This is a genomic window from Actibacterium pelagium (assembly GCF_002285415.1).
GTDB lineage: Bacteria > Pseudomonadota > Alphaproteobacteria > Rhodobacterales > Rhodobacteraceae > Actibacterium_B > Actibacterium_B pelagium.
Genome location: NZ_NSBU01000005.1, coordinates 168,368 through 225,586 on the forward strand (window position 1 = coordinate 168,368; position 57,219 = coordinate 225,586).

Consider the following 57,219-nt stretch of genomic DNA (forward strand, 5'->3'; position numbering starts at 1 on the left):
AACTTGCGGCACTTGATACACCGCCAGAGAGCTTCTCTAATCTGGGCAGCATAAAAGACGCCGCTCAGTGACAGCCGTTCTGGCGTGCGCATTTCTTAGGGTGTGTCGCCGGTTTTGGTGATGAGTATTCATTTTTTGTTCTTTTGATCTGGGACGGGGCGCAGGCCTGCCCTATCTTTGATCTATGAGTCTCGATCAGATCACAGGATTCCCTTTGCGCAAGGGGCGGGTGCACGAAGTGTGCGGCCCCTCGGCCTTTGGCTTTGCGGCCGTGGTTGCAGGGCTGGCGGGTACGCGGTTCCTGTGGGTGCGCGAAAGCTGGCAGGGCAGTGTGCTGAACCCCGTGGGCGGGGGCGCTTTCTTTGATCCTGCGATGCTGCTGGTGGCGCAGGCCAAGGATCAACTGGATGCCTTGGCCGTGACCGAAGAAGCGCTGAGAGATGGCTCTATGCCTGTCGTGATTGTTGAGCTTAGCCAGCCACTGTCCTTGAAAGCGGGGCGGCGGTTGCAGCTGGCGGCGAAGGCCGGGCGCTCGACGGGCCTGTGCATTATCCCCGAAGGCATGGGCAGCAATGCGGCCGAGACGCGCTGGCATTCGACGCCGATTTATGACCCCAAGGATTCGACTCTGAATTGCTGGAAGCTTATAAAGAACAAAACAGGAACAAATGGAGCCTGGAATGTTCGCTGGCAGGCCGCGTCGCGTCGTTTGCATATGGTTTCCCCGGCTGGCGAGTGACCGGGTTCTGCGCGCATGTCCGGTCGATGGGCCCTTTGCGCTGACCCTGATGCAGCAGAACACGACGCGGCTGTATTGCCTGAACGCGGCGGCGCAGGGGCAGGGGTTGCAGCGGGGGATGCCGTACTCTGACGCGCGCGCCTTTTGCCCCGATCTGCAAAGCCAGCCTGCCGACACCGCGGCAGAGGAACGGTTCCAATTGGTCCTGCGCCGGTGGGCGACGCGGTACTCGCCTTGGGTGGGGTTAGAGGGGCACGATGGGCTGGTGCTGGATATCTCGGGCGTGGCGCATCTGTTCGGTGGAGAGGCCGGTTTGCTGGCCGACATGCGCCAGCGGCTGATGCGGGCGGGGCTGTTTGCCCAGATCGGTCTGGGTGACACGCGTGGCGCGGCTTGGGCCTTGGCCCACGCGGGCGAGGGGCAGGCGGCCCCCGGCGACCCGCTAACGGCGTTGGGCGAGCTGCCTGTCAGCGCCCTGCGGCTGGACGAAAAGACGGTCATCGCCCTGCAACGGCTTGGCCTGCGAACCATCGCCGCCTTGGACGCTGCCGCGCGCGCGCCCCTGACCCGACGCTTTGGGCCGGACCTGCTGTTGCGGCTGGATCAGGCCTTGGGGCGGCAGCCGGAAGAACTCTCTCCGATGGCCGAGCCGCCGCATTACGGGGTGCGGATGACCCTGCCGGAACCCATCGGTCTGACCGATGATGTCATGGCCGGGACGGAACGGCTGTTGCGGCAGCTTTGCACCAAGCTGAAGGCGCAAGAGGCCGGGGCAAGAGAGTTGATGCTGACCCTGCGCCGCGTCGATCAGGGCAATCAGCAGGTAGAGCTGCGTCTGGCCGCCGCCCTGCGCGACCCGGACCGGATTATCAGCCTCTTTGAACGCGGGATCAGCGGGGTAGACGCAGGCTTTGGTATTGACCAGTTGCGCCTTCAGGCCACGCGGGTCGAACCCCTGCCGGTGCAGCAGATCAGCCATGTGTCCTCGGACCGGGCCGATCAGGTGGACGATCTGATCAGCCGCATCGGCGCGCGGATCGGGCTAGAGAATATCCAGCGCTTCCTGCCCGCCGACAGCCACATCCCCGAGCGCAGCTTCATCGTCGCCCCCGCCGCCTATTCCAAACCGGAAGGGGGCTGGGCGGCACCGCGCCCGCGCCCCCTGTCCCTGTTCCCGCCAGAGCCCATCGCAGGCAGCGGATCGCGCCCGCCGAAACGCTTCCGCTGGCGGCGCATGTCGCTGAGCACCGCGCGGGCCACCGGGCCTGAACGCATCCTGCCCGAATGGTGGTTGCAGGACGACAATTGGCGCGGGGGGCTGCGCGATTATTGGCATGTGGAAACGCGGCAGGGCTGGCGGCTGTGGCTGTTCTATACCCCGCAAAACCCGGGCTGGTTCGTGCAGGGGCAATTCGCATGAGTGATACCCGCATCCCTCATCTGTCCACCTATGCAGAGCTGTGCGTGACCACGAATTTCACCTTCCTCACCGGGGCGTCCCACCCCGAGGAATACGTGGTCCGCGCGGCCGAGCTGGGGTTGGAAGCCATCGCCATCACCGACCGCAATTCGCTGGCCGGGGTGGTGCGGGCGTTTTCCGCGCTGAAAGAGCTGAAACGCGCGGCCGAGGAAGATGTTCAGGTGCGCTCTCAGCAGCGGATCGACCCGTCCTCGCGCCAGAAAACCGGCCCGGACGAAGGCCTGCCCCGCCCCGCAACTCCGCGCCTGCCCAAGCTGATCGTTGGTTGCCGTCTGGTCTTGCGCGACAACCCGGTGCACTGGCTGGCCCTGCCGCGCGACCGGGCGGGTTACGCCCGGCTGTCGCAACTGCTGACCCTTGGCAAACGGCGGGCCGAGAAGGGGCAGTGCGATCTGACCCTGTCCGACCTGTTGGACCATGGCGCGGGCATGACCCTGATCGCCCTGCCGCAGGATGGCTTGCACCACGCCGCAGAACAAATCCGGCAGATGCGCCGCCGCTATCCCGGCCATGTGTTTCTGGGCGCGGCCCCGAAATACGATGGTTCTGATCAGGCGTACCTAGAGGCCTGCGCCGCGCTGGCGCTGAAAACCTCTGCCCCGATGGTGGCGGTGGGCGATGTGCTGATGCACCGGGGCGCGCGCAAACAGCTGGCCGATGTGCTGACCTGTATGCGCGAGCATATCACCATCGACCAGATCGGCACCCGTGCGCTGCTCAATTCGGAACGGCGGCTGAAGGGGTACGATGATATGCTGCGCGTTTTCCACCATCACCCTGCCGCCTTGCGCCGCAGCGTGGAGATCGCCGCGCGCAGTTCCTTCTGCCTGTCAGAGCTTAGCTATGAATACCCCGATGAAATTGCCGAGAATGAGACCCCTCAAGCCCGCCTGAAGCGTCTGGCGAAAGAGGGGCTAAAGCGCCGCTATCCTGACGGCCCGCCCGACCGGGCGCTGCAGCTGATGGACAAGGAATTGAACCTGGTTCAGGAGCTGGGCTTCCCCGCCTATTTCCTGACCGTCTATGACATCGTGCAATTCGCACGCTCGCAGGGGATCCTGTGTCAGGGGCGCGGCTCTGCCGCAAACTCGATCCTGTGTTACCTGCTTGGCATCACCGATGTCTCCCCGGACATGATCGCCATGGTGTTCGAACGCTTCATCTCGCGCTATCGCGGCGAGCCGCCCGATATCGACGTGGATTTCGAACATGAACGCCGGGAAGAGGTGATCCAGTGGATTTATCAAAAATACGGGCGGCATCGGGCGGGGCTGTGCGCCACCGTGATCCACTTTCGGTCTCGGGCTGCGATCCGTGAGGTGGGCAAGGTGATGGGGCTTAGTCAGGACGTGACCGCCAGCCTGTCCAGCCAGATCTGGGGCCAGTCCAACAAGGGCGCCGAGATGGAGCGGATACGTGAACTGGGCCTTGATCCCACCGACCGGCGCCTGTCCCAGACCATCCGCCTGATCAAAGAGGTCATCGGCTTCCCCCGCCACCTGTCGCAACACGTGGGCGGTTTCGTCATCACCAAGGGGCGGCTGGATGCGCTGTGCCCGATCGAGAACGCCGCGATGGAGGATCGCACCGTCATCGAATGGGACAAGGACGATATCGACACGCTGGGCATCCTGAAGGTCGATGTGCTGGGGCTGGGGATGCTGTCGTGCATCCGCAAGTCCTTTGACCTTCTGCGCCAGCATGACGATGTGCGCGTGACCCTTGCCACCGTCCCGCAAGAGGACCGCACGACCTATGACATGCTGCAAAAGGCTGATGCGGTGGGGGTGTTTCAGGTGGAAAGCCGGGCGCAGATGAACTTTCTGCCCCGGATGAAACCCGCCACCTTCTATGATCTGGTGATCGAGGTCGCCATCGTCCGCCCCGGCCCGATCCAAGGCGGCATGGTGCAGCCCTTCATCCGGCGGCGGCAGGGATTGGAAAAGCCCGAACCCTTTGGCCCTGCGCTGGAACAGGTCACCGCCCGCACCCTTGGCGTGCCGCTGTTTCAAGAGCAGGCCATGCAGATCGCCGTCGTTGGCGCCGGTTTCACCGCCGAAGAGGCCGACCGGTTGCGCCGATCCCTCGCCTCTTTCCGGCGGATGGGCAGTATTGGCGTTTTCCGCGACAAGTTTGTCGAGGGGATGCTGGCCAATGGCTATGACATGGACACGGCCGAGCGCTGTTTCTCGCAGATCGAAGGCTTTGCCGACTATGGCTTCCCCGAAAGCCACGCGGCGGCCTTTGCGATGCTGGTCTATGTCTCGGCCTGGCTGAAATGCCACCACCCGGCGGTCTTTGCCTGCGCGCTACTGAATTCTCAGCCGATGGGGTTTTACGCGCCTGCGCAGATCGTGCGCGACGTCCGCGAACATCAGGTCGAGGTGCGCCCGATCTGCCTGAACGCCAGCGACTGGGACAACACGCTGGAGCGCCGCCCCGACGGGGCGCTGGCCCTGCGGTTGGGGTTCCGACAGATCAAAGGCTTCAAAGAAGAGGACGCCAACTGGATCGTCGCCGCCCGTGGTAATGGTTACCCTGATCCTGAATCCGTCTGGCTGCGCGCCGGTCTGCGCCCCGCCGCGTTAGAGCGACTGGCCGAGGCTGATGCGTTTTCCGGCATGGGTCTGACCCGCCGCGATGCCCTGTGGCAGGTTCGTGCTATTCGGGGCCAAGCCCCGCTGCCTCTGTTCAATGACCCGATTGATGGCGAGATGATCCGCGAGCCGGATGTAGAACTCCCCTCGATGCATCTGGGGGAAGAGGTGGTCGAGGATTACGTTTCGATGCGGCTGACCCTGCGCGCCCATCCGATGGAGCTGCTGCGCCCGCAAATCCCCGATCTGACCCCGCATGACATGTTGCCAGAGGTCCCGCCCGGCCAGATCAGCGTCTGCGGGTTGGTGATCACCCGGCAACGGCCCGGCACGGCCTCGGGCGTGATCTTCCTGACGCTTGAGGATGAAACCGGCGTGTCCAACGTCATCGTCTGGCCGAAGGTCTATGAACAATATCGCCGGTCCGTCATGGGTGGACGGCTGTTGCGCGTCTGGGGCTATCTGCAGCGCGAGGGCATCGTCGTTCATGTCATTGCTCAACGGATCGAGGATCTCTCGCCCCGCCTGTCCGACCTTGGTCATCCGCTGGACGAAACCGTGGGCTTGTCGCAACCTACCGCGGACGAAGCCCCGCGCCCTCGCAAAGCCCCGAAATCCGCCGCACGACACCCGCGCGAACAGGCCAAACGGCTGTTCCCAAGCCGCGATTTCCACTGACCCAAGGCCCCTGTGACACATCCGCCGGTTAGCGGGTATGCAATTTGCGGGACTAGTTAGGTCGCGCGCCGCGTGTATAGTTGCGTTGTCTGGTCGGGGAGGACCGGGCAGGCGGCCCGATTGCCGCCATGGAAAGGCGCACTGAGGAGGGGACACCTAATGGACATCGAGAAAATTCAGGACCAGTCGCAGGACTGGGCAGAGTTGCTTGGCCGCGCGCAGACAGCCATGCAACGTGCAGGCCAGTTGGCCGCCGACAAGGCCAGCGGGGAAGAGTACTCGATCGTTGATTTCAACTCTGTCATGCAGGCCTATATGACGGCCCTGCCGCAGCTCTTTGCCGATCCGGTCCGCATGATGGACTGTATGCAAAGCTATTGGCTAAGCTGGGCCGGGGCTTGGACCGACGCGTTCTCTGGTGACAACGCAGGCACCAAGGACAAACGTTTTCGCGACCAGCGCTGGCAGGATGATCCGGTGCTGCAAGGGCTGAAGGAAAGCCATATCGCTTTGGAAAACGCGACCGAGGAATTCCTGTCCGGCCTGCCAGACGGCACCAAGGAAACCCTGCGCGTGAAGTTTTATACACGTCAGATGCTGTCCGCCATGTCCCCGGCGAACCACCTGATGATCAACCCCGCTGCCCGCGAAACGATGATCGAAACCGAAGGTCAAAGCGTTCTGGACGGGTTCCGCAATCTTGTCGAAGATCTGGAGCGCGGCGATGGCCGGCTTGAAATCCAGACCAGCGATCCTCAGGCGTTCGAGGTAGGCAAAGATCTGGCCACCACGCCGGGCAAGGTGATCTATGAAAACCAGCTGATGCAGCTGATCCACTACGCGCCGCTGACCAAGAAACAGAAGAAGCGCCCGCTGATCTTCATCCCCCCGTGGATCAACAAATACTACATCTTCGACATGCGCCCCGATAACTCTTTGGTGCGCTATATGCTGGAGCAGGGCCACAGCGTCTTCTTGATTTCATGGGTGAACCCGACCAAGGAACACGCGGACCTCAGTTTTGAGGACTACATGAAACTGGGCCCGTTGACCGCGCTGGATGTCGCGCAAGAGATCACGGGCGAGGACAAGTTCGACCTGCTGGGCTTCTGCATCGGGGGCATTCTGCTGACCGCGACGCTGGCCTATATGGCCGCCAAGAAAGACAAGCGCGCCGCGACGGCCACCACTCTGGCCACGATGGTCGACTTCACCAATGTGGGGGAGACCGGCGTCTTTATTGACCGCGACCGTCTTGCCGCCATGCGCGAGCATATGAAGACCACTGGTTACCTTGAGAACCACCACCTGCAGGACATGTTCTCGATGATGCGCGAGAACGATCTGGTCTGGTCGTTCCACGTCATGAACTATCTGATGGGCAAAAAGCCCCCGGCGTTCGACCTGCTGTACTGGAATGCGGACAGCACACGCCTGCCGGCGGCCATGTTGCTGTGGTACCTCGAGCATATCTATATCGAAAATGGCCTGCGCGAACCGGGTAAGCTGACGCTGGACGGCGTGCCGATCGACATCAGCAAGATCGACGTTCCGTTCTTTGTGCTGGCCACCAAGGAAGACCACATCGCCTTGTGGAGCTCTATTTACCCAACCACCCAACTGCTGGGCGGCGAAGTGAAGTTCGTTCTGGGCGGGTCCGGCCATATCGCGGGGGTCATCAATCCTCCGGTCGAGAAGGCGAAGTACAACTACTATACCCGCGACGACTATCCTGAAAGCCACGAGGAATGGTTGGAAGGTGCAGAAGAGCACAAAGGCTCTTGGTGGCCAGAGTGGAGCAAGTGGATGGCCGAGCACACTGACGAAGAAGACGTGCCCGCCCGCAAGCCCGGTATGGGCAAGGTCAAAGCGATCGAAGATGCGCCCGGCCGATATGTGATGGCGAAATAGCCGGTAGAAATATTCAAGAAAACGGCGCCTTCGGGTGCCGTTTTTATATTTTGGGAAGAGGACCCTTGACCTTCCAGTGACTGGAACCCTTATTTGGGGCAGAGTACCAGATTCGAGGCTCTTCCATGACTGCTCATTCCAAGATAATCCTTTCCGTTGACGGCATGACCTGCGGCAGCTGCGCCAGCCGTGTAAACCGCGCCTTGGCCGCTGTGCCGGGTGTAGATGAGGTCAGCGTCAACCTTGCGGCCGATACGGCCACCGTCAAACTTGCTGATGGTTCGGTTACGGCAGAAGCGCTGATGGCGGCCTCGACCGAGGCGGGTTATCCCGCACGCCTATCCGATGAACACATCCGCGACCAACAGCGCGCCCGGAAAGAGGCCGAGGCCCAGACAGCCTTGCGGCGCGCCGTTCTTGCCGCTGTTCTGACCTTGCCGGTTTTCCTGGTCGAGATGGGCGGCCACCTGATCCCCGCATTGCACCACTTTATCGGACAGACCATCGGGCATCAGACCAGCTGGATTCTACAATTTCTGCTGACGACACTGGTGCTGGCGGGACCGGGGCGAGATTTCTATGCCAAAGGTTTCCCCGCTCTGGCGAAAGGCCGCCCCGATATGAACAGCCTTGTCGCGCTGGGCACGGCTGCGGCCTATAGCTATTCCGTCATTGCCACCTTCCTGCCGGGCCTTTTGCCGGACGCGGTGCGGGCCGTCTATTTCGAGGCCGCCGCCGTCATCGTTGTCCTGATCCTGACCGGTCGCTTCTTAGAAGCGCGCGCCAAGGGGCGCACCGGGGCCGCAATCCAGACTCTTCTAAAACTGCAGGCCCGCTCGGCCCGCGTAAAGCGGGATGGGGACGTTGTTGATGTGCCGGTAGACGACATTCAGCCCGGCGACATCATCGTCCTACGGCCCGGCGAACGGATCGCTGTAGACGGAGAGGTCACCGAAGGCAGCAGCCATGTCGATGAAAGCATGCTGACCGGCGAACCCCTGCCTGTGGTGAAGTCCAAGGGCGCCGAGGTCACCGGTGGCACCGTCAATGGCGCAGGCAGCCTTGAATTCCGTGCGACCCGCGTTGGCGGCGACACGACCCTGTCGCAGATCATCCGCATGGTCGAAGAGGCTCAGGCCGCCAAGCTGCCGATCCAAGGCCTTGTGGATCGGATCACCCTTTGGTTTGTGCCAGCGGTTCTGCTGATTGCGACAGTCACCGTATTGGCTTGGCTGCTGACCGGTGCGCCAGTCACGCTTGCGCTGGTTGCGGGCGTCTCGGTGCTGATCATCGCCTGCCCCTGTGCCATGGGCTTGGCCACGCCGACCTCGATCATGGTGGGCACGGGCCGCGCCGCCGAACTGGGTGTGCTTTTCCGCAAAGGTGACGCGCTGCAACGGTTGTCGACGGTCGACGTGGTTGCGCTCGACAAGACCGGTACGTTGACAGAGGGCCGTCCCGAGATGACCGACCTGATCCTTGCCGATGGATTCGACCGAGCCGAGGTTCTTGCCCGTGTTGCAGCCGTCGAGGTTCGCTCAGAACACCCGATCGCGCAGGCCATCACCCGCGCCGCCAAAGCGGAAGAGGCGGATACCCTGACAGCCGAAGAGTTCACCGCGATCCCCGGCTTTGGCGCCAAAGCCACAGTCGCAGGCCAAGTGGTTCTGGTCGGCGCCGATCGTCTGATGGACCGCGAGGGCATCGATATTGCCGCGTTGAAACAGACCGAGTCCGATCTGGCCTCTCTGGGGAAAACCGCGCTCTTCGCGGCTATCGACGGGCAGGCGGCGGCCGTTATCGCTGTGTCAGACCCGCTCAAGCCGACGACCCCGGCAGCGATCCAAGCCTTCCACGACGAAGGATTGCACGTGGTCATGCTGACCGGCGACAAGCGCGAAACGGCCCGAGCCATTGCGGACGAGCTGGGCATTGATCAGGTCGTCGCGGGCGTTCTGCCCGACGGCAAGGTCGAGGTGCTCAAGGCCCTTCAGGACGAAGGCAACATCGTGGCCTTCACCGGCGACGGTATCAACGACGCGCCCGCACTGGCGCAGTCTGACGTGGGTATCGCCATTGGTACCGGCACCGATGTGGCGATCGAGGCCGCAGACGTTGTCCTAATGTCCGGCGACCTTCGTGGGGTGGTGAACGCCCATCAGGTTTCCACCCGGACATTGGGCAATATCCGTCAGAACCTGTTCTGGGCCTTTGGGTACAATGTCGCGCTTATCCCCGTGGCCGCGGGCGTCCTGTACCCCGCCTTTGGGCTGCTGCTGTCACCCATGCTGGCCGCTGGCGCCATGGCCTTGTCGTCGGTCTTTGTCCTGACCAACGCCCTTCGCCTGCGCCGGGTCCGCGCTGTTCTAGGAGACCCATCATGAATATCGGAGAAGTTGCCGACCGCACCGGCGTGCCCTCGAAAACCATCCGGTATTACGAAGATATCGGCCTGATCACCCCGGCCCGCACAACGAACGGCTATCGCCACTTCCGCGAGACCGATCTGCACAAGCTCAGCTTCCTCGGCCGTGCGCGCGCACTTGGGTTCACCATCGAAGACTGCCGCACCCTGATGGCGCTTTACGAAGATGACACCCGCGAAAGCGCTAAGGTCAAGCAGTTGGCACAGGCTCATCTGGATGAGATTGATCAAAAAATCGCACAGCTACAAGGCATGCGCGCGACCCTGTCGCATCTGGTCGAGTGCTGCGCGGGGGATGATCGCCCGGATTGCCCGATCCTTCAGGATCTGGGCGGCGAACCGGCGGAATAGCGCCCGTCTCATAAGATTTGTTGCGGTTTTGAAGGTTGGCCCGCATCATGTGACCAACCCACCAATACCGTGACCTCTTGTTCACAGAGGCTCCGCAGCCCGAAGGATATCACCGTGCCCTTTTTCGCCGCTTTGAATCTCATCCGCCAGTTCGCCCCTGCCACCAAGCTAGCCTTGCAGGTTCTATTGCTGGCTTCTGCTTTTCTTTTGTCACCGGCACAAACCGTCCAGGCGCAGGACAACGGCACAGCCCAAACCGAACAGGCGCTGAAGCTGGATCGCGAATTCAGGGCAGAGCTTCAATTGCGACTGCAACTTCTCGGATTTGATCCTAAAGGCACCGACGGATTTTTCGGTCCCAATTCACGCAAGGCGATCTCGGCCTGGCAGGTAAGCATCGACGCCGAACCGACGGGCTATTTCTCGGTCGGATTGATGGACAAGCTGATCCTGCAAAGCCAGCCAGCCTTTGACGCATGGTCGCTGGAAAATCCTGAAGGCGACATCCTTAAATACTGACGGCATCAGTACACGGAATAGAAAAAGCCGCCCCGAGGGGCGGCTTTCGTCATTTCAATACTGTCCGTACAGCTTAGCCGATGATCGCGTTCAGCGTGGCGCTGGGACGCATGACCTTGGCTTTCAACTCGACGCTGGGGCGGAAGTAGCCGCCGATGTCGGCTGCGGGACCTTGGGCCGCTGCCAGTTCGGACAGGATCGCTTCTTCGCCGTCGGCCAGAGCCTTGGCGATCGGGGCGAACTCGGCAGCCAGATCTGCGTCGTCCGACTGTGCGGCCAGGGCTTCTGCCCAGTAGCGCGCGAACCAGTAGTGGCTGTCGCGGTTGTCCGGCTCACCCACTTTGCGCGAAGGCGAACGGTTGTCGTCCAGAATGCCTTGGGTGGCTGCTTCGGCTGCCGCGCCCAGAACACCCGCTTTCGCGTTGCCCTTGCTGTCGGCAAGGAAGTTCAGCGATTCACCCAGTGCACAGAACTCACCCATCGAGTCCCAACGCAGGTGGTTCTGTTCAACCAGCTGCTGAACGTGCTTCGGTGCCGAGCCGCCCGCGCCGGTTTCAAACAGGCCGCCGCCGTTCATCAGTTTCACGATCGACAGCATCTTGGCCGAGGTGCCCAGTTCCAGGATCGGGAACAGGTCGGTCAGGTAGTCGCGCAGAACGTTACCGGTGATGGCGATCGAGTCGTTGCCCGCGGTGATGGTCTTCAGCGACTGGGCGGTTGCCTCACGTGGGGCCATGATCTGGAACTTGTCGGCAACGCCTTTCTCTTCCAGAACCGGCTTCACGTATTCGATCAGCTGAGCATCGTGGGCGCGGTTTGCGTCCAGCCAGAAGATGGCTTCCGAACCGGTCAGACGCTGGCGGTCCATGGCCAGCTCGATCCAGTTCAGGATCGGCGCTTTCTTCACGGTGCAGGAGCGCCAGATGTCACCAGCCTCTACATCGTGCGAATGCAGGGTCTCGCCATTGGCCAGAACGATGCGGATGGTACCGTCTGCCGGTGCCTCGAACGTGGTCGGATGCGAGCCGTACTCTTCGGCTTTCTGTGCCATCAGGCCGACGTTGGCGACGGAACCCGCGGTGGTCACGTCCAGCGCGCCATTGGCTTTGAAGAAGTTGATGGTTTCGTCATAGACGGTCGCATAGCAGCGGTCGGGGATGACACAGTTGGTGTCGCCCTTTGCGCCGGTTTCGTCCCAGCCCTTGCCGCCAGCGCGGATCACAGCCGGCATCGAGGCGTCGATGATGACGTCCGACGGCACGTGCAGGTTGGTGATGCCTTTGTCGCTGTCGACCATGTACATAGACGGACGGTCCAGTGCGGCGATCTCAGCTTTGATTTCGGCGGCGTTGGGCAGGGTGTCGATGGCGGCCAGAACCGCGCCCAGACCCGAGTTCGCATCGCCACCGGCAGCAGCAATCGCGTCGCCATGAGCTTCCCAAACCGGGCCCAGCCATGCTTTGACCGCGTGGCCGAAGATGATCGGGTCGGACACTTTCATCATGGTCGCTTTCATGTGCAGCGAGAACATGGTGCCGTCGGCTTTGGTGTCTTCGATGGCGTCTGCCAGGAACGCGCCCAGAGCTTTCGCCGACATGAAGGTCGCGTCAGCAACGGTGCCTTCTTCCAGCGGCCAGCCGTCTTTCAGAACGGTGACTGCGCCGTCTTTGCCCACGAATTCGATCTTCGCGTCGCCTGCCTGGGCGGCCGAGATGGTGGCCGACACTTCGTTGGCGTAGAAGTCGTTGCCGGGCATGGACGAAACTTTGGTTTTGCTGTCAGCAACCCATGCACCCATTGAGTGCGGGTTGTTCTGGGCAAAGTTCTTAACAGCGCGGGCCGAACGGCGGTCCGAGTTACCTTCGCGCAGGACCGGGTTCACGGCCGATCCTTTGATCGCGTCGTAACGGGCCTTGATCGCGGCTTCTTCGTCATTGGCAGGCGTTTCAGGGTAGTTCGGCAGGTTATAGCCCTGACCCTGCAGCTCGGTGATCGCGGCAACCAGCTGCGGAACCGACGCCGAGATGTTCGGCAGTTTGATGACGTTGGCGTCCGGGGTTTTTACCAGAACACCCAACGCGGCCAGATCGTCGTCCTGACGCTGTTCTTCGGTCAGGTTCTCGGGGAAGGTCGCGATGATGCGGCCTGCCAGCGAAATATCGGGGGTACCGACGGTGATATCAGCTGCGGATACGAACTTGCGAATGATCGGCAGGAAAGACGCCGAGGCCAGCTCGGGCGCTTCGTCTACAATTGTATACAATATGTCAGGGGTTTTGTTCTCAGCCATCGTCTCTTCCCTTTTTCCGATTTCGGGTGTTCTTGCCGCAGGACTGCGGCGCGGGGTTGCTGTGTCTCTCTCTGCGCGGCTATGTGCCTTGATGCGCAGGGTGTTAAAACAAACCTCGCCTAAAACAGATTGCCGAAATTATCAACCATGGATGGGCCCGGAAACCGGGGCATTTTGCCTCTGCCCCCGGAAATCTCGGAAATTTTGCGGTGAGGGACTGCCTTCCCGTGTCGGGCGGGCTATAGCATAGAAAACTGGTCCGATGATTTGACCGGGATTAAGGGGGATAAAATGGCAGAACTCAGATTTGCGTCCAGTCTGGACCGGTTGGGAACGGAATCAGCCTTTGTCGTGTTGGCACGGGCGCAGCAACTGGCGGCGCAGGGCAAGGACATTATCAATCTTGGTATTGGCCAACCCGATTTTCAAACGCCCGAGCATATCGTAGAGGCCGGGATCAAGGCGCTGCGTGACGGGCATCACGGTTATACCCCGGCCAACGGGATCCCCGCCCTGCGCGAGGCCGTTGCCGCCGACCTGCATCGCCGTCACGGGGTCGAGGTGAACCCGGACAACGTGGTCGTGGTGCCCGGTGGCAAACCCACCATGTTCTTCGCGGTGCTGATGTTTGGCCAGCCCGGAGCCGAGATCATGTATCCCAACCCCGGTTTCCCGATCTACGAGTCCGTGATCCGCTATTCCGGCGCGACCCCGGTTCCGATTGCCCTGCGAGAGGAAGAGGGTTTCGCCTTTTCCGCCGAGGCCGTTCTGGACCAGATCACCGACAAGACCAGCCTGATCATCATCAACAGCCCCGCCAATCCTACCGGCGGCGTGACACCGAAGGAAGAGATCGACAAGCTGGTCGCGGGCCTTGCTGACCACCCGCATGTGACACTCATGTCGGACGAGATTTATTCGAACATGCTCTATGGCGGACGCAAACATGTCAGCCTGTTGCAATACCCGGAAATCCGCGACCGGCTGATCATGCTGGACGGCTGGTCCAAGACCTATGCGATGACTGGCTGGCGGCTTGGCTATGCGGTCTGGCCCGATGCGGCGGTGGATCACGTGACACGCCTGTGCATCAACGACCATTCCTGTGTGAATGCGGCCACGCAATACGCGGGCATCGCTGCGCTTAACGGCCCGCAGGATGCGGTCGACGATATGATGGTCCACTTCGACGACCGTCGTCAGGCGATCGTGCAAGCGCTGAACGAGCTTCCCGGCGTTCGCTGCAGCGACCCCGGCGGCGCCTTCTATGCTTTCCCGAATATCAAAGGGACCGGCATGACCTCGAAACAGGCGCAGGACCGTATTCTGGAAGAGGCTGGCGTGGCCACCGTGGCCGGGACCTCTTTCGGGGCCTGGGGCGAGGGCTTTTTGCGGTTCTCCTATGCCAACAGCAAGGAAAACATCCTGACCGCCATCGACCGGATCAAGCCTCTGCTTTCATAGCTGGGCATGGTTGTCCGACAAAGTTGGATGCAGCCTTGCCCAATCCGGGTTGATCTGTGATCGTCCCCGGAAATCTGGTCAGGGCAGATTGGGGGAGAGGATGCAGAACAAGGTTGTAACGCCAGCAGAGGCCGCCGCGTTGATCAAGGATGGCGACGTGGTGACCACCTCTGGCTTTGTCGGCATCGGCGTTCCCGACGCGCTATTGGCCGCGGTCGAGACACGGTTCGAAGAAACCAGCACCCCGCGCGACCTGACCCTGTTCTTTGCCGCTGGGCAGGGGGACGGCAATGACAGAGGCCTGAACCGCCTTGGACACGAAGGTCTTCTGAAACGCGTGATCGGCGGGCATTGGGGTCTGATCCCCAAGGTTGCCAAGCTGGCGGTTGAGGGCAAGATCGAAGGCTGGAACCTGCCGCAGGGATGTATCAGCCAGCTTTACCGGGACATTGCAGCGGGCAAACCGGGGATGCTGTCAAAGGTGGGTCTGGACACCTTCGTCGATCCGCGTCTGGATGGCGGACGGGTCAACGAACAGTCTACTGACGACCTTGTCGAGCTGATGCAGATCGGCGGCGAAGACTATCTGTTCTACCACGCCGTCAAACCCACCGTCGCCCTTCTGCGCGGCACCACTGCCGACGAAGACGGCAACATCACGATGGAGCGCGAAGCGCTGGTGCTGGACAACCTTGCCCAAGCTATGGCCGTTCAGAATTCCGGCGGCGTCGTGATCGTGCAGGTCGAACGCATCGCCCGCGCAGGCACGTTGCCGGCCCGCGATGTTGTGATCCCCGGCATTCTTGTCGACGCGGTCGTTGTCTCTCCGCCAGAGCTGCACCCGCAGACCTACGGCACGCCGTTTTCTCAGGCCTTCACCAATCGCATCCGTCCGCCAGCGTCAGAAATCGCGCCCATGTCGCTGACCCCGCGCAAGGTGATCGCGCGTCGTTGTGCATTTGAACTGCCGGTAAATGGCGTCGTGAACCTTGGCATTGGCATGCCCGAAGGTGTCGCCGCTGTGGCGGCCGAAGAAGGGCTTTTGCAACACGTGACCCTGACGGCGGAACCCGGCGTGATTGGTGGACAACCGGCCTCGGGCCTTGATTTTGGCGCAGCGGTGAACACCGATGCCATTGTGCCCCAGAACAACCAGTTCGACTTCTACGATGGCGGTGGTTTGGACATGGCCTGCCTTGGTCTTGCGCAGGCCGATGGGGTGGGCAACGTGAATGTCTCGCGCTTCGGGCCGCGTCTTGCGGGGGCTGGCGGCTTCATCAATATCTCGCAAAACGCCAACGCGCTGGTCTTTGCGGGCACCTTCACCGCTAAGGGCTTTGACATTCGCATCGAAGACGGGGCCCTGCAAATCCGACAGGAGGGCGCCAGCCGCAAATTCCTGAAGCAGGTAGAGCAGATTACCTTCTCTGGCGCCCGTGCCGCGCGGCTTGGTCAGCCGGTGCTTTATGTCACGGAACGCTGTGTATTTGAGCTGCAAGCCGGAGGGTTGATCCTGACCGAGATCGCGCCGGGTGTTGATCTGGAAAAAGACATCCTCGCACATATGGAGGTCGCCCCGAAGATCGAAGAACTGCGCGAGATGGACCCGCGTATCTTCCGTGAAGAGGAAATGAATCTGCGTGTCGACCTTCTGCACCTCGATCTTCCAGAGCGTATCGCGCTGAATCCCGAACAGGGACACCTGTTCCTGAACTTCGAGAAATATCGCGTTCGCAGCCGCGAAGACATCGACATCGTCCGCAAAGCCGTGACGGCGGTCTGCGCGCCGCATGGCCAAAAGGTCGAAGTGCTGGTGAACTATGACGACTTCCGGATCGACGAGGATCTGGTTGGCGACTGGGCCGAGATGGTGCAAGCCCTGACTGATCAATACTATACCACGGTCACCCGCTACGCCGGTTCAGCCTTCATGCGCATGAAACTGGCCGAGGCCTTCCCCGACGCCCGCACCCATATCTTTGAAAGCAGCGATCAGGCGCGGCGGTATCAGGGCAAATAGGCCCTCTTTAAAAGCGAAGAACCTGCGCATTTGTATGCACAGGTTCTGTACGCAATTTGTATGGGTTCTGTATGCCGGATTGGGCCCTTTCGGGCCCAGTCGGTCTTAGGCCTTTTGCCATTCCCACGGGCGGGTGAACTCGCCCAGAAGCTGGGTGACGGCTTCTTCGTCCACCGTGTCTTCCAGCTTCACCAGCTGTGCGACCAGCCCGCGTTTCTTGTCTTCGACCACTTCGGCAACCTCGACGGGGTGACCCGCCTCGGCCAGCGCCGCGTCGTAGATGCGTTTGATGGCACGCTTGCGAAGTTCGGGTTTGAAAACCTTGCCCACGGCGGTCTTGGGCAGCTCGTCCAGAATTTCCAGATACTTCGGTACCGCGGCACGTTCGTGGATGTGGTGCTTTGCGTATTCCATCAGCTCTTCGACCGTGGCTTCAGCCCCATCGATCAGTTCGACATAGACGCAAGGCAGCTCGCCCGCAAAGGCATCGGGTTGGCCAATGGCGCCGGCAAAAGCGACCTTGGTGTGACCGGCCAGAGCTTCTTCGATTTCGGCGGGGTCGATATTGTGACCGCCACGGATGATCAAGTCCTTGGCCCGTCCCGTGATATACAGGTAGCCGTCAGCATCCAGTCGACCCAAATCGCCGGTGCGCAGGAACGTACCTTCGGCAAACAGACCTTGGTTCTTGTCTTCCTCGGTATAGGTGCTGCCTTCGTAGACGCCCGGGTTAGAGATGCAAATCTCGCCAACTTCGTCGACGCCGCACTCTTTGAGGACATGCCCGGTTTCATCACAATTCAGGATGCGGACATTGGTGTAAGGGAAGGGAATGCCGACAGAGCCGATCTTCTTTTCGCCCGAGATTGGGTTGCACGAGACAAGGCAGGTCGCCTCGGTCAGGCCATAGCCCTCGATGATATTGACGCCGGTGGCTTGCTCGAACCGTTTGTATAGTTCCACCGGTAGCGGCGCAGAGCCCGAAAAGGCTGTTTGCAGCGAAGAGATATCGGCATCGACCGGGCGCTGCATCGTTGCGGCGATGGCGGTCGGAACGGTGATGATGAAGGTAATTTTCCAGCGTTCGACCAGTTTCCAGAAGTTGTCGAACACCCCGTCCCCGCGATAACCCGCCGGGGTCGGAAAGACCACATGCGCGCCCGATGCGATCATCGACATCAGGATCACGTGACAGGCAAACACGTGGAACAGGGGCAGGGGGCAGATGATGTTGTGGTTTGAGTCAAACAGCAGCGTGTCGCCAAGCCAACCGTTATAGATCATGCCCTCATGCGTATGCTGCGCAACCTTCGGCATCCCTGTGGTGCCGCCGGTATGGAAATAGGCGCCAACATGGTCGTCCTGCCGTTCCTCAAAGGTCAGGCGGTCCGACGGGTATTGGGCCAGACGCTGCGAAAAATCATAGGTGTCCGCGTGGTGTGCTGCCTTGAACTTCGGGCGCAACAGCGGAACGATCCAGCTTTTCGGAGGGGTCAGATACGACTTGAGGTCGATCTCCAGGACTGTGGTCACGCTTGGGGCGTGGTTAACCGCCTCGGCCACTTTCTGCGGCAAGTCGGTTTTGGGGAAGGCCTTAAGCGTGACGACGACCTTGGCACCTGTTTCGCGCAGGATCGCAGAGATCTGCTCGGGCTCTAGCAGCGGGTTAATCGGGTTGACGATCCCGGCTGTCATCCCACCCAATAGAGTGACGGCGGTTTCCAGACAGTTCGGCAGCACATAGGCGACGACGTCGTTTTCACCTACACCAAGATCGCGGAACATGTTCGCGGCCTGCGTGACCTGTCCGTGCAATTCGCTCCACGTCAGGGTTTGCGCCGGGTCCTTGGGGCCAGAGGTGATCTGGTATGAGATCGCGTTGCCGGAACCGTTGCGGTCTTTGGTACGCGACAAAAGCCCATAGACGGTGGACGGCAAGCCACGGTCTGCCCAAGACATTTCGCCTTCTATGGCATCCCGATCTGCTTTCGATCCAAATACGCTCATTGATAGACCCTCCCTGTCCACGACTTTTTATAGCGTACCGGAGAGGATGCGCATTCTGATGGTTCGGCGCAAGCCGCCAAAACAGGGATTCACGCAGCGTCACTACCGGCGGCCGGGGCCGCCGGTGGGCATTTTTGCCTTAGTCCTGCGGAATCCGCAGAACCTGACCGGGATAGATTTTGTCCGGGTGGTTCAGCATCGGCTGGTTGGCCTCAAAGATTTCTTGGTAGCGTGCGCCGTTGCCAAGAGTCTTTTTCGAGATTGCCCAAAGCGTGTCACCCTTTTCGACTGTGTGGAAGACAGGATTGACGCCCGCGACATTGTCTTCAACCTGGGCCACGCCTTCGACGTTACCGACGGCAAGGATGATCTTTTCCTTCATCTCTTGGCTTACTGCGTCGCCCTCGACCTTGACGGTGTCACCGTCAACCGAGATGTCCAGCCCGGTGGCATCCAGACCCAGCTCTTCGACTTCCAGCTTGAGGTTGTCCTCGATGGTGGCAGCTTCAGCTGCTCCGCCGAACAAATTCTTGCCCTTGTCCTTAACGAAGTTCCACAGACCCATTTTCTTCTCCTTGGTTGAGTGGTTCGAACGGACGTTAGGAGAAATCAAATCTGCGGTCAGGTGGAATTCAGGCGGCCTTTTCCCCGTCGGTGAACTGCAGTTTCGCGAGGTCGGCGTATAGTCCGCCCGCAGCCACGAGTTCGTCATGCGTGCCTTCGGCCACGATCTGGCCCTCGTCGAACACAACGATCCGGTCGGCCTTTTTCACAGTGGCCAGACGGTGGGCAACGATGATGGTCGTACGATCCTGTGCCAGCGCATCAACGGCGGTTTGCACGGCAAGTTCGCTGGCCGCATCAAGGGCCGACGTCGCCTCGTCCAACAAAAGAACCGGCGCGTCGCGCAGAATGGCACGGGCCAGCGCAATGCGCTGTTTCTGACCGCCCGACAACATCACGCCGCGTTCACCCACATAGCTGTCATAGCCTTCGGGCAGCTTCATCAAGAAGTCATGGGCGGCTGCGGCCTTGGCCGCAGCCTCGACCTCGGCATCCGACGCCTCGGGGCGACCGAAGCGGATGTTCTCGCGCGCGGTGTCGGCAAAGATCACCGGATCTTGCGGAACAAGCGCCATGTGCTGGCGGAAATCTGCGCGTTCCATTGCGGTCAGGGGAATGCCGTCCAGCGTCACTTGCCCTTGTTCCGGGTCATAGAAGCGCAGCAAAAGCTGAATGATCGTCGACTTGCCCGCACCCGAAGGTCCGACCAATGCAACGGTTTCCCCCGGGGCGATGGTCAGTGAAATGCCGTTCAACGCGGCCTGAGTCGGGCGCGTGGGATAGTGGAAAGTCACGTCATCAAAGGACAGGGCACCGGTCACCTTGGCGGGCAGGGTCTGCGGGTTTTCCGGGTCTTCGACGCTGTCCTCTGCGTTTAGCAGTTCGACTAGACGTTCGGTGGCCCCGGCGGCGCGCTGAAGCTCGCCCCAGATCTCGGACAGTGCGCCAACAGCCCCGGCAACCATGATCGCGTAGATCACGAACTGCACCAATTCGCCGACACTCATCGCTTCGACCCGCACATCGCGCGCGCCGATCCAAAGGACACCGACCACACCAGCGAAAACAAGGAAGATGACGATCACGGTCATCAGCGCCCGGGTGCCGATCCGTTTTTTCGCAGCGACAAAGGATTTCTCTGTCACTTCGCCAAAGCTTTGGCGGCTTAGAAATTCATGCGTAAAGGCCTGTACGGTCTGTACCGACAAAAGCGCCTCTGAGGCGTTGCCGGAAGAGTTCGCGATCCAGTCCTGGTTCTCGCGGCTTAGAACCCGAAGGCGGCGGCCAAGCGTGATGATCGGGATCAGGATGCCCGGTACGATCAACAGCACCAGACCGGTCAGCTTCGCCGAAGTCAGCAGCATAAGGACCAGACCACCTAGAAAGATCAGCACATTGCGCAACGCGACCGAGACGGAAGAGCCGATCACCGACAGGATCAGCGTCGTATCGGTGGTGATCCGGCTAAGCACCTCGCCGGTCATGATCTTTTCATAGAAGGCGGGGCTCATTCCGACCATACGGTCAAAGGTGGCTTTGCGGATATCGGCCACAACCCGTTCACCCAGTCGGGTCACAAGGTAGTAACGCAGTCCCGTCCCAACGGCGAGAAGCAGGGCAATGCCAAGCGCGGCTAGGAAGTAGCCGTCGAGCAGCTCTGCCGCGTCGGTTTCGAACCCGTCAACGACGCGGCGCACGGCCAGAGGCAGCACCAACGAAACGGTCGCCGTTAACATAAGGGCAAGCCCCGCGGCCACAACCATTGCACCATATGGCTTTACGAACGGGGCCAGCCCACGCAACGCACCAACGCGTTTGGATTTTTCCCGTTCTTCAGTGATTTCGGCCATTCTGCCCTCCGCAATTGGCAAAGTCTTACGATCTCCGGCGGGGTTCAACAACCCGGCGGGCCCGAAAAGCCGCGCAGATGTGTCAGGAGGTCGCTTTCTGGGGGTGCTTCAAGAGTGGTTTCAAGAGGTTCTCGCAGCGAAACAAGGGTCCGAAAACCACGCAAAACCTTGAGATTGATCCTGAAGTTGCAACTTGGAGCGGGTAGCGGGAATCGAACCCGCACCTTAAGCTTGGAAGGCTCTTATGATACCATTTCACCATACCCGCTCGAAGCTTTGGCTTACTAGATCACCCCAAAAATGAGGTCAATAGCGGACTGCCGATCCGGCCGAGTTTTGCTTTGATCTAATTTCGGCAATGCGTTCAGCTTTGTGCTAGGGCGCTGATGAAGCAGGGGCTGGGAATACAAGCCCGTCGAACAGTTTGCGCGTTGTTCGGACCATTCCAGCCCGCGCGACTTTGCCGAGCTTGTCTTGCTCTATCAAAACCTCTGCCGCACCGGTTGGGTGCTCGATCGAGAAGGTCTCGTCTTTTGGCAAGTCAGCAAGCGCGTGGGCGGGAGAGCGTTTCAATGTGCAGGCGGTGGCAACACTGACCGCTGCAAAGACGCCAATGGTCGCGTGGCAACGATGCGGGATGAAGCTTCGGGTAGAGATGACCCCACCCGCGGTTGGTTCGGAGATGAGGGTCATCTTGGGAACGGATTTCTCGGCCACATCCCCAAGGTTCATCAGCGGTCCGCATTCAAGTCGAATAGCTTCGACACGGGCCTTCAGCCCGGTATTTGCCTCCAGCTCTTCACGCGTCTCACGGCCACTGATCCCCAGATCAGAGGCACGAAGGATGACGCAAGGCATCCCGTTGTCGATCATCGTACAGTCGATGCCCTGAACCGTATCAACCTCGTTTCCGGTGGGCAGCAGGTCCCCGCACATCGATCCCGCGATGTTTTCAAACATCAGGGGGACAGCCGCATGGGTGCCGGGAACGCCGTCGATGTGGGCGTCACCCTCATAGCTAACGTGTTGCTTGGGCGTTTCGATGCGGGCCGAGGCGACCTCACCCGTGTTCAGCATGTGGATGCGAACTTTTGTCTGGCCGTCCTGAGCCTTAACCAGTCCGCGCTCAATTGCGGCAGGTCCGACCCCGGCCAGAATGTTTCCGCAACCCTGCGCGTCAGAGACCAAAGCTTGATCAACAAACACCTGCAGAAACAGGTAATCCACGTCGGCATCTGGCCGCGACGGAGGGGATAGTATCGCCACCTTCGAGGTCAGGGGATCCGCCCCGCCGATCCCATCGATCTGCCGTGGATCAGGAGAGCCCATGATCCGCAGGAGCAACGCATCACGCTGTTCTGGATCGGATGGAAGATCGGAAGCAAGGAAGTAGGCGCCTTTGGATGTTCCGCCGCGCATCCAGAGACAAGGTACACCTGCACTCATCTGACGATCTCCCTCAAATCTTTTACGTCTTTCAGACGTATTTCAAACCCTTGGCTTCAAGACGAGGCCGCATGTCATAGATGTCGAGGCCAAGCTCACCAGAGGCAAGCCGTTGGCGTTTGGCTTCTTCCGCATCAAGGCGTTGCTGCGCTTTGATCAGAACGTCTTCTGCATCCGCACGTTTCACCACAGCGACACCGTCGTCGTCGGCAACAATCACATCGCCCGCCTCGATGGTCTGACCGGCGCAGACGATCGGTACGTTGACGGACCCAAGGGTCTCTTTGACCGTTCCCTGCGCACTGATCGCTTTGGACCAGACCGGGAAGCCCATCTGGGTAAGATCGCGAACATCGCGAACACCGGCATCAATCACCAGACCCCGGCAGCCCCGCGCAATCGCAGAGGTAGCAAGCAGGTCACCGAAATAGCCGTTGTCGCAGGGCGAGGTCGGGGAAAGGACCAGAATATCCCCGTCCTGCAACTGTTCGATTGCAACATGAACCATCCAGTTGTCGCCCGGCGCTGCACTGATGGTGACGGCCGAGCCGGCAATCTGGGCGCCGCTGTAGATCGGGCGCATGTAGCTGGCAAGGCAGCCGATCCGGCCCTGCGCCTCGTGGACAGTTGCTACGCCGGCCTCTCCCAGCTTTTGGATGGTCTCGCGGTCGGCACGTTCGACGTTTTGAACGACTACTGGCATTGGATTACCTTTCGTGGCTGCGTCCCGTGACGCAGGTGTCAGTGTTCTAGGGCTTCAACTGCGTCGATCAGAGTTCGTCTACAGTGCGCGGGAAGATCGACTGGAAGCCTTCAGCGTACTGGCAGTCGCGACCGCCCGACATACCGCCCGAGTTTCGCTTGAAGTGGTTCGCACGCTGTTGTGCGACCCGTGTATAGTAGTCCCAAAGATGAACTTGACCGTTCATACACTCCATCGCCGCGCGCTTCTTGTCCCAAACAGGCGTGATGTCGAGGAACGTGTCAGGCTTCCAGCCCATCTGTTCTGTCTGATGCGGTTCAAACAGGTAAAGCTGCGGGGCCCCCAACACCTTTTCGCCGGGATTGTGCCCCCAGGCCTGCGCGATCATCCGGCATTCCAGCGCGATCTGCGTCATGTACATGTGGTCGGTGTTGTAGGGGTCGTACTGCGAATGGCTCATCATAAAGTTGGGCTGAACCTTACGGATCAGGTCAACAAGTTTGAACTTGTCGTCCTTTTCCAGCTGCAGCGGATAGTCGCCAAGATCAAAGCATTCCAACTGATGCGCACCCAGAGCTTCTGCAGCGGCTTCGGCTTCGCCCCGGCGGATATCTTTCACCTCTTGCAGCGACTTCCCTTCTTTCCAAAGGCGTGCGCTTTCTCCGCGTTCGCCGAATGACAGGCAGGCAACCGTCACGTCATAGCCAAGCTCTGCATGCAGGGCGATTGCACCACCGCACCGCCAGACAAAGTCAGCGGCATGGGCAGAGATGATGAGGGCTGTTTTCTGTTCTGTCATGACAGGCGTCCTTTTTCGAAGTTGCAGGCATCTTCTCACTTCTCAGCCTCATATGGCAAATTTGAACCACGTCTTGCTGCATAAGTTAAAGCTATAGCTAGTGGATTTTTCTTCGCAGTTCTGTCAGGGTGGAAGCGTGGCGATCCAAGGTTGAGAAATTGGTTAAGATATCCCCCACCCATGTGACGTTCATCGGCTTCGGAGAAGCAGCCCAAGCTATTTTGTCTGGGTGGGGCAGGGATCGACCTGCCAGCATAGTTGCCTTTGATGTAAAGACGGACCAACCCGCCTCTCGGGTGGCAAAATTGGCTGATTATCACGCGCATGACGTCGCTGACGGTCAAACCGCAGCAGATGCGGTTACAAGCGCAACGATGGTTTTCAGTGTGGTTACGGCGGATCAAGCGCTGGCTGCGGCAAAAGCCGCGGTGCCGGGGATGCGATCTGGGACCATCTGGCTGGATTGCAATTCCTGCGCGCCGGAAACCAAGCGACAGGCGGCTCAGGTGATCACGGCTGCTGGTGGCCACTATGTGGATGTCGCCGTTATGGCCCCGGTTCATCCTAAGCTGCACCGGGTTCCGATGCTGCTTGCCGGGCCCGATGCCGATCACGCAGCAGAGATTTTGAAAGCCCTTGATATGTGCCCCAAAGTGGCCGGGCCCGAAGTCGGGCATGCGTCATCAATCAAGATGATACGCTCGGTCATGATCAAAGGCATGGAAGCTTTGTCTGCCGAATGCCTTCTGGCCGCTCGTAAAGCAGGGGTGGAGGATGAGGTCATCGCTTCGCTGAACGCGTCGAACCCTGAAATCGATTGGCGGACCAAGGGTGCCTATAACCTAGAGCGAATGATGGTGCACGGAGAGCGGCGCGCCGCAGAAATGCGCGAGGTTGCCAAAACGGTCGCAGAGCTAGGCTTGCCGGACAGGCTGTCCCGGGAAACTGCGGTTTGGCAGGATGAGATTGCTGCCCTTGATGTTGATCCCGAAGAAGACAGCCTTGTTGATCGACTGGACAGGATTTTGGGGGCCATGTGACCTCGCAGAACCTTCGACATTTCCGGGTTTTCCTTGCGGTCGCCCGAACCTCTTCCTTGACGCAGGCTGCGGAGCTGAGCTTTGTGTCCCAGCCCGCCGTCACCCAAGCGATTGAAAAACTGGAACGAGAAGCCGCAGGGCCTTTGTTCGAGCGAACGCCCCAAGGGTTCTTTTTGACAGAGCGCGGAAAGGTTCTTGAGTTTCGGATCAGACGGGCGTTTCTCCGTCTGGATGCCGCGATGGAAGACATTTCCTCGCGGTTAAAGATGACGGCGACATGGGCACAGCTGAAGGCGCTGATTTCTGTCGCTGAAACTCAGAATTTCACTCTGGCGGCGCGCCGACTGGGTTTGGCCCAACCCACCATCCACCGCGCTGTCGGCAGGATAGAGGCCGAAGCGGCGACAGACCTGTTCCAGCGATCCGCGTTTGGATTGGTTGCGACGCGCCAGTGCCGCGAACTCGCACAGGCCGCGCGTCTGGCCTTTGCAGAGATAGATCAGGCGCAGGCCGATCTGGCCGAGTTTGAAGGGCGCGAAGCTGGTAACATCGTGGTGGGTGCGCTGCCTCTGTCACGGTCTGCCATCCTGCCGGATGCGCTGATCAGGTATCGGGAGCAACGCCCGAACCAGCTCCTCACGATTATCGACGGGCTTTACGATGATCTGCTGAATGGCGTGCGGACGGGCGAGGTGGATTTCATGATCGGTGCTTTGCGTGACCCGATTCCAATCGGCGACATCGTGCAAGAAGAGCTGTTTCTTGATCGCATGTCTGTTCTTGTGCGCCCCGACCACCCTTTGCATGTCTCGGGCAACACGACGGCAGAGAGACTGTCCAAGAGCTCTTGGGTGGTTCCCAGAGCCGGCACCCCGGCGCGTGCGCAATTCGACAGTTACTTTTGGGGACAGGGTATCGAGCCGCCCGATAGCATAATCGAATGTGGTTCAGTTCTGTTGATGCGAGAGCTTCTGCAAGGCAGTGATATGCTTGGCTGTATCTCCGAAAGGCAAGCGCAGGCCGAAGTCGACAAAGGGCTGTTGGCCAAGATCGACGTTGGCGTCGACTTCGGTGGGCGACCGATCGGACTTACCTATCGAAAAGACTGGGTTCCGACGAAAGGTCAGAACCTTTTGTTAGAACTGATTAGAGGGGCTGCGGGCTGATCAGGTCTTTGTCGGCCGGTGAGAACCTTGTATCACCTTTACGACAATGTCCCATTGGTTCTGGAATGCCCCACGATTTCAGGCATTCAAAGCATTGGCGAAGATGGAAGGGTAAATCGCAGGCCCGACAGTGAATGCCGGCGCAAATGCGATTTGGAATATGCGAAACGCCGGGACAGCAGTCTGCCCCGGCGTTTGAATTTTTAATCGACGATGGTACCGGCGGTAGAGGCGCGCATCTCGTCCTCGGTTACGCCGTCAGCCAGCTCGACGATCTTCAGGCCGCCGTCGACGACGTCCAGAACACCCAAGTTGGTGATGATGCGGTCTACGACACCCCGGCCGGTTAGCGGCAGGGTGCATTCTTTCAGAACCTTCGAGTCACCGTGCTTGTTGGTGTGGTCCATCACGACGATCACGCGGCCAACGCCGGCCACCAGATCCATCGCACCACCCATACCTTTGACCAGCTTGCCCGGGATCATCCAGTTCGCAAGGTCGCCGTTCTCGGCCACTTCCATCGCGCCTAGGATCGCGGCTGCGATCTTGCCGCCGCGGATCATGCCGAACGAGGTGGCACTGTCAAAGTAAGAGGTACGCGACAGTTCGGTGATGGTCTGTTTGCCTGCGTTGATCAGGTCAGGGTCTTCATCACCCTCGAACGGGAAGGGACCCATGCCCAGCATGCCGTTTTCCGACTGCAGGGTGATGTCCTTGTCGCCCACGTAGTTGGCCACCAGCGTCGGAATACCGATGCCGAGGTTCACATACATCCCGTCTTCAAGTTCCTCTGCCGCACGCGCGGCCATTTGATTGCGATCCCAGGGCATTATGCTTCCTCCCGCTTGCGTACGGTGCGCTGTTCGATGCGTTTCTCGTGATCACCCTGGATCAGGCGGTGCACATAGATGCCCGGCAGGTGGATGTGGTCAGGGTCAAGCGAACCACGGGGGACGATTTCTTCGACCTCCATGATGCAGACCTTGCCGCACATGGCCGCCGGCGGGTTGAAGTTGCGCGCCGTCTTGCGGAAGATCGCGTTGCCGGTGTCGTCAGCTTTCCACGCTTTGACGATCGAGATGTCCGCGAAGATACCTTCTTCGAGGATATACTCTTCACCGTTGAACATCTTGGATTCTTTGCCGTCAGCAATCACCGTGCCGACACCGGTTTTTGTGTAGAAGCCCGGAATGCCGTGGCCACCGGCGCGCATGCGCTCGGCCAGCGTGCCTTGTGGGTTGAATTCCAGCTCCAGCTCGCCCGACAGGTACTGGCGCATGAATTCTGCGTTTTCACCCACGTAGGACGACATCATTTTCTTGATTTGCTTGGTGTCCAGCAGCTTGCCCAGACCGAAGCCGTCAACACCGCAGTTGTTCGAAGCGACGGTGATGTCCTTCACGCCGCTTTCGACGATGGCGTCGATCAGCAGTTCCGGAATGCCGCAGAGGCCAAAGCCACCGGCGGCGATGAACATGTCGTCGTGCAAAAGGCCGTCGAGCGCCTCTTTTGCAGAGCCGTAAATCTTATTCATAGGTCCCCCTCGGTTCGTTTCACGTCTTTGTTGCGCTGCAGAAAGATAAAGTCAAACCCTTCATGTATGAGAATTTGAGCAAGAATCATGCCAAAACTGCAACTGAGCGCAGTCGCCCCGAAATTCTATCGGGACGACAAGCCGCTATTTCTTCTTCGCACTGGTTTTTCTGGCAGTCTTCTTTTTGGTGCCTTTCTTGGCAGCCTTTTCTTCAATCAGCTTAACCGCCATCTCCATGGTCACATCCGCAGGCTCCACGTCTTTGGGAAGTGTCGCGTTGACCTTCTCCCATTTGACATAGGGGCCGTAACGACCATCCATGATGTTGACGGCGCCGCCGCTTTCCGGGTGTTCGCCCAGTTCTTTAAGCGCCTTGGCAGCCGCACGTCGGCCGCGGCCCGGGTTGGCGCGCTTCTCTGCCAGCAGTTCCACGGCGCGGTTCATGCCGATCTCGAAAACATCCGCCGGGTCTTTCAGGTTCGCATAAACCGGTTTTGCCTCATCGGGCAGCTGGTGCATGACATATGGGCCATAACGCCCAAAGTTAGCTGACATCATGCCGCCTTCGGGGTGCTCACCGATCTCGCGGGGCAGGGACAGAAGCGTGATCGCCTTATCGAGGTCCATATCCTGCGGTTCCCACCCTTTGGGCAGGGATGCGCGCGGGGGTTTTTTGACATCTTCTGTCGGCTCGCCCTTCTGGACATAGGGGCCAAAGCGGCCCATGCGCAGGGTGATCTCATCCTCGCCGTCATGGCCCAGTACCTTGCCGTCCAGTTCCGCATTCGGGTCGTCGCCATTGGGCGCCGACAACGGGCGGGTGTAGCGGCATTCGGGGTAATTGTTGCACCCGATAAACGCGCCGCCAGACCGGGCGGTCTTCAGGTTCAGGCGGCCTTCGCCACACTTCGGGCAGACGCGCGGGTCCGACCCGTCCGCGTTCGGCGGGAAGATATGCGGTGCGAGGACCTCGTTAATCTTCTCAAGCACCTCGGTGATGCGCAGTTCGGATGTCTCGGCGATGGCGGCTGTGAAGTCTTTCCAGAACCGGCTGAGAACTTCGATATAATCCGCTTCACCGGCAGAAACGTCATCCAGCTCGCTTTCAAGGTTCGCTGTGAATTCGTACCCCACGTAGCGGCGGAAGTAGTTGGTCAGGAACGCTGTAACCAGACGCCCCTTGTCCTCGGGGAACAGACGGTTCTGTTCTTTACGAACGTATTCGCGGTCCTGAATGGTCGTCACGATCGAGGCATAGGTCGACGGACGGCCGATCCCCAGCTCTTCCATACGCTTAACCAGAGTCGCCTCGGTATAGCGGGGTGGGGGCTGCGTGTGGTGCTGCAATGCCAGAACGGCGGCATCGCCCGACAGGACGGCGGCGGCGTCGGTCTGCATCGCGTCGGATTCGACCACGTCTTCCTTGCCGGTGGCCTTGGTGAATTGCGCCGACAGGCCGCCAGCGGCGAACTTCGCGGGTTCCCCTTCCATGATCTGGGGCAGGCGGGCGTCATCATCGTCGGTCGAGACGTCGTCGCGGCCCTCTTCATAGATCTTAAGGAAGCCATCAAACTTCACGACCTGACCGGTGGCGCGCAGGGCGACTTGATCATCGGCGCTGACGATATCGACCGTGGTGCGTTCCAAACGGGCGGCCGCCATCTGGCTGGCCAAGGTCCGCTTCCAGATCAGATCATAAAGCTTGCGCTGATCCGCGTCGGTCACCTTCAGGCTTTTGGCGTCGCGGGTCATATCGGTCGGGCGAATACATTCGTGCGCTTCCTGCGCGTTCTTCGCCTTGTTCTTATAGACGCGCGGGCTGGAGGGCACATAGTCCGCACCATAGCGATCCCCGATCGCCTCGCGTGCGGCGGTCACGGCCTCGGGCGCCATGTCGATGCCGTCGGTCCGCATGTAGGTGATGTATCCGGCCTCATACAGGCGTTGCGCCAACTGCATGGTCTGGCGTGCGCCATAGCCGAACTTGCGGCTGGCTTCCTGCTGCAGGGTCGAGGTCATGAACGGCGCCGACGGGTTCCGCGAGCCCGGTTTCGCCTCGACCTTGCCGATAGTCAGCTCGCGCGAACGGACGGCCTGAACCGCCAGCTCTGCCGAGGTGGCGTTTTCAAGGTCGTACTTTTCCAGCTTTTTGCCGGCCAAAGTGGTCAGTCGCGCTTCGAACGTTTTGCCGCGAGGGGTTTCCAGCAGGGCTTTGACCGACCAGTATTCACGAGGTTTGAACGCCTCGATCTCCATCTCACGTTCTACGATCAGACGCAGGCAGACAGACTGCACACGGCCCGCAGATTTCGCGCCGGGCAGTTTGCGCCACAGGACCGGCGACAGGTTGAAGCCTACCAGATAGTCCAGCGCGCGGCGCGCCAGATAGGCGTGCACCAGCGCGTCATCGACCTGACGCGGGTTCTTCATCGCCTCGGTTACGGCGGACTTGGTGATCGCGTTGAACACCACGCGGCTGACCGGCGTGTCTTTCTTGATCGCCCGACGCTTGCGCAGGGCCTCTTCAAGGTGCCAGCTGATCGCCTCTCCTTCGCGATCGGGGTCGGTCGCGAGGATCAGTTCGTTATCTTCTTTCAGCGCGTCGGCAATGGCTTTGACATGCTTGCGACTGTCGTTCGCGACCTCCCAAGTCATGTCGAAATTGTTCTCTGTGTCGACAGAGCCGTCTTTCGGAGGCAGGTCACGGACGTGCCCGTAAGAGGCCAGAACCGTGTAGTCAGAGCCGAGATATTTGTTAATTGTCTTGGCTTTAGCCGGAGACTCGACAACGACGACGGGCATGAAAATCCTTTCGACTCGGGCAAATGCGCTATGGCGCGGCAAGATGTGGGGGTTCGGTAAGGATTGTCAATGCGGGGAATTCGCGAATTACGCGATTGCCAAAAGTCCGCCTGCCTGCCGGATGATTTTTCCGTCCAGCTCTAATGACAGCAATGCGGCCGAAACGGCAGGTGCAGGATGGTTCAAGTCGCGGATCAACTGATCCTCGGCCATTGGGGATGGACCAAGTTGCTTAAGTATGCGTTGGTGTAATCCTCCCTCGGGCAGGGTAGGGAGAACGGGTGTTTCTGGCTGGTCCAGTGGCAGCGTTGTTGTCTCGAGGGCAAGGACAACGTCCTCAGGACCACGAACAAGTGTCGCCCCATCGCGGATCAGAATGTTACAGCCTGACGCTCGACCGTCGAACGGATGGCCGGGGACAGCTAGAACCTCTCGTCCTTGATCGAGCGCATTACGGGCTGTGATCAGGCTGCCGGATCGCGCGGCGGCTTCAACCACCACAACGGCGCGCGACAGGCCCGAGATGATCCGGTTTCGTGCAGGGAAGTGACGGGCTTGCGGTGTGATCCCGGGCGGCGACTCTGTCAGGATCAATCCGCGCTCCTGAATGTCAGCAAATAGGGTTTGGTTCTCTGCCGGATAGCAGATGTCGATGCCACCCGCGATCACGGCGACCGTTCCGTGGGGCAAAGCTGCCATATGGGCGACAGTGTCGATCCCGCGCGCCAAACCAGACACGGTCACGAACCCGGCTTCCGCCAGCCCATCGGCCAATCGCCTTGCCATACGCGTTCCCAAAGAGGACGCATTGCGTGCACCAACCAAAGACACTTTCGGTTTGTGCAGCAGGTCCAAATCGCCCTTGGCCCATAGCATCGGCGGTGCATCGGGCAATTCGCGCAGCAATTCGGGATATCGCGGATCAAGAACCGATATCGGCGTTGCACCAAATTCGCGGCCTCGTGCCAGTTCGGTCTGCGCGGCCTCGACCGAGAAGACCCTGTACCCTTTCACACCCGCTTCTCGTGCGATTTCAGGCAGCGCCTCTAGCGCCGCTTCGACCGATCCGTGTTCTGCCAGAAGGCGGTGAAATGTCGTTGGCCCCACCCGGCGAGACCGGATGAGGCGGAGCAACAAAATCAGGCAATCTTCCTGCGTGGGTGGTGCGAGGGTGTGGGGGGAAGGTCTCTGATTCAAAGGCTCGCTGCTCCGCTCATCCGTGGGTCAACGATGAGCGAGTCGTGGTTAACGACCAATGAACGAAGCAGATTTATTTCAAAATCGTTGGACCTGCGGTTAGGTGGCAGAGCCGCCGACCGTCAGCCCGCCGATCATCAATGTTGGCTGACCAACCCCCACCGGCACCCACTGACCGGCCTTGCCGCAATTGCCGATACCGGGATCCAAGGCCATGTCGTTGCCGATGGCGCGGATCTTTTGCATTGCGGCCGGGCCATCACCGATCAGGGTCGCCCCTTTGACCGGTGCACCGACCTTGCCGTTCTTAACGCGGTAGGCCTCGGTACAGGAGAAGACAAACTTGCCGTTGGTGATGTCCACCTGCCCGCCGCCGAAGCCCACGGCATAGATACCGTCCTTAAGGTCGGCCACGATGTCTTCGGGCGCGCTATTGCCACCCAGCATGTAAGTGTTAGTCATGCGCGGCATCGGGATATGGGCATAGCTTTGGCGACGCCCATTTCCGGTGGGCTCCACTCCCATCAGGCGCGCGTTTTGCCGGTCTTGCATATAGCCCACCAGAATGCCGTCTTCGATCAACACGTTCTTGCCAGAGGGCGTGCCTTCGTCATCGAATGTGATCGAACCGCGGCGGTCTGGGATCGTGCCGTCATCCAGCACGGTCACACCGGGGCTGGCGACGCGTTCGCCGACGCGGCCGGAAAAGGCAGAGCTGCCTTTGCGGTTGAAATCGCCTTCCAACCCGTGGCCGACGGCCTCGTGCAGCAGAACGCCGGGCCAGCCAGAGCCCAGCACAACATCCATTATGCCCGCAGGGGCAGGTTCGGCGTCAAGGTTGACCAAGGCGATGCGCAAAGCCTCGCGCGTGGCGTCTTGCCAGTGGGCTGGATCAATCAGGCCGGTCAGGCCAGTGCGGCCCCCGCTGCCGTGGCTGCCAGATTCGCGGCGGCCGTTTTCCTCGACAATGACAGATACATTTACGCGCGTCATCGGTCGGGTGTCGGTCAGAAGCTGCCCATCAGGGCGCAAGATCACGACCTCTTGCAGGCTTGCAGCGATGCTGGCCGAGACCTGAACGACCCTTTTGTCCAGATCACGGGCAAAGGCGTCGATCTCACGCAAAGTTTCAACCTTGGTCGGGAAGGTGGCGTCCGCCATCGGGTCTTGGTCAGTATAAAGACGTGTATTCGTCGCGCGCGGACCAGGGGCCATGACACCGCCGCCATCGCCAACCGCAAGGCGCACCGTCTCGCAAGCACGGCGGATAGCCGTTTCGCTGAGCTCGGTAGAATGGGCGTAACCTGCGGTTTCTCCACGCACGGCCCGCAGGCCGAACCCTTCCGATGCGTCGTAGACTGCGTTGCGCAGCCGACCGTCGTCAAAAGACAGCGCTTCTGACCGGCGACGCTCTAGGAACAATTCACCATCGTCGGCGCCATCTGTGGCAGCCTTCAAAATCGCGAGGGATTCCTCTTGATCTAGGTTTGTTTCAAAGGGCTGAAATCCGGCCTGAGTCATCTGTTTTCCTGCTCGTGTCTTTGATACAAGTCAATTTAGCGGCTCAATGCCGCAGCACAATCTCTTGTCTCCGCGCCTTTAATATGGTTTTTGACGCGCGAAACACAACGGCTGCCCTTCGGGCGGCTTACGCCCCATGGCCCTCCGGGCCGTTCGAGGAACAGGGATAGAATATGGGATACTCGACTATGCGTACCGGCGTTTTGGCAGCTGGCCTTAGCTTTTTCTCTTCTGCGGCAGCATTTGCGCAGGACAAAGTCATCGGCGCACCCGTGGACAAGGCGATGGGTTTCCAGCCGGCCGCGACCGAACTGGCGCGTGACCTGCAGGGTCTTGATTCGCTTCTGCTGTGGATCATCACGATCATTACGGTCTTTGTTGCTGCGCTGATCGTCTTTGTAATGGTTCGTTATAACCAGCGTACCAACAAAGAACCGGCAAAGTTCACCCACAACACCCCGCTAGAGGTTGCGTGGACCCTTGTGCCGATCGTGATCCTGATCTTCATCGGTGCCTTCTCGCTGCCGGTTCTGTTCAAGCAGCAGGAAATCCCTGAAGGCGACATCACCATCAAGGTGACCGGTTACCAGTGGTACTGGGGCTACGAGTATGTCGACCACGAGTTCGAATTCGAAAGCTTCATGCTGCCGAAGGAAGAACTGGCCGACTACGGCTATGACGAATCGGAATACCTGCTGGCGACCGATACACAGGTTGTCGTGCCGACCGGTAAGACCGTTGTGATGCAGGTGACCGCAGCTGACGTGATCCACTCGTGGACCATCCCGGCCTTCGGCGTGAAGCAGGATGGTGTTCCGGGTCGTCTGGCAGAGCTGTGGTTCGAAGTCGAAGAAGGCATGGAAGGTATCTACTTTGGTCAGTGCTCCGAGCTTTGCGGCAAAGACCACTCTTACATGCCGATCACCGTTAAGGCGGTTAGCCAAGCTGACTATGAAAAGTGGCTGGACGGTGCGATCGAAGAATACGCGGGCAAGCCGCGTGAGCTGACCATCGCGTCCAACTAAGACCGCTTGACCGGGTAGAAACAGATGAGCGACGCCACCACATCCGTATTTGATCAAAGCCCCGAGGCGGGCTTTGGTGACTACGTTGCGCTGCTGAAGCCGCGTGTGATGTCGCTTGTCGTCTTCACGGCGCTGGTTGGCCTGTTGGTCGCGCCAGTCGCTGTGCACCCGTTCGTTGTGTTCTGCTCTGTCCTGTTCATCGCTATTGGTGGCGGCGCATCCGGTGCGCTGAACATGTGGTGGGACGCAGATATAGACGCCGTGATGAAGCGCACCCAAGGTCGCCCGATCCCTGCGGGCAAGGTCTCTCCGAGTGAGGCTTTGGGCTTTGGTCTGGCGCTGTCCGGCTTGTCGGTTGTGATGCTGGGTCTGGCGGCGAACTGGTTCGCCGCGGGTTTCCTGGCCTTCACTATCTTCTTCTATGCCGTCGTCTACACGATGTGGCTGAAACGCTCGACCCCGCAGAACATCGTGATCGGTGGCGCGGCCGGTGCGTTCCCTCCGATGATCGGATGGGCTGTGGCAACTGGTGGCATTGGGATCGAAAGTATCCTGATGTTCATGCTGATCTTCATGTGGACCCCACCCCATTTCTGGGCTTTGGCGCTGTTCATGAAGTCGGACTACAAAGACGCAGGCGTCCCGATGCTGACCGTGACACACGGCCGTAAGGTGACCCGCAATCATATTTTGGTTTACACGCTGCTGCTGGCGCCGTTTGCACTGGCACTGGGTGTGACCTCGATCGGTGGCCCGGTTTACATGACCGCTGCCGTGATCCTGAACGTCCTGTTCGTCAAAGGCGCGATTGGCCTGTGGCGTCGCGATGAAGCCATGGCGGAAGCCGATAAGTACCGTGCTGAGAAGAAGTTCTTCGGCTTCTCGCTGGTCTATCTGTTTGCTCACTTCACAGCTTTGCTGGCCGAGGCCGGTCTGAAGAGCTTTGGCATGGGAGGCTGGTAATATGGCGTTTAAGGAAGATCACGAACTTCACAAGCGCCGTCTGGGCCGGAATATCGGTCTGGGTGGGGTTCTTGTGGCCTTTGTCGCGCTGGTCTTTGGCCTGACGATCGTAAAGGTTTCGGAAATGGGTCCGATTGTCCCCTCGCAAGAGGAGGTCTCGGAATGACCGACAACAAGAAGACCGTTCTGCAAACTCTTAGCTTGGTGCTGGTCATGGGCGCATTGGCCTGGGCGTCGGTACCGTTCTACGACTGGTTCTGCCGCGTGACCGGCTTTGGTGGCGCGACCGGTGTGGCCGAAGCGGGCTCTGACGTTGTTCTGGACGAAACCATCACCGTGCGGTTCGACGCCTCGAAAGAGCGCGACTTCCCGTGGGAGTTCAAACCCGTCGTTCGCCAGATGGAGCTGAAGATCGGAGAGACCGGTCTGGCTTTCTACGAGGCTTACAACCCGACCGACCGCGCAATCGCGGGTACGGCCAGCTATAACGTCGCCCCCTACGAGGCGGGTGGCTTCTTTTCCAAGATTGACTGTTTCTGTTTCGAGATGCAGGTCCTGCAACCGGGCGAGCGCGTCCAGATGCCGGTGACCTTCTATGTCGATCCCGAAATTGTTGAGGACCGTGACGCAAAATACGTGCATCGTATCACGTTGAGCTATACGTTCCACGAAACCGAAATGCCCGAGGCACAGGCCAACCTGACCTCGGATAAACCAACGAACGTTAATTAACGTCTCAGGCGAGGGACCCGAATTATGGCGCATGAGAAAAACCACGACTATCACATTCTGCCGCCGTCCATCTGGCCTCTGATGGGGGCCCTTGGCGGCTTCATCATGCTGTTTGGTGCGGTTCTGTGGATGCAGGACATCACCATGTGGATGTTCCTGATCGGCTTTGCCATGGTGCTTTACGTCATGTTTGCATGGTGGTCGGACGTTGTCCGCGAAAGCAGCGTCGGCGATCACACTCCGGTCGTACGTATCGGCCTGCGCTATGGCGTGATTTTCTTCATCATGTCGGAAGTCATGTTCTTTGCGGCATGGTTCTGGACCTTCTTCAAGCACGCGATGTACCCAATGGGCCCTGAAAGCCCTGCCGTGGACGGTGTCTGGCCGCCTGCCGGGATCGAAACCTTTGACCCGTGGCACCTGCCGCTGATCAACACTCTGATCCTGCTGTGCTCGGGCGCGGCATGTACCTGGGCGCACCACGCTCTGGTCCATGACAACGACCGCAAGACCATGAAGAACATGCTGATCCTGTCGATCGGACTGGGCGCAATCTTCACCGTCTTCCAGGCCTACGAATACAGCCACGCCGCTTTTGGCTTCTCGGGCAACATCTATGGCGCAAGCTTCTTCATGGCGACCGGCTTCCACGGATTCCACGTCATCGTCGGCACCATCTTCCTGTTTGTCTGCCTGCTGCGCCTGATGGCCGGCCACTTCACTCAGGAAAAGCACATCGGTTTCGAAGCCGCTGCTTGGTACTGGCACTTCGTTGACGTCGTCTGGCTGTTCCTGTTTGCCGCCGTCTACGTTTGGGGGGCATAAGCCCTTCTGGCTGGACATCCGGCCCGATTAAGATCACCAAAGACGCGGGGGGAAACCCTCGCGTTTTGCTTTGAGAAGAGAGCCCATGACCAAACGCATGATCCTGCCGCTTCTGTTTGGCCTAGTCGGGGTGATGATTCTTGTCAGCCTTGGCACATGGCAGTTGCGCCGTTTGGAGTGGAAAGAGGGTGTTCTTGCTGCCATTGAGGTCCGCATTGACGCCCGGGCAGAGGCTTTGCCCGACGCCCCGAATGAAGATGCAGACCAGTACCTGCCTGTCGTTGTAACTGGCGAGGTGGGCGAGGATTTCATTCGCGTGTTGGTCAGCCGCAAGTTTCATGGTGCGGGATATCTGATCATCAGCCCTCTGAATTTGGGCAACCGATCCGTCCTGTTGGATCGCGGATTTATCAAGATCGACGCAACCGTGCCTGAAGCACCTATGGGTGAGGTGAATATCACCGGGAACCTTCTTTGGCCAGACGACACGAACAGCTCGACCCCGAATCCCGACATGGCCGACCGGCTGTGGTTCTCGCGCGATCTGGCGGCGCTATCGGCGGAACTGGGAACCGAACCGGTTCTGGTCGTGGCCCGCGAAACGTCCTTTGACGACACCCCGGTCAGCCCGCTGCCGGTCGATACCGTCGGCATCCCGAATGACCATCTTCAATACGCCATTACATGGTTTAGCCTTGCAGCCGTCTGGCTGGGGATGACAATGTTCCTACTGTGGCGTATCAGGCAGAAAACCGAATAAAGACAGGCGGCGACATGCGCTATGTATCCACCCGCGGGGAAGCCCCCGTTCTAAGTTTCGAAGAAGCCATGATGACGGGTCTGGCCCGCGATGGGGGCCTCTATGTGCCCGAAACCATCCCGACCCTGTCCAAGGACGAAATCGCCGCTTTGGCAGGTGCATCCTACGAAGACACCGCCTTCGCAATCATGAAGCCCTATATCGGTGACGCTTTCACCGATGAGGAATTCAAAGCCATCATCGCCCGCGCATACGAGGGCTTTGGCCATGCCGCCCGCGCGCCCATGGTGCAACTGGCCCCCAACCACTTCCTGTTGGAGCTTTTCCACGGCCCCACGCTGGCGTTTAAAGACTTCGCGATGCAGCTGATTGGTCAGCTGTTCCAAGCCTCTCTGTCCCGTTCGGGTAAGCGCGTGACCATCGTTGGCGCGACCTCGGGCGACACCGGCTCTGCCGCGATCGAGGCGTTCCGTGGCCTGTCCAATGTTGATGTCTTCATCCTGTTCCCGCATGGCCGCGTGTCCGAGGTGCAGCGTCGCCAGATGACCACCCCGTCCGAGGACAACGTCCATGCGCTGGCGGTCCATGGCGACTTCGACGACTGCCAAGCCCGCGTCAAAGACATGTTCAACCACTTCGAGTTCCGCGATGCCGTCGGCCTTGCGGGTGTGAACTCGATCAACTGGGCGCGCGTGCTGGCGCAGGTTGTCTATTACTTCTACTCGGCCGTGGCGCTTGGCGCGCCGGGTCGTGAAGTCAGCTTCACAGTGCCCACCGGCAACTTCGGCGACATTTTTGCTGGCTACATCGCGAAACGCATGGGCCTGCCCGTCGACAAGCTGGTTGTTGCCACCAACCAAAACGACATTCTGCACCGTGCCCTGACCTCAGGCGGCTATGTCACTGATGGCGTGACCCCGTCGATCAGCCCGTCGATGGACATTCAGGTCTCGTCCAACTTCGAACGTGCCCTGTTCGACGCCTATGACCGCGACGGCAAGGCCGTGGCGCAATTGATGGACGAGTTGAAAGCCAAAGGCGGCTTCCAGATCAGCCAGGGCGCATTGCAGGTGTTGCAAGAAACCTTTGCCTCGGGCCGCGCCTCGGAAGAGGAAACCATGGCCACGATCAAGTCGTCCTTTGAGGTAACCGGAGAGGTTCTGTGTCCGCACTCGGCCGTTGGCGTGAAGGTCGCAGAAGAACAGCCTGCCTCGGCCACCCCGATGATCACGCTGGCCACCGCGCACCCGGCGAAATTCCCGGCCGCGGTGAAAGAGGCATGCGGTCAGGACGCCCCGCTGCCTGCGCGCATGGCGGACCTGTATGACCGCGATGAACGCGTCACCGAGATCGCCAATGACCTGTCCGCCATCGAGGCCCTGATCCACGAAAGGCGCGCGCATTGAGCGTTCAACTACACCGCCTTTCAAACGGGTTTCGGATTGTCACCGAACACATGCCGGGGCTGAAGTCAGCCTCGCTTGGGGTCTGGGTGAACGCTGGTGGCCGTAACGAGCGGATTGAACAAAACGGCATCGCCCATTTCCTTGAGCATATGGCGTTCAAGGGCACCAAGCGCCGGACCGCCTTGCAGATCGCGGAAGAGATCGAAGACGTCGGTGGTTTCATCAACGCCTACACTGGCCGCGAGATGACCGCCTATTACGCCCGTGTGCTAGAGGCCGATGTGCCGCTGGCGATGGACGTAATTTCCGACATCGTGCTGAACCCGATTTTTGACCCTAACGAGATCGAGGTCGAACGCGGCGTGATCCTGCAAGAGATCGGTCAGGCGCTGGATACCCCCGACGATGTGATCTTCGACTGGTTGCAGGAATCGGCTTATCCGGATCAGGCCATTGGGCGCACGATTCTAGGTCCGACCGAACGGGTCCGTGCCTTCAACCGCGAGGACCTGCAAGGGTTCGTTCGCGAGAACTATACACCCGACCAGATGATCCTGGCCGCAGCAGGGGCCATCGACCACGAAGAGATCGTGCGTCTGGCCGAGGCCACTTTTGGCCAACTGTCCCCCGCAACCCCATCCATCGTGACCCCCGCCAAATTCCACAGCGGTGAGCGTCGTGAGGTTAAGGGGCTGGAACAAGCCCATGTCGCCATGGCGTTCGAAAGCGCGAATTATCGCGACCCAGCCATCTATACCGCGCAGATCTATGCGACGGCGATGGGTGGTGGAATGTCTTCGCGGCTGTTCCAAGAGGTCCGCGAGAAAAAGGGGCTTTGCTACACGATCTTCGCGCAGGCCGCGGCCTATGCTGACACCGGTCAGATCACGCTTTATGCCGGGACCAGTGAGACCCAGATTGGCGAGTTGATGGAGATCACAGCGCGGGAACTGAAGCGGGCAGGGGATACCCTGACCCCGGAAGAGATCAACCGCGCCCGTGCCCAGATGAAGGCTGGTCTCTTGATGGGGCTGGAAAGCGCCAGCAACCGGGCCGAACGGTTAGCTCGGTTGGTTGGGATCTGGGACCGCGTGCCTTCGCTTGAAGAAACGCTGGCCCATATCGACAGCGTCACGACATTGGACGTGCAAGAGTTCTCGCAATCCTTGGTCGCCAAGGGCAACGCGGCACTGGCTCTTTATGGCCCTGTCGAAAACGCCCCCGATCTTGCGGGGCTGAAAGAGGCTTTGGCAGCGTGATGCTAATGCGGCGGCGAAAAGTCCGGGTCGAAACCGAACGGATGACCCTGCGCCCGCCGCAGCACAGCGATTATCGCCCATGGGCCGGCCTTCGTTCCAGAAGCCGAGACTTCCTTGTGCCGTGGGAACCCTCTTGGGCGCAGGACCACCTGACCCGCAAGGCCTTCACCAACCGGGTATACTGGTCGCAGCGCGCGATCAGCCAAAGCTCGGCGATCCCCTTCTTTCTGATCCGCCGGTCGGATGACCTGCTTTTGGGGGCGATCACCCTAGACAATATTCGCCACGGACCAGCACAAGCGGGGACTTTGGGCTATTGGATCGGGGAACAGCACGCGCGGCAGGGTTATATGCGCGAGGCGATCGAGGCCGTGGTGCATTATGCCTTCAACGAGCTGGACCTAAGCCGGATTGAGGCTGCATGCCTGCCCGAAAACGTGGCCTCTCGCGGTGTGCTTGAGCGTAGCGGGTTCAAGTACGAAGGTGTCGCGCAAAGCTATCTTCAGATCAACGGGCGCTGGCGAAACCATGTCCTGTACGCCAGTTTGCGCGGCGACCGTCGCGGCAAGACGGACGTCGGCCTGAACGCTTAGAAAAGCCAAAACCTGACAGAATGGGGAATCGTGCTAGCTTGGTCGGCAGGAGGACTGACCATGCTGCGTTTTACATTGATCCTGTCCCTGTTGCTTGCTGCGAGCAACGCCCAAGCGCAGGCGCGCAAACCCAGCCATTGCATCGCGCTGTCGCAAGCTCCGGGCGTAGAATACGTGGTACCTGCGGCCTATGGGGCGTCCTTGGCTGAACAGTCGGTACGGATCAGTTATGTCGACCATTCTACCTTTGCGATCGAAACGCCGGGCGGATTGCTGGCTGCGACTGATTACACGGGCTTTTTGGGCACCACCGAACGGATCCCGGACGTGGTCACCATGAACAACGCCCATGACACGCATTGGACGGCCTTCCCGGACCAGCGCATTCCGCATGTTCTGGAAGGCTGGACGCAAAACGGGGTTGCGGCGGATCACTTCGTCGATCTGGGTGAAATGCTGGTGCGCAACGTACCCACCGATGTCCGCAGCGGTTTTGGCGATGTGCGCAAGAACGGCAATTCGATCTTCGTGTTTGAAGTCGCGGGCCTTTGCGTTGGTCATCTGGGCCACCTGCATCACGAACCGGATGCTGCCCAATATGCGGCCCTTGGCCGGGTGGATGTGGTCATGGCCCCGGTCGATGGCGGCCGTACGTTGGACCTTCCGTCGATGATCCGTGTGATGAAACGATTGAAATCTTCGGTCGTTTTGCCGATGCATTGGTTCGGGCGCTCAACTTTGGAAACCTTCCTGATCGGTATGGATGAAGAGTTCGACGTGGTACGCACCGACGAGAATTGGATCGAGCTTTCGCTTCAGGACCTTCCGCGCCGCCCGACTGTGATCGTGCTGGAACCGCGATATCTTCGCGATCCCGAGTAGCGCTTGATCCCGCAGGCCACGCGTGATTGATGGGGTCCACTGGAGTACCACCGATGCTGAACCCTGCCGACGACACCTTTCTGAACACGCTTAAAGAGAAGCTGCCGGAACATCTGTTCAGGCCGCTCGCGCCTTCGTACCTGGAAGAGCCGCGCGGCCGTTATGTTGGGCAGGCAGGGGCGATCATCGCGCCTGAAAACACAGATCAGGTCGCCGAGGTCGTGCGGCTGTGCAACGAGGCGCGGGTGGGCATAGTGCCATATGCGGGTGGCACGGGGCTTGTTGGTGGTCAGCTTCAGCCAGATGGACCGGCGCCTGTCCTGCTGTCGCTGGAGCGGATGACGGCCGTGCGTGATGTCTTTCCGACCGAGAACGTGCTCGTCGTCGAAGCGGGCGCGATCCTCACGGACGTACAGGCCGCCGCAGAGGAAGTGGATCGGCTTTTCCCGCTGTCCTTGGCATCCGAAGGATCCGCGCGGATTGGCGGGCTGCTGTCCACCAATGCGGGCGGCGTGAACGTCTTGCGTTATGGCAATGCAAGAGAGCTGTGTCTGGGGATTGAGGCCGTTTTGCCGAACGGCGAGATCATGAACACCCTCACGCGCCTGCGTAAAGACAACACCGGCTACGACCTGCGCGATCTTCTGATCGGGGCAGAGGGGACGCTTGGTATCATCACCGCCGCCGCGTTGAAGCTGCACCCGCGTCCTGCGGGCGAAGGCACCGCCTTGTTGACAGTCAAGGATCCTACAGCGGCGCTGGCCCTGCTAGCCCTGACCGGCAAACATATGGCGGGCGGGGTCTCGGCCTTTGAACTGATGCACAGGCGCGCCTTTGAATTCTTCGAAGAGACGGATATCCCGATCACCTGCCCCTTTGACGAGACGCCAGAGTGGGTAGTCCTGCTAGAGATCGGCCTGCCCAAAGGTATCGACCCTCAATCCGCGCTGGAGGCTCTGTTCGAAGACGCGCTTGAGGCCGGGTTGGTCGATGACGGGATTGTCGCCCAGTCAGAGGCTCAGCGGCTTGCCTTCTGGGCCATGCGGGAAGAAATTCCTACGGCCAACCGTCGGATCGGTTCGATCTCGTCGCATGATATCTCGGTTCCGATCTCGTCGATTCCTGATTTCATCGAAGAAGGGGGAAAGCGACTTGCCGCTCTTGGACCGATTCGGGTGAATTGCTTTGGTCATCTGGGCGACGGCAACCTGCACTACAACGTTTTCCCACCTGAAGGTCGCGACCGCGCAGAGTTCGACGGCATCCGCGATCAGGTGAAGCGCATCGTGCATGACCTCGTGCACGAGATGTCAGGCTCTTGCAGCGCCGAGCACGGGATCGGGCGCCTGAAAGTTGGCGATCTCGAGCGTTATGGGGATCCGGCAAAGCTGAACATGATGCGTGCGATCAAAACCGCAGTTGATCCGCATGGCATCATGAACCCGGGCGCAGTTCTGCGCGCGGATTAAGAGGTTTTGCGAACGGTCGCGTCACCTGCCTGAAGCTCGCCCTCGGCCCGATCGAACCGCAGGTATGCGATCGCCTTGTCGCCCGAACGGCTGAGAAGGGTGCCAACAGGTTTGCCGTCACGCGTAATCTCTGTGCCGGTGTCAGCGGGGCCATCGACATCTACGGAAACCAGCCCTTTGCGCAGCTCGGTCTTGTGCTTCATGCGGGCGGTGACTTCTTGCCCGACGTAGCAGCCTTTCTTGAAGTCGACGCCTTTCAACCGTTCAAACCCGGTTTCAAGAATGAAAGTGTCGGGGGTCAGTTCGATCCCGGTTTCCGGAATGCAATTGGCCACACGCAGCGCTGTCCAGTCGGTGCCATCGTCACCCGACTGATCGCTATACAGGCGCCAGCCAAGGTCAGGGTGGCGAGGGTCTGCAAGGGCGCCGTCCGGCGCAGGGCCTGTGCCACGTGAAAGCGACAGGTCGCTTTCGGAGATTTGCACATCGGCGCGCAATTTGTACATGGAAAGGCGTTGCGCAAGCGTCGCGGCGACCTCTGTCGCGACGTCGATCACGATGTCATCTGCACGCACCAGCAGGAAAAAATCAGCGATGTATTTGCCTTGCGGTGTCAGCAGAGCAGCATAGGTCAGACTGCCTTCAGGGCCCGGACCGTTGGTGGTCAGGCCGGTCAGGAAATCAACGCGGTCCGCGCCGGTCAGTCGAAGAAGGGTGCGAGGTTTGTCCATGGCGTTCAAGCTAAGCGTCCTAGGCCGCTTTTCCACGTTTTTCTGCAAACGAGGCCGTCAGCGCGTCGCGGTCATAGCGGGTCTCGATCCACTCCCTGATCGGCATTGGCGCATCTTTTGTGTCGGCCTCATAGACATCCAGAAAGAGATCTAGAATCCCGGTTCTGGTGCTTTTCAGATGAAGGTACTTTCGGCTGAGTTGCTCGCGCGCCTTCGCAAGCGAAACCTTTTCCACATAAAGCATATAAAGGGCGGCGGCCAAGCCAGCCCGGTCTGCACCAGATTTGCAGTGCATCAGGAACGGTTTTTCGATCGTGTCAAAAATGTCCAGAAGGGCGATCAACTGCTTCGGCTTTGGCGCATTCCGAGCGGCCATTTCGACCCGCACCATTTTGATCCCCACAGCATCGCACATCTCTTTTTCGAGAAGATAGAAGCTGTTTGGTTTGTAGCCACGCAGATAAAGGATCGTCTCGATCCCCATTTCTTTATACCGTTTGACCCGCTTCGGAGACGGCTGGTTGGACCGCCAAACACCGGGAACGACCTGATACAGGTTGGTCCACCAGACGCGCAGAAATGCATGATCCATCAGTTGGGTGTGCCAAAAGGCAGCGCGGCGACCGGCTGGAGAGGAAATGTCCTTCCCAAAAGAATCGCGCAGCTCAGAGTCCCATTGCTTCAGGCGCGACTTCAGATAACCAAACATTTAGATTCCAACCAAAGACCAGTTCCGAGCGGTCTATCGGGAAAGCGCCTTGCAGACAAGCGAGCTCAGATAACGCTGCCTTTGCGTCGCGCCAGATGTTGAATGAATAGGTGGACCGGATAGCCAATCGCAAGCGCGGGAAGATATCCGTAAAGCGCCCAAGTGAACACCATGAAGCTGAGCAGATTGACATAGGCCATTACCAGAAATGGCTTCGTGTAATTCTCAACAGCACGGATTGGTCGCGTGGTCATGTCTCCTCCTGTTTTTCAGCTTAGCGCGAATTACCTGTCCGCCGAGTCACTTTTTCGTTCGGAACTGTTCCGGCGGCGGATTGCGGCTGCTGGCAAAGCCGCTAAGCTGCCGACAAAGTCAAAGAGGGCCACATGTCTGAACCATCCTATCTAGAAACCCCGTCTGGGCGCCGCATTGCCTATCACAAAACCGAAGGGGCAGGACCCGGCGTTGTATTCCTGGGCGGTTTCCGGTCCGACATGGAAGGGACCAAGGCCGTGTTTCTGGAAGACTGGGCGCGCCAACAGGGACGGGCATTCCTGCGGTTTGACTATTCGGGTCATGGCCAGTCGTCCGAAGAGTTTACCGACGGTTCCATTGGTGACTGGGCCGAGGATGCTCAGGCGGCTGTCTCGGCGTTGACAGAGGGTCCCCAGGTCTTTGTTGGGTCCTCGATGGGAGGGTGGATTTCGCTTTTGGTTGGACGGGAGCGGCCCGATCTTTTTGCGGGGTTCGTTGGCATCGCGGCCGCGCCGGATTTCACGGAAGACGGGTTTTGGGCGGATTTCAGTGAAGAACAACGGGCACAGCTAATCGAGGCAGGGCAGGTTGCTTTGCCCTCAGGGTATGATGAGGGCGATTACATCATCACGCGCCGATTGATCGAGGAAGGCCGTAACAGTCTTGTTCTGCGCACGCCGCTTTCCCTGCCGTGCTCCGTTCGTCTTCTACAAGGCACCGAGGACGAGGCCGTCACCACGGAAACCGCGTTGCGCCTTTTGGATCATTTGCAGGCCGACGATAGCCGTTTGACCCTTGTTAAGGGGGCTGACCATCGCTTTTCCGACCCGCAATGTCTGGACCTGATTGCCGACGCTGTTTTGGATGTTGGAAATAGCTGATCGGCAAAAGAAAACCGGCCCAAAAGGCCGGTTTTTGATTAGATCGAAATCAGGTGATCAGACTGTTTTCAGTCGTGCCACCTTGTTTTCGTTGCCGGGCGCGTTCTGGTCGATGAAGTCCAGAACCAGCGGGCGAATGTTGTTACGCCAGCTGCGGCCCGCAAAGATACCATAGTGGCCCGCGTTGGGCTCTAGGTGAGAGGCTTTCTTTTCGTCTGGCAGGCCGGTTAGCAAGTCTAGCGCGGCAACACATTGGCCCGGGGCCGAAATGTCGTCTTTCTCACCCTCGACGGTCTTCACCGCAACATTGGTGATCTTGGCAAGGTCAACAGGTTTGCCGTTCACGGTGAACTTATTCTGCGCGATTTCGAGGTTCTTGAAGACACGCTCGACAGTCGACAAGTAGAACTCCGCCGTCATGTCCATCACCGCGAGATATTCGTCGTAGAACCGATTGTGTTTGTCGTGATCACTGGCTTCGTGTTTGGCGACACGCAAGATCTGTTCGATAAAGGCCTTGGAGTGGCTTTCGGCGTTCATCGACATGAATGAGCTTAGCTGCATCAGCCCCGGATAGACCGAACGGCCGACGCCTGCGTATTTCAGGCCGACGCGCTGGATGACCATATGTTCCAACTGGCCCATGGTGACGCGGCGACCAAAGTCAGTCACTTCAGTGGCAGCGGCATCCGGATCGATCGGCCCGCCGATCAAGGTCAGGGTGCGCGGTTGTGCCGCGGGGTCTTCCTCGGCCAGATAAGCGGTGGCAGCCAAGGCCAGCGGAGCGGGCTGGCAAACCGCTACAACGTTGGTATCTGGGCCAAGATGGCGCATGAAATCAGCCAGATAGAGGACGTAATCCTCGATATCAAACTTACCCTCAGAAACCGGGATATCGCGGGCGTTGTGCCAGTCCGTGATAAAGACTTCACAATCCGGCAGTAAGCTTGCTACGGTCGAGCGCAGCAGCGTTGCGTAGTGGCCTGACATCGGCGCACAAAGCAGGACGCGACGCGGCTTTGCCTGACGGCCAAGGACTTTGAAATGCAAAAGATCGCCAAAAGGACGCTCGATCAGCGTTTCCACACTGACAACATGGTCTTTTCCGTCGCTGTCAGAAATGGCGGGGATGTTCCAGTCCGGCTTTGCAACCATACGGGAATATGTGCGTTCCGTAACCTCGCCCCACGCAGCGACAAGCTGGAAAAACGGGTTCGGAACCATGCCGGTAATCGGATACGACCCAAAGGCAAGCGCAGAGGCGCCGAGCCACTGATTGGTGTTGCGAACGTTCTCGGTCCAGTCGTAGATGGCCATTCGAAACATAAGTCGCTCCTTGTTATTTATCCGGGGCGGTCCCGAATTGGTCGTGTCGTATCTGCGTCTGCTCAGAGTCTCGACGATACGGGGGAAAGAGTAATATGACAATAAAAGAAGCTGCACCTGCAAAAGAATCTTCTGCACTGCAGAACAACCTCCAAAAGGTCGAACAGCTGTCCGAGCGACTGATAAAGGCGCTGTCGAATAAAAGCGTGGCGAATCCGGGTCTTCAGGGGCCGAATCCCGACCTGATGATCAAAGCTTCGACAGCCTATTGGCAGGATGCGGTGAACAACCCGTCCAAGATTTTCGAACATCAAGTGTCGTTCTGGAGCAAGTCTGTTCAGCATTTTATCGAGGCGCAAGAAGCGCTTGCAGGTGGCCAGTTCAAAGCGCCTGAGGACAAGACCCCGACCGATCGCCGCTTCTCGAACCCCCTGTGGCAGTCACACCCCTATTTCAACTTCGTGAAGCAGCAATACATGCTGTCCAGCGAAGCGATCGCGAACAGCGTGAAGGAAATCGAAGGTCTCAGCGACAAGGATCGGACGCGACTAGAGTATTTCTCGCAGCAGATCGTTGATCTGATGGCACCGACCAACTTCCTTGCCACCAACCCCGATGCGCTGGAGCGCGCGGTGGAAACCGAAGGGGAGTCTTTGGTTCGAGGGCTGGAGAACCTTGTCAGAGATATCGAAGCCAATGACGGCGAGCTTTTGGTCACGTTGGCCGACCGAGAAGCGTTCAAGGTCGGTGGCAATATCGCCACCACACCCGGGCAGGTCGTCTATCGCAACAGAATGCTTGAGCTGATCCAGTACACGCCCACCACCGAAAAGGTGCATGAGGTTCCGCTGATCATCTTCCCGCCTTGGATCAACAAGTTCTATGTGATGGACTTGAAAGAGCAAAACTCTCTGATCAAATGGCTCGTGGATCAGGGCTATACGCTTTTCGTGGTTTCCTGGGTCAATCCGGACCCCGATATGGCTGATGTCGGCGTCGATACCTATGTGAAGGAAGGATATATCGAGGCCATCGAGCAGGTGAAGGCAATCACCAAGCAGAAGCAGGTGAATGCGGTCGGCTATTGTATCGCCGGGACGACCCTGTCGCTGACCCTTGCGCTACTGCAGAAACTTGGTGACAAATCGATCAAGTCTGCGACGTTCTACACCACCCTGACAGATTTCTCGGATCAGGGAGAGTTCGAGGTTTTCCTTGGCGATGATTTCGTAGATGCCATTGAACAAGAGGTCGAGGCGAAGGGCTGTTTGCAGTCCTACATCATGTCGCGCACGTTCTCGTTCTTGCGCCCCAATGACCTGATCTATTCCCCCGCGATCCGCAGCTACATGATGGGCGAGGCGCCACCCGCCTTTGATCTTCTGTATTGGAATGGCGATTCAACCAATCTGCCGGCGCGCATGGCGATTGAATATCTGCGGGGGCTTTGTCAGGACAACAAGCTGGCAAAGGGTGAGTTCGAGATCGACGGGCATAAGCTATCCTTGAAGGATGTGAAAGTTCCGGTCTGCGCCATTGCGTGTGAGACAGATCACATCGCCGCGTGGAAGCCCTCGTTCAACGGGATCAGCCAGATGGGAAGTCGCAGCAAGACATTCATCCTGTCTGAAAGCGGGCATATCGCGGGGATCATCAATCCACCTTCGAAGAAGAAATACGGCCACTATACCAGCAAGGCTCCGATCAAAGATGCAGACGTCTGGCTGGCAGAAGGAACCTACAATGAAGGGTCCTGGTGGCCCACTTGGGATTCGTGGTTAAGCAAAAAATCTGGGAAAAAAGTGCCTGCACGGCAGCCGGGCGGGAAAAATCACCCCCCGATTTGCCCTGCTCCGGGCACCTATGTCCTTAAAAAATAAAAACTTTCCAAAATGTCATAAAAGTTTGTGCTGCAGTGCAGCAAAAAAAGCTTGAAATGCTGCGATGCGGCATGTATATCATTGTGCAGACGCAGAAAGACACGGCGCCTACATATACAGATGCCATATGCTTTTAAGGAGAGATACCATGGCTAACGCACAAGACTTCAACAAGCTGGTCCAAGACATGCTGGGTGCTTTCCCGGTGGACATGACTGCCGCACAAGACGCTTTCAAAACTCAGGCCGACCTGGGCGACAAACTGTCGAAAGTTGCTCTGGAAGCTGCTGAGAAATCCAGCGAGATTTCGTCCAAGTGGACCAAAGAAACCATCGCCAAGCTGGGCGACGTGACTTCGGCAAAAGCCGAGCCGACCGAATACACCAAAGCCGCAACCGACTTCGCTTCGGCTTCTGCTGAGCTGGCCGCCGAAAACCTGGCCGCTTTCGCTGAAGTTGCCAAGAAAGTTCAGATGGAAACCGTCGAACTGATGCTGGCTGCTGGCAAAGACTTCTCGGAAGACGCAACTGCTGCTGTCAAGAAAGCTACCGAAGAAGCGACCAAAGCTGCGAAGAAAGCAACCGCAGCTGCTAAGTAAGCGCGGACAGCGAATTCAGCCGGCACCTCCTCCCAGCCGGTGAATCGCGAGGGCGGGCCCTGATGGGCTCGCCCTTTCCTTTTTGCGAAACTGGGGATAAGCTTCTCTGCAGCGCAACAAAATGACTGGGAGGTCCCGTGGCTGAGGATGCAAAACCGCTGCTGATCAAGCGTTATGCCAGCCGGCGTTTGTACAATACTGAAACCAGCGACTACGTGACGCTGGAGGATATCGCAGGCTTCATCCATGATGGGCGCGAAGTACAGATTATCGATTTGAAAAGTGGGGACGACCTGACGCGGCAATACCTGCTTCAGATCATCGCCGAACATGAAAGCCGCGGCGAAAGCGTGCTTCCGGTAAATGTCCTGAACGATCTTGTCCGAAGCTATACCTCGCAGGCGCAAAGTGTCGTGCCCCAGTTCCTGGCGGCCAGCTTTGAAATGCTGCGCGAAAGCCAATCGAAGATGATGGAGAACTTCGGCCAGATGCCCAACCCGATGTCCGGTGTTCCGGGGTTCGAGGCGATGCAGAAACAGCAAGAGGCGTTTCTGAAAGCCATGACCGGCGGATGGGCCGGCGGGACGAAGCCCGAAGGCGAAGAGAGCGACGCCAGCGAGATCGACACGATCAAGGCACAGCTGTCCGAGCTTCAGGAAAAGCTGTCCAAGCTGAACAAGTGATCTAAACAGACGGGCGCCGATTGAGGCGCCCGATTTGTGTCTGCCGGTCGGATAGCCAACGCGCCCTGCAGACCCTAGCGTTCCTTGGAAAACACGAGGATTTCATGGCCCACGCAACTGGACGCCTTACATTTTGGGGGATCGAGGTTTTCCTGGCGACGGCAGAGGAAGGCGCGATTTCTGCTGCGGCACGGCGGTTGGGCACCAGCCCCTCTGTGGTCAGCCAGCAATTGACCTCGCTTGAGGCGGATCTGGATGTCGAGCTTCTGGATCGGTCAAAGCGCCCCATCGCGCTGACCGCTGCCGGAGAACTGTTTCGCAAGCGGGCTCAGACCATCTTCACCGAGGCGCAAAGTGCGCGGGCAGAAGTTTCTTCGCGCGATCTAGCGCGTTTGTCCCATTTCCATCTGGGCATGATCGAGGACTTTGATTCCGACGTGACGCCCCGATTGCTGGCCGACATGGCAGACGATCTGAAAGACTGTCATTTCTTACTGGAAACCGGGGCCAGCCATTACCTGTTCGATCAGCTGGAGGGGCGGGCGCTTGATATGGTTGCCTGTGCCGAGATTGGCCCGGTACCCGATTGGGCAGAGGTGACGCCGCTTCTGGAAGAGCCATTTATTGCCGCTGCGCCAAAGGGGCAGGTGTCGGACCCGAAGGCTTTGCTTGACCTGCCATTGATCCAATACACGCATCGCCACCATATGGGGCGTCAGATCGGGACCCATCTGCAAGAGCAAGGCGTTAGCCTGTCTCATCGGTTCGAGCTGGACAGCTATCACGCGATCATGGCGATGGTGGCGGCGGGTAGCGGCTGGACCATCCTGACCCCGCTTGGCTACCACAGGGCTTGGCGCTTTCGAGATATGGCCGAGATCTTCCCGCTGCCCTTCGCCCCCATGTCGCGCCGTATTTCGCTGATCTCGCGTAAGGGAAAGTTGGAGGACATGCCCGAACGCGTGGCGGATCGCTTGCGCGGCCTGCTTCAAGAGGCCGTTGTCGAACCAGCCATCAAGCAGACCCCGTGGCTGGCCGACACGTTTAAAGTGCTTTGAGTCTTAAGACCCGACAGCCTGCTTCAGATCTTTGACCTCAGCAGCGGCCTCGATTAACGCATTCGCGATATAGTCGAGCTCGGGGCGCTTTAGTCGGACGGGTAGTCGCACGTCACAAGCTCGCATCAACATCTCGCGCGTTTGCGGCAACGGACCCTGATCGCCAATGAATTGCCAGTTCCAGAAGGCACGCGCATTGTCATCAGACAGGCCAAAAACCTGTACCGAGATGCCGCGCTTCTTGGCGGCGTCTTGAAAGGCTTTTGCCTCTCCGTCTGTCTCGAAGCCCACAAGATTGAATTGGATCGAATCCGGCGCCCGGTCTTCCGGTGCCAGCGGAGGCGGTACGTCCAGCCATGCAGAGCTGTTCAATTGATCGGCCACGTAGTCATGGTTCGCCAGACCGTCGCGAACCCTGCGGGCGAGCTCGTTCAGTTGGGGGCGGATAATTGCAGCCGAGATATTCGACAGTCGGGTGTTATACAGCGGCAGTTTGTTCTGCCAGAAAGCAAAGCGGTCAGTGACCATCTTGTGCTTCTTCCAATTATGCTCGTAGGCGCCGGACATAATGATCGCACGGGCGATGATGTCTTCATCATCGGTAATCAGGATACCGCCCTCGCCAGCGTTCAGCATCTTGTAGGATTGGAACGAGAAGCAGCCGATCTTCCCGATTGTTCCAATGTTCTGACCATGCCACTTGGTGCCGAGCGAATGGGCCGCGTCTTCGATAACGGGGATGCCGCGTGCCTCTGCCAGCTTCATGATCGCGTCCATGTCAGAGGTGTGGCCGCGCATGTGGCTGATCATGATAGCGCTGATCGTATCATCCAGTTTGGCCTCGAAGTCGGCCATGTCGATCCGATAGTTTGTGCCGACCTCAACCAAGACCGGCTCACAGTCTGCATGCACGATGGAGGATGGAACAGCCGCGAAGGTGAAGGCAGGGATCAGGACACGCGCGCCGCGCGGAAGGCCCAGAGCCTTGAGCGACAGGAAGAGCGCGGCGGAACACGACGCAACGGCCAGCGCGTATTTCGCGCCCAGCAATTCGGCGAACTCTTGCTCTAGCAGGGTAACCGGCGCGTCTTCGGCTGCGGTATAGCGAAACAGGTCACCTGATTGCAGCAAGCGGTCGATCTCGGCGCGGGCGGCTTCTGGAATCGGCTCTGCGTCATAGACGTTCGGTGCTTCGGTCATGGTTTCGCCTTTTTTGAAATCATATTTCTGAAAATTTAACAGGCGAGCGCGCAATCACAAACGTAAAAAAGCCGCCTAGGGCGGATGACGGGTCTAATTCGTTGCGGAAATGTCGGCCTTAGCCCGCGTCCTCGACACGTTTGCGGGCAAGGTTGCTGTCACGGTCATTCACACCCAGCAAATTGGACAGAAGGCGCAGCAGGGAATCTTCCTCATGATCGCGCACCCCGTCGGCCAGAACGACGGCCCAAAGCGCCTCGATCACGGCAATCCGGTCCTCATAGGCGACTGCGTCCTTGATCGCGCGGGTGAACCGAACAGTATCCGGTGCTTCGGATTCCAGTTGTTCAGCCCGGCTGCGCAGGGCGCTGGCCTCGAACGGGCTAAGGCCATGCCTGCTGGCCAAGATACGATCAATCCGATCAATCTCGCATTGGGCATAGTCACCGTCAGAACGCGCAATCCGCACCATAAGCGCAGCAAGCGCCAGTTGCGCATCGTCGCCTTCCAGCGGGGCGGGATTTGGCTGAACCAGTTGTCTTAGAAATTCACCGAACATCCGCTTGATATAGGATGTCGGTACAGCGCCGCCAATGGCAGATTAGGTCGAAAGCTCATCCAATTTAGAGCGCAAATCCTCTGGGTCCACGCCGAGGGTGCTGCAGGACAGTTCAAACACTTCATGTTCCTGTTCCCGCTCAACTCCATCGGCCATGATCACCTTCCACATGGCGACAACAATCGCAGCGCGGTCGTCATAAGGGATGACAGATTTCACGGTTTCTGAGAAATCGGTGCATTCAGGGGATTGGGCTTCGACCTTCTCGGCCTGCGCGCGAATCTTGGCAGCTGCAATAATTGACAGGTCATAGCGTTCGGCTAAAACCTCGTCGATTTTCACGATCTCTTCGAAAGCATAGTGATGATCTGATTTGGCGATCCGCACCAGCAAAGTCGCCAATGCCAGTCGTGCGTCGTCAGCAGGCAGTGTGTCGGAATGGGCGCCCTTCAGTCGGGCCAGAAGCGTTTCAAACATGGAAAAAGCTAACCGCCCCGAAGGGCGGTCCAGCAAGCATTTGAATAAAGGTCGGCGCGATTCCATTCAGGGATGCGGCATTTCCGCATCCCTTGAAGGTCAAACGAGGCGAGAGTTCTCTTTCGCGGCCCGAACGAAGTCCGCAAACAGCGGGTGCGGCGCGAAGGGTTTGGACTTCAGTTCCGGGTGGAACTGAACGCCAATGAACCACGGGTGGTCTTTCCATTCGACAATCTCGGGCAGGCGTCCATCAGGCGACATGCCAGAGAAGTTCAGCCCACAGCCTTCCAGCTTTTCGCGGTACTTGATGTCGACCTCATAGCGGTGACGGTGACGTTCCTCGATCTGGGTGGTGTCGTAGATCTGTGCGACCTTAGAGCCGTCTTTCAAGTTGGCGTTGTAAGCGCCAAGACGCATGGTGCCGCCTTTGTCATCACCCACTTTGCGCTGAACCTTGGCGTTGCCCTGCACCCATTCTTTCAGGTGATAGACAACGGGTTCAAAGCGTTTTTTGCCAGCTTCGTGGTCGAACTCTTCCGAACCTGCCTCGGTCAAACCCGCTACGTTCCGCGCGGCCTCGATCACGGCCATTTGCATGCCAAGGCAGATGCCCAAATAGGGTACATTCCGCTCGCGCGCGAACTGGGCCGCTTTGATTTTGCCTTCGGTCCCGCGCTCGCCGAAGCCGCCGGGTACAAGGATCGCATCATAGCCTTCCAGATGGGGGGCTGCGTCTTCTTTGTCGAAAACCTCGGCGTCGACCCATTCGACGTTGACCTTAACGCGGTTGGCCATGCCACCGTGGGTCAGCGCTTCTTTGATCGATTTATAGGCGTCTTCCAGCTGCGTGTACTTGCCGACAATGGCAACTTTCACTTCACCATCGGTGTTGTGAATGCGGTCGGCCACGTCGTTCCAAACCGACAGATCGGGTTTTGGTGCGGGCGAGATATCGAACGCATCCAGAACCGCCTGATCCAGACCTTCACGGTGATAGGCCAGCGGGGCCTCGTAGATCGAGTTCAGGTCATAGGCCGCAACCACGGCCTCTTTGCGGACGTTACAGAACAGGGCGATCTTCTCGCGCTCTTTCTCTGGGATCGGCTGTTCAGAGCGGCAGACCAGAATGTCGGGCGCGATCCCGATCGACTGCAGTTCCTTGACCGAGTGCTGGGTCGGCTTGGTCTTCAGCTCGCCCGAGGCCGCCAGATAGGGCAGCAGGGTCAGGTGCATGAATATGCACTGGCCACGGGGCTTGTCGTGGCTGAACTGGCGGATGGCTTCAAAGAAGGGCAGGCCTTCGATGTCGCCAACGGTGCCACCGATTTCACACAGCATGAAGTCGACTTCGTCGTCGCCGATGTCGATGAATTCTTTGATCTGGTTGGTGACGTGGGGCACGACCTGAATCGTTTTACCCAGATAATCACCGCGACGTTCCTTTTCCAAAACGTCGGAATAGATGCGGCCCGAAGAGACCGAGTCGGTCATTCGTGCCGGAACACCGGTGAAACGTTCATAGTGACCAAGGTCGAGGTCGGTCTCTGCGCCGTCGTCGGTTACGAAGACCTCGCCATGTTCAAAGGGTGACATGGTGCCGGGGTCCACGTTCAGATACGGATCCAGCTTGCGAAGACGGACTGAAAAGCCGCGTGCCTGCAGCAATGCGCCCAGTGCCGCCGAGGCAAGACCCTTACCCAAGGAAGAAACAACACCGCCTGTAATGAAAATGTACCGCGCCATCTGGCTGGGATCCCCCGTGATTGTCTTTTGGAGTGCTCGAAAACGACGAGATTCGCCGCAGCATCACGGGATTTAACTAATAACGGATTCGCCCCCGATCCGCAATACGACCGCAAGATGCTGGGGCGGTTTTCCCGCCCTAGTCTTCATTTAGTAGTTTGTTGGTCTTATTCCGCTCGCGGAGGCAGAGCAGGTGCATCACCCAGTGCTGGCGGCAGAAGGTTGTCGCCAAGGCCGTCAGGTGCGGTCTCTTCTACCGCAGGCGCATCTACGCCCAGGCGGTCAAGAACAGAGTTCCCGTCAGAGTTCCGCGCCGCGATTACGGTCAGCACGATCGAGGTGCAGATAAACGCGATGGCAAAGAACCAAGTCAGCTTGCCCAGTGCCGTTGCTGCGGCACGACCACTGACAACGCCACCGCCGCCGCCGCCCATGCCAAGGCCACCGCCTTCGGAACGCTGCAGCAGCACCACGCCAATCAGGCATAGTGCAAGGATCAGGTGTACGATGAGGATGACGTTTTCCATGGGACCCGGACGGTTATCTTAAGATGGGCGGTATGTAGGCAAGTTTGCGCGCAGGGGCAAGGGGCCATCGACACTGTTGGCCTCTTGTTACGCTCAGTCTTGTGTTTTGGGGAAGGCCAGCAACGGTGTTTTCCGGCAGATCGGCTGATCAGGGTCCTCACAGCAGGACTTCACGGTGGCCACACCGGGGCCGTAAATGGTCGTCCATTGCTCACGCGTCATCCCGTGATTGGGGGGCATGCCGTGGCTAAGAGGGAATTGCTGTGCCAGTTCATCCGCGCCATCAGGTGCGGTTCCTGTCATCCAGTCGGTCAGGTTTCCGCAGGTGTCGTGCAGGCCGATACGGTGGCAGCCCGTACAGGTGCTGTCACGCGGGTTCATAACCTCGGTCGGCCAATCTGCAAACCAATCCTTTTCGGTGTCCACATGGTAATAGGGACCAAAGGGGTTTTCGGGGATGATCGACCAGACCTGCCCCACGAAGGGCGAGTACATAAAAGGATCATTGTCGTGGCAGTTGCCACAGCCTTCAGACACCAGACCCTCGGGATCGATCCAGGGGAAGGGTGCCGCGGCATCGGTGGGTGAAGGGACGGCTGACCCGTCCACCGGCGCGTCGTCTTGTTTTGCGGCCCACCAGCAGGTGGCGCCCGTGTTGGGGTCATGGGCAATGACGTCGATTTCGTCGAACAGCATCGAATCTGCGTGTCGGATGTGTTTCTGCCGGCACATGACGGCGACCTGCGTGCTCTCGGTCGACAGGTCCAGAATGCGCGAATAGGGAATGCATTGTCCGACGTCGCCATTGTCATTGGGCAGCAGGCCAGGGCGGTCACAGGTGATTCCGGGTTCGAAATTGTCGAACGTGATCTCTTGCCCGTTCTGGGTGACGGGAACCGGGGTTCCGTCGGCGCAGGAAAACGCCGGGATTGTGCCAAGCGCATTGAAGCAGGCTTTGACATAGTCCGCGTGATCGTCGTCGGCAAAGACAGTGACAGGCAGCAGGGACAGGATCAGGGCAAGTCTTTTCATTGCTGCGCCTCCAACTGAGCTTGGGCTGTGGCTTTCAGCGCTTCGAAATACCGGACATAGCCGGTGCAGCGGCAGATATGATCGCCGATGGCATCATGAATGGCCTCATCCAAGGCCTCCTCGGTGATGGATGTCTGCGTTGCCAGCCAATCCAGAAACACCTTCGACGCCATGACAAAGCCCGGCGCGCAATACCCGCATTGGAACGAGAAGTTCTTCAGAAACGCCTCTTGGATTGGCAGCAGCCCGTCCTTTGGCGTTGCGCCTTCGATTGTGGTGATTTGGGTTCCGTTGATCTGGCCCAAAGATGTTTTACAGCTGATTATGGCTGAGGCTGCATTCGACGGCGGCTTGAACACTTCGACCGTGCAGGCCCGGCAAACACCGATTCCACAGCATAGTTTGCTGCCGGTTAGATTCAGATCATCATGCAGATAGTCCAAAAGCTTGTCATCCGCGCGGGCTTCGCTGACTTCCTTCAGCTTTCCGTTGACCGAGAAGGTAATCATTTGCTCAGTCCTTTCAGGATTTTGTGCGGTGTAA

General features: G+C 59.1%; 52 protein-coding genes and 1 tRNA gene (2 of these 53 only partly in view). 28 read left to right on the forward strand and 25 right to left on the reverse strand.

Annotated elements, in window-relative coordinates; translation table 11 throughout:
• The 8 genes from CLM58_RS05780 to CLM58_RS05815 all read left to right on the forward strand — a co-directional run.
• Positions 1–71 carry the 3' end of an acyl-CoA dehydratase activase-related protein gene (locus CLM58_RS05780; protein WP_095594986.1) on the forward strand. It extends 1,141 nt beyond the left edge of the window, so only the last 71 of its 1,212 coding nucleotides appear in the window; the start codon falls outside the window, past its left edge; its stop codon occupies positions 69–71.
• A gap of 113 nt (positions 72–184) precedes the next feature.
• Positions 185–739 carry an ImuA family protein gene (locus CLM58_RS05785; RefSeq protein ID WP_095594987.1) on the forward strand — a complete coding sequence of 185 codons (555 nt, stop codon included), beginning with the start codon at positions 185–187 and terminating at the stop codon, positions 737–739.
• Positions 681–2,159, forward strand: a complete 1,479-nt coding sequence (locus CLM58_RS05790; RefSeq protein ID WP_095594988.1) for a Y-family DNA polymerase — start codon at positions 681–683, stop codon at positions 2,157–2,159. Before CLM58_RS05785 ends, CLM58_RS05790 begins: the two co-directional genes overlap by 59 nt.
• Complete coding sequence (locus CLM58_RS05795) at positions 2,156–5,494, forward strand: error-prone DNA polymerase (RefSeq protein ID WP_095594989.1); 3,339 nt, start codon at positions 2,156–2,158, stop codon at positions 5,492–5,494. The genes CLM58_RS05790 and CLM58_RS05795 overlap by 4 nt, the downstream gene beginning before the upstream one ends.
• 159 nt (positions 5,495–5,653) lie before the next feature.
• Entirely contained in the window at positions 5,654–7,405 is a 1,752-nt protein-coding gene (locus tag CLM58_RS05800; RefSeq protein ID WP_095594990.1) for a PHA/PHB synthase family protein, read from the forward strand.
• A gap of 125 nt (positions 7,406–7,530) precedes the next feature.
• Positions 7,531–9,789 carry a heavy metal translocating P-type ATPase gene (locus CLM58_RS05805; RefSeq protein ID WP_095594991.1) on the forward strand — a complete coding sequence of 753 codons (2,259 nt, stop codon included), beginning with the start codon at positions 7,531–7,533 and terminating at the stop codon, positions 9,787–9,789.
• Entirely contained in the window at positions 9,786–10,181 is a 396-nt protein-coding gene (gene cueR / locus CLM58_RS05810) for a Cu(I)-responsive transcriptional regulator (RefSeq protein ID WP_095594992.1), read from the forward strand. The genes CLM58_RS05805 and cueR overlap by 4 nt, the downstream gene beginning before the upstream one ends.
• A 114-nt stretch (positions 10,182–10,295) precedes the next feature.
• Positions 10,296–10,700: a peptidoglycan-binding domain-containing protein gene (locus tag CLM58_RS05815; protein WP_095594993.1), complete on the forward strand. Its 405-nt coding sequence runs from the start codon at positions 10,296–10,298 to the stop codon at positions 10,698–10,700.
• Positions 10,701–10,773: 73 nt separating this feature from the next.
• On the opposite strand, the gene CLM58_RS05820 is transcribed toward CLM58_RS05815, so the two are convergent.
• Positions 10,774–12,990 (reverse strand): NADP-dependent isocitrate dehydrogenase, encoded by a 2,217-nt coding sequence (locus CLM58_RS05820; RefSeq protein WP_095594994.1) that lies wholly within the window; start codon positions 12,988–12,990, stop codon positions 10,774–10,776.
• Positions 12,991–13,281: 291 nt separating this feature from the next.
• Here CLM58_RS05820 and CLM58_RS05825 point away from each other — a divergent pair, with 291 nt between their 5' ends.
• Positions 13,282–14,454 carry a pyridoxal phosphate-dependent aminotransferase gene (locus CLM58_RS05825; protein WP_095594995.1) on the forward strand — a complete coding sequence of 391 codons (1,173 nt, stop codon included), beginning with the start codon at positions 13,282–13,284 and terminating at the stop codon, positions 14,452–14,454.
• 100 nt (positions 14,455–14,554) lie between these two features.
• Positions 14,555–16,474: an acyl CoA:acetate/3-ketoacid CoA transferase gene (locus CLM58_RS05830; protein ID WP_095594996.1), complete on the forward strand. Its 1,920-nt coding sequence runs from the start codon at positions 14,555–14,557 to the stop codon at positions 16,472–16,474.
• Between the two features lie 105 nt (positions 16,475–16,579).
• On the opposite strand, the gene CLM58_RS05835 is transcribed toward CLM58_RS05830, so the two are convergent.
• The 7 genes from CLM58_RS05835 to CLM58_RS05870 all read right to left on the reverse strand — a co-directional run bounded on the left by CLM58_RS05835 (position 16,580) and on the right by CLM58_RS05870 (position 23,843).
• Complete coding sequence (locus tag CLM58_RS05835) at positions 16,580–18,481, reverse strand: acyl-CoA synthetase (protein WP_095594997.1); 1,902 nt, start codon at positions 18,479–18,481, stop codon at positions 16,580–16,582.
• A 139-nt stretch (positions 18,482–18,620) separates the two neighbouring features.
• Positions 18,621–19,046, reverse strand: coding sequence for a peptidoglycan-binding protein LysM (gene lysM / locus CLM58_RS05840; RefSeq protein ID WP_095594998.1), 426 nt, complete (start codon positions 19,044–19,046; stop codon positions 18,621–18,623).
• A gap of 67 nt (positions 19,047–19,113) precedes the next feature.
• A complete protein-coding gene (locus CLM58_RS05845) occupies positions 19,114–20,895 on the reverse strand; it encodes an ABC transporter transmembrane domain-containing protein (protein WP_095594999.1) in 1,782 nt (593 codons plus the stop codon).
• A 194-nt stretch (positions 20,896–21,089) separates the two neighbouring features.
• A tRNA-Gly gene (locus tag CLM58_RS05855) sits at positions 21,090–21,163 on the reverse strand.
• A gap of 107 nt (positions 21,164–21,270) precedes the next feature.
• Positions 21,271–22,341 (reverse strand): 4-oxalomesaconate tautomerase, encoded by a 1,071-nt coding sequence (locus tag CLM58_RS05860; RefSeq protein WP_095595001.1) that lies wholly within the window; start codon positions 22,339–22,341, stop codon positions 21,271–21,273.
• Between the two features lie 31 nt (positions 22,342–22,372).
• Complete coding sequence (locus tag CLM58_RS05865) at positions 22,373–23,044, reverse strand: 4-carboxy-4-hydroxy-2-oxoadipate aldolase/oxaloacetate decarboxylase (protein ID WP_095595002.1); 672 nt, start codon at positions 23,042–23,044, stop codon at positions 22,373–22,375.
• 67 nt (positions 23,045–23,111) lie between these two features.
• Positions 23,112–23,843 carry a PIG-L deacetylase family protein gene (locus CLM58_RS05870; protein WP_095595003.1) on the reverse strand — a complete coding sequence of 244 codons (732 nt, stop codon included), beginning with the start codon at positions 23,841–23,843 and terminating at the stop codon, positions 23,112–23,114.
• A 182-nt stretch (positions 23,844–24,025) separates the two neighbouring features.
• On the opposite strand from CLM58_RS05870, the gene CLM58_RS05875 reads away from it, so the two are divergent.
• Complete coding sequence (locus CLM58_RS05875; RefSeq protein WP_229666204.1) at positions 24,026–24,883, forward strand: NAD(P)-dependent oxidoreductase; 858 nt, start codon at positions 24,026–24,028, stop codon at positions 24,881–24,883.
• Positions 24,880–26,049, forward strand: a complete 1,170-nt coding sequence (locus tag CLM58_RS05880) for a LysR family transcriptional regulator (protein ID WP_095595004.1) — start codon at positions 24,880–24,882, stop codon at positions 26,047–26,049. Before CLM58_RS05875 ends, CLM58_RS05880 begins: the two co-directional genes overlap by 4 nt.
• A 203-nt stretch (positions 26,050–26,252) precedes the next feature.
• Here CLM58_RS05880 and CLM58_RS05885 read toward each other — a convergent pair whose 3' ends face one another.
• From CLM58_RS05885 to tldD, 5 genes are all read right to left on the reverse strand, one after another.
• Positions 26,253–26,879: a 3-oxoacid CoA-transferase subunit B gene (locus CLM58_RS05885; protein WP_095595005.1), complete on the reverse strand. Its 627-nt coding sequence runs from the start codon at positions 26,877–26,879 to the stop codon at positions 26,253–26,255.
• Entirely contained in the window at positions 26,879–27,583 is a 705-nt protein-coding gene (locus CLM58_RS05890; RefSeq protein WP_095595006.1) for a CoA transferase subunit A, read from the reverse strand. Before CLM58_RS05890 ends, CLM58_RS05885 begins: the two co-directional genes overlap by 1 nt.
• Positions 27,584–27,727: 144 nt before the next feature.
• Positions 27,728–30,385 (reverse strand): type I DNA topoisomerase, encoded by a 2,658-nt coding sequence (gene topA, locus CLM58_RS05895; protein WP_095595007.1) that lies wholly within the window; start codon positions 30,383–30,385, stop codon positions 27,728–27,730.
• 87 nt (positions 30,386–30,472) lie between these two features.
• Positions 30,473–31,525 (reverse strand): DNA-processing protein DprA, encoded by a 1,053-nt coding sequence (dprA, locus tag CLM58_RS05900; protein ID WP_095595216.1) that lies wholly within the window; start codon positions 31,523–31,525, stop codon positions 30,473–30,475.
• 156 nt (positions 31,526–31,681) lie between these two features.
• Positions 31,682–33,103 (reverse strand): metalloprotease TldD, encoded by a 1,422-nt coding sequence (gene tldD / locus CLM58_RS05905; protein ID WP_095595008.1) that lies wholly within the window; start codon positions 33,101–33,103, stop codon positions 31,682–31,684.
• A 188-nt stretch (positions 33,104–33,291) separates the two neighbouring features.
• On the opposite strand from tldD, the gene coxB reads away from it, so the two are divergent.
• The 11 genes from coxB (at position 33,292) to CLM58_RS05955 (ending at position 43,017) form a co-directional block, all read left to right on the forward strand.
• Complete coding sequence (coxB, locus tag CLM58_RS05910; protein ID WP_095595009.1) at positions 33,292–34,128, forward strand: cytochrome c oxidase subunit II; 837 nt, start codon at positions 33,292–33,294, stop codon at positions 34,126–34,128.
• Between the two features lie 24 nt (positions 34,129–34,152).
• Positions 34,153–35,091 (forward strand): heme o synthase, encoded by a 939-nt coding sequence (gene cyoE, locus CLM58_RS05915; protein WP_095595010.1) that lies wholly within the window; start codon positions 34,153–34,155, stop codon positions 35,089–35,091.
• Position 35,092: 1 nt separating this feature from the next.
• Complete coding sequence (locus CLM58_RS17250) at positions 35,093–35,257, forward strand: hypothetical protein (protein WP_188720478.1); 165 nt, start codon at positions 35,093–35,095, stop codon at positions 35,255–35,257.
• Positions 35,254–35,823, forward strand: coding sequence for a cytochrome c oxidase assembly protein (locus tag CLM58_RS05920; protein ID WP_095595011.1), 570 nt, complete (start codon positions 35,254–35,256; stop codon positions 35,821–35,823). The genes CLM58_RS17250 and CLM58_RS05920 overlap by 4 nt, the downstream gene beginning before the upstream one ends.
• Before the next feature lie 24 nt (positions 35,824–35,847).
• Complete coding sequence (locus tag CLM58_RS05925; RefSeq protein ID WP_095595012.1) at positions 35,848–36,648, forward strand: cytochrome c oxidase subunit 3; 801 nt, start codon at positions 35,848–35,850, stop codon at positions 36,646–36,648.
• A gap of 85 nt (positions 36,649–36,733) precedes the next feature.
• Entirely contained in the window at positions 36,734–37,408 is a 675-nt protein-coding gene (locus tag CLM58_RS05930) for an SURF1 family protein (RefSeq protein ID WP_095595013.1), read from the forward strand.
• A gap of 14 nt (positions 37,409–37,422) precedes the next feature.
• Positions 37,423–38,814 carry a threonine synthase gene (gene thrC / locus CLM58_RS05935; RefSeq protein ID WP_095595014.1) on the forward strand — a complete coding sequence of 464 codons (1,392 nt, stop codon included), beginning with the start codon at positions 37,423–37,425 and terminating at the stop codon, positions 38,812–38,814.
• Complete coding sequence (locus CLM58_RS05940; protein ID WP_095595015.1) at positions 38,811–40,073, forward strand: M16 family metallopeptidase; 1,263 nt, start codon at positions 38,811–38,813, stop codon at positions 40,071–40,073. Before thrC ends, CLM58_RS05940 begins: the two co-directional genes overlap by 4 nt.
• Entirely contained in the window at positions 40,073–40,666 is a 594-nt protein-coding gene (locus CLM58_RS05945) for a GNAT family N-acetyltransferase (RefSeq protein ID WP_095595016.1), read from the forward strand. The genes CLM58_RS05940 and CLM58_RS05945 overlap by 1 nt, the downstream gene beginning before the upstream one ends.
• A 60-nt stretch (positions 40,667–40,726) precedes the next feature.
• Entirely contained in the window at positions 40,727–41,548 is an 822-nt protein-coding gene (locus tag CLM58_RS05950) for an MBL fold metallo-hydrolase (RefSeq protein WP_095595017.1), read from the forward strand.
• 53 nt (positions 41,549–41,601) lie between these two features.
• On the forward strand, positions 41,602–43,017 hold the full coding sequence (locus CLM58_RS05955) for an FAD-binding oxidoreductase (protein WP_095595018.1): 1,416 nt from the start codon (positions 41,602–41,604) through the stop codon (positions 43,015–43,017).
• On the opposite strand, the gene ygfZ is transcribed toward CLM58_RS05955, so the two are convergent.
• The 3 genes from ygfZ to CLM58_RS16985 all read right to left on the reverse strand — a co-directional run bounded on the left by ygfZ (position 43,014) and on the right by CLM58_RS16985 (position 44,711).
• A complete protein-coding gene (ygfZ, locus tag CLM58_RS05960; protein ID WP_095595019.1) occupies positions 43,014–43,748 on the reverse strand; it encodes a CAF17-like 4Fe-4S cluster assembly/insertion protein YgfZ in 735 nt (244 codons plus the stop codon). The two genes, CLM58_RS05955 and ygfZ, sit on opposite strands and share 4 nt — an antisense overlap.
• 19 nt (positions 43,749–43,767) lie before the next feature.
• A complete protein-coding gene (locus CLM58_RS05965) occupies positions 43,768–44,340 on the reverse strand; it encodes a fused DSP-PTPase phosphatase/NAD kinase-like protein (RefSeq protein WP_233133004.1) in 573 nt (190 codons plus the stop codon).
• 182 nt (positions 44,341–44,522) lie between these two features.
• Positions 44,523–44,711 carry a hypothetical protein gene (locus CLM58_RS16985; protein WP_143226529.1) on the reverse strand — a complete coding sequence of 63 codons (189 nt, stop codon included), beginning with the start codon at positions 44,709–44,711 and terminating at the stop codon, positions 44,523–44,525.
• Positions 44,712–44,843: 132 nt separating this feature from the next.
• Between CLM58_RS16985 and CLM58_RS05970 the strand changes: the two genes are divergently transcribed.
• Positions 44,844–45,593, forward strand: coding sequence for an alpha/beta hydrolase (locus CLM58_RS05970; RefSeq protein ID WP_095595021.1), 750 nt, complete (start codon positions 44,844–44,846; stop codon positions 45,591–45,593).
• A 57-nt stretch (positions 45,594–45,650) separates the two neighbouring features.
• Here the strand turns inward: CLM58_RS05970 and phaZ are convergent, their stop codons facing one another.
• Positions 45,651–46,919 (reverse strand): polyhydroxyalkanoate depolymerase, encoded by a 1,269-nt coding sequence (gene phaZ / locus CLM58_RS05975; protein WP_095595022.1) that lies wholly within the window; start codon positions 46,917–46,919, stop codon positions 45,651–45,653.
• 95 nt (positions 46,920–47,014) lie between these two features.
• On the opposite strand from phaZ, the gene phaC reads away from it, so the two are divergent.
• From phaC to CLM58_RS05995, 4 genes are all read left to right on the forward strand, one after another.
• On the forward strand, positions 47,015–48,799 hold the full coding sequence (gene phaC, locus CLM58_RS05980; protein ID WP_095595023.1) for a class I poly(R)-hydroxyalkanoic acid synthase: 1,785 nt from the start codon (positions 47,015–47,017) through the stop codon (positions 48,797–48,799).
• A gap of 148 nt (positions 48,800–48,947) precedes the next feature.
• Positions 48,948–49,397: a phasin family protein gene (locus CLM58_RS05985; RefSeq protein WP_095595024.1), complete on the forward strand. Its 450-nt coding sequence runs from the start codon at positions 48,948–48,950 to the stop codon at positions 49,395–49,397.
• A 137-nt stretch (positions 49,398–49,534) separates the two neighbouring features.
• Positions 49,535–50,080, forward strand: a complete 546-nt coding sequence (gene phaR / locus CLM58_RS05990; RefSeq protein WP_095595025.1) for a polyhydroxyalkanoate synthesis repressor PhaR — start codon at positions 49,535–49,537, stop codon at positions 50,078–50,080.
• Between the two features lie 104 nt (positions 50,081–50,184).
• A complete protein-coding gene (locus CLM58_RS05995) occupies positions 50,185–51,138 on the forward strand; it encodes a LysR family transcriptional regulator (RefSeq protein ID WP_095595026.1) in 954 nt (317 codons plus the stop codon).
• 3 nt (positions 51,139–51,141) lie between these two features.
• On the opposite strand, the gene CLM58_RS06000 is transcribed toward CLM58_RS05995, so the two are convergent.
• The 8 genes from CLM58_RS06000 to CLM58_RS06035 form a co-directional block, all read right to left on the reverse strand.
• Positions 51,142–52,338: a DegT/DnrJ/EryC1/StrS family aminotransferase gene (locus tag CLM58_RS06000; protein ID WP_095595217.1), complete on the reverse strand. Its 1,197-nt coding sequence runs from the start codon at positions 52,336–52,338 to the stop codon at positions 51,142–51,144.
• Between the two features lie 118 nt (positions 52,339–52,456).
• Entirely contained in the window at positions 52,457–52,897 is a 441-nt protein-coding gene (locus tag CLM58_RS06005; protein WP_095595027.1) for a tellurite resistance TerB family protein, read from the reverse strand.
• A 42-nt stretch (positions 52,898–52,939) separates the two neighbouring features.
• Positions 52,940–53,374: a tellurite resistance TerB family protein gene (locus CLM58_RS06010; RefSeq protein ID WP_158221862.1), complete on the reverse strand. Its 435-nt coding sequence runs from the start codon at positions 53,372–53,374 to the stop codon at positions 52,940–52,942.
• 99 nt (positions 53,375–53,473) lie between these two features.
• A complete protein-coding gene (locus CLM58_RS06015; protein ID WP_095595029.1) occupies positions 53,474–55,117 on the reverse strand; it encodes a CTP synthase in 1,644 nt (547 codons plus the stop codon).
• Positions 55,118–55,284: 167 nt separating this feature from the next.
• Complete coding sequence (gene secG / locus CLM58_RS06020; protein WP_095595030.1) at positions 55,285–55,644, reverse strand: preprotein translocase subunit SecG; 360 nt, start codon at positions 55,642–55,644, stop codon at positions 55,285–55,287.
• A gap of 93 nt (positions 55,645–55,737) precedes the next feature.
• Complete coding sequence (locus tag CLM58_RS06025) at positions 55,738–56,676, reverse strand: hypothetical protein (RefSeq protein WP_095595031.1); 939 nt, start codon at positions 56,674–56,676, stop codon at positions 55,738–55,740.
• Positions 56,673–57,185, reverse strand: a complete 513-nt coding sequence (locus CLM58_RS06030; protein ID WP_095595032.1) for a (2Fe-2S)-binding protein — start codon at positions 57,183–57,185, stop codon at positions 56,673–56,675. Before CLM58_RS06030 ends, CLM58_RS06025 begins: the two co-directional genes overlap by 4 nt.
• Positions 57,182–57,219, reverse strand: partial view of a xanthine dehydrogenase family protein molybdopterin-binding subunit gene (locus tag CLM58_RS06035; RefSeq protein ID WP_158221863.1) — the 3' end only. 2,776 nt of this gene lie beyond the right edge of the window; the window shows 38 of its 2,814 coding nt (coding positions 2,777–2,814); its start codon lies beyond the right edge, outside the window — the gene reads right to left on this strand; it ends in the stop codon at positions 57,182–57,184. The genes CLM58_RS06030 and CLM58_RS06035 overlap by 4 nt, the downstream gene beginning before the upstream one ends.

Excerpts from the sequence above, each read along its gene's own strand:
- phaZ (WP_095595022.1), bottom strand. The coding sequence starts at position 46,919 with ATGTTTCGAATGGCCATCTACGACTGGACCGAGAACGTTCGCAACACC.
- topA (WP_095595007.1), bottom strand. The coding sequence starts at position 30,385 with ATGCCCGTCGTCGTTGTCGAGTCTCCGGCTAAAGCCAAGACAATTAAC.
- CLM58_RS05805 (WP_095594991.1), top strand. The coding sequence starts at position 7,531 with ATGACTGCTCATTCCAAGATAATCCTTTCCGTTGACGGCATGACCTGC.
- CLM58_RS06010 (WP_158221862.1), bottom strand. The coding sequence starts at position 53,374 with ATGTTTGAAACGCTTCTGGCCCGACTGAAGGGCGCCCATTCCGACACA.
- CLM58_RS05925 (WP_095595012.1), top strand. The coding sequence starts at position 35,848 with ATGGCGCATGAGAAAAACCACGACTATCACATTCTGCCGCCGTCCATC.
- CLM58_RS05870 (WP_095595003.1), bottom strand. The coding sequence starts at position 23,843 with ATGACAGAACAGAAAACAGCCCTCATCATCTCTGCCCATGCCGCTGAC.
- CLM58_RS05995 (WP_095595026.1), top strand. The coding sequence starts at position 50,185 with ATGGCCCACGCAACTGGACGCCTTACATTTTGGGGGATCGAGGTTTTC.
- CLM58_RS05890 (WP_095595006.1), bottom strand. The coding sequence starts at position 27,583 with ATGAATAAGATTTACGGCTCTGCAAAAGAGGCGCTCGACGGCCTTTTG.
- CLM58_RS05790 (WP_095594988.1), top strand. The coding sequence starts at position 681 with ATGTTCGCTGGCAGGCCGCGTCGCGTCGTTTGCATATGGTTTCCCCGG.
- CLM58_RS05820 (WP_095594994.1), bottom strand. The coding sequence starts at position 12,990 with ATGGCTGAGAACAAAACCCCTGACATATTGTATACAATTGTAGACGAA.
- ygfZ (WP_095595019.1), bottom strand. The coding sequence starts at position 43,748 with ATGGACAAACCTCGCACCCTTCTTCGACTGACCGGCGCGGACCGCGTT.
- CLM58_RS05800 (WP_095594990.1), top strand. The coding sequence starts at position 5,654 with ATGGACATCGAGAAAATTCAGGACCAGTCGCAGGACTGGGCAGAGTTG.
- CLM58_RS17250 (WP_188720478.1), top strand. The coding sequence starts at position 35,093 with ATGGCGTTTAAGGAAGATCACGAACTTCACAAGCGCCGTCTGGGCCGG.
- secG (WP_095595030.1), bottom strand. The coding sequence starts at position 55,644 with ATGGAAAACGTCATCCTCATCGTACACCTGATCCTTGCACTATGCCTG.
- CLM58_RS05970 (WP_095595021.1), top strand. The coding sequence starts at position 44,844 with ATGTCTGAACCATCCTATCTAGAAACCCCGTCTGGGCGCCGCATTGCC.
- CLM58_RS05830 (WP_095594996.1), top strand. The coding sequence starts at position 14,555 with ATGCAGAACAAGGTTGTAACGCCAGCAGAGGCCGCCGCGTTGATCAAG.
- coxB (WP_095595009.1), top strand. The coding sequence starts at position 33,292 with ATGCGTACCGGCGTTTTGGCAGCTGGCCTTAGCTTTTTCTCTTCTGCG.
- CLM58_RS05945 (WP_095595016.1), top strand. The coding sequence starts at position 40,073 with ATGCTAATGCGGCGGCGAAAAGTCCGGGTCGAAACCGAACGGATGACC.
- CLM58_RS05865 (WP_095595002.1), bottom strand. The coding sequence starts at position 23,044 with ATGCCAGTAGTCGTTCAAAACGTCGAACGTGCCGACCGCGAGACCATC.
- phaC (WP_095595023.1), top strand. The coding sequence starts at position 47,015 with ATGACAATAAAAGAAGCTGCACCTGCAAAAGAATCTTCTGCACTGCAG.
- CLM58_RS06000 (WP_095595217.1), bottom strand. The coding sequence starts at position 52,338 with ATGACCGAAGCACCGAACGTCTATGACGCAGAGCCGATTCCAGAAGCC.
- cyoE (WP_095595010.1), top strand. The coding sequence starts at position 34,153 with ATGAGCGACGCCACCACATCCGTATTTGATCAAAGCCCCGAGGCGGGC.
- CLM58_RS05885 (WP_095595005.1), bottom strand. The coding sequence starts at position 26,879 with ATGCCCTGGGATCGCAATCAAATGGCCGCGCGTGCGGCAGAGGAACTT.
- CLM58_RS06005 (WP_095595027.1), bottom strand. The coding sequence starts at position 52,897 with ATGTTCGGTGAATTTCTAAGACAACTGGTTCAGCCAAATCCCGCCCCG.
- CLM58_RS05795 (WP_095594989.1), top strand. The coding sequence starts at position 2,156 with ATGAGTGATACCCGCATCCCTCATCTGTCCACCTATGCAGAGCTGTGC.
- CLM58_RS05825 (WP_095594995.1), top strand. The coding sequence starts at position 13,282 with ATGGCAGAACTCAGATTTGCGTCCAGTCTGGACCGGTTGGGAACGGAA.
- CLM58_RS05845 (WP_095594999.1), bottom strand. The coding sequence starts at position 20,895 with ATGGCCGAAATCACTGAAGAACGGGAAAAATCCAAACGCGTTGGTGCG.
- CLM58_RS06015 (WP_095595029.1), bottom strand. The coding sequence starts at position 55,117 with ATGGCGCGGTACATTTTCATTACAGGCGGTGTTGTTTCTTCCTTGGGT.
- CLM58_RS05965 (WP_233133004.1), bottom strand. The coding sequence starts at position 44,340 with ATGGATCATGCATTTCTGCGCGTCTGGTGGACCAACCTGTATCAGGTC.
- CLM58_RS05930 (WP_095595013.1), top strand. The coding sequence starts at position 36,734 with ATGACCAAACGCATGATCCTGCCGCTTCTGTTTGGCCTAGTCGGGGTG.
- lysM (WP_095594998.1), bottom strand. The coding sequence starts at position 19,046 with ATGGGTCTGTGGAACTTCGTTAAGGACAAGGGCAAGAATTTGTTCGGC.
- thrC (WP_095595014.1), top strand. The coding sequence starts at position 37,423 with ATGCGCTATGTATCCACCCGCGGGGAAGCCCCCGTTCTAAGTTTCGAA.
- CLM58_RS05950 (WP_095595017.1), top strand. The coding sequence starts at position 40,727 with ATGCTGCGTTTTACATTGATCCTGTCCCTGTTGCTTGCTGCGAGCAAC.
- CLM58_RS06030 (WP_095595032.1), bottom strand. The coding sequence starts at position 57,185 with ATGATTACCTTCTCGGTCAACGGAAAGCTGAAGGAAGTCAGCGAAGCC.
- CLM58_RS05835 (WP_095594997.1), bottom strand. The coding sequence starts at position 18,481 with ATGAGCGTATTTGGATCGAAAGCAGATCGGGATGCCATAGAAGGCGAA.
- CLM58_RS05785 (WP_095594987.1), top strand. The coding sequence starts at position 185 with ATGAGTCTCGATCAGATCACAGGATTCCCTTTGCGCAAGGGGCGGGTG.
- CLM58_RS06025 (WP_095595031.1), bottom strand. The coding sequence starts at position 56,676 with ATGAAAAGACTTGCCCTGATCCTGTCCCTGCTGCCTGTCACTGTCTTT.
- cueR (WP_095594992.1), top strand. The coding sequence starts at position 9,786 with ATGAATATCGGAGAAGTTGCCGACCGCACCGGCGTGCCCTCGAAAACC.
- CLM58_RS05985 (WP_095595024.1), top strand. The coding sequence starts at position 48,948 with ATGGCTAACGCACAAGACTTCAACAAGCTGGTCCAAGACATGCTGGGT.
- CLM58_RS05860 (WP_095595001.1), bottom strand. The coding sequence starts at position 22,341 with ATGAGTGCAGGTGTACCTTGTCTCTGGATGCGCGGCGGAACATCCAAA.
- CLM58_RS05955 (WP_095595018.1), top strand. The coding sequence starts at position 41,602 with ATGCTGAACCCTGCCGACGACACCTTTCTGAACACGCTTAAAGAGAAG.
- tldD (WP_095595008.1), bottom strand. The coding sequence starts at position 33,103 with ATGACTCAGGCCGGATTTCAGCCCTTTGAAACAAACCTAGATCAAGAG.
- CLM58_RS05920 (WP_095595011.1), top strand. The coding sequence starts at position 35,254 with ATGACCGACAACAAGAAGACCGTTCTGCAAACTCTTAGCTTGGTGCTG.
- CLM58_RS16985 (WP_143226529.1), bottom strand. The coding sequence starts at position 44,711 with ATGACCACGCGACCAATCCGTGCTGTTGAGAATTACACGAAGCCATTT.